Genomic DNA, 57671 nt, shown 5'->3' with positions numbered 1-57671 from the left:
CGAGGCGTCACGGCTGCGGGTGCCGGACACGTACTACCTGCGGCACACCCCGGACACGGCGGTGAAGGCCGTCGTCATGGAGGACTCGGCGGCCCTGATCGGGCTGCTGCTGGCGGCGGGCGGTCTGCTGGGCGGGCAGCTCTCCGGCTCGGGGGTCTGGGACGGGATCGCGTCCTGCCTGATCGGGCTGCTGCTGGTGTACGTGGCGTGGGTGCTGGGCCGCTCCAACGCGCAACTGCTGATCGGTCGGCCGCTGCCGCCGGCGGTGCGGGCCGGGGTGCGCGAGGAGCTGCTGTCGGTGCCGCACATCGTGGACGTACTGGAGCTGACCACGCTGATCCAGGGGCCGGACGAGATCCTGATCGCCGCGAAGATCGACTTCCGGGACATGGCCACCGCCGCGGAGGTCGAGTGGGCCTGCGACGAGGCGGAGGCGCAGTTGCGCGAGCGGTTCCCGTCGGTCCGGCGGGTGTATCTGGACCCGACGCCGGGGCGGGCGCAGCGGCTGCGGTACCCCGGCCGCTGACGCCCGGGACGCGAGGGCTTCACGGGCTCACGGCGTCAGCTCCGCCACCGTCTTCGCGATCCGCCGCTCCCGGGTCTCCCGCGCCTTCGCGCCCTCGATCGAGGTGACGTGCGCCTTCTGGCGGCTGGGCGGGAGCGCGGCGAACGCCTCCGCCGCCCCGGGGGCCGCCGCCAGCGCCGCCGCGAGGTCCTCGGGCGGCTCGACCGTGCGCGGCGCGGTGTCGAGGGTCAGCTCCACCTCGATGGCGTCGCCGCCGCCGATGCCGGTCTCCTTGCGCTTGTCGGAGCTGAACGGGATGAGGTACCGGCCGCCCATCGGGGCGATCGTCGAGCGGTACGCGTAACCGTTCACCGTGACGTTCACCGGTGGGCGCCTGCCCGCGCCGAGGGCTTCGACCACGGCCTCCGGCACCTCGATGCCGGTGTTGTTCCCGGTCTGGAACATCGTCGTGCTGAATTTCATGGCCTGCCCCTCACCTGCGCTCGGCTCTGCGTCGATGTCAGTGCAGACACCCGGCGGGCCCGAAACTCATCGCCGGCCCGCGGCGCCTACGCGGCCGGCTCCTCGGCGACCGGCTCCGCCGCCTCCTCCTCCAGCAGCCCCGCCGCGTGCAGCAGGTAGTCCGTCATCGGGTCGTAGAAGCGCGGGTCGGTGACGTGGTCGTCCAGCGGGACCGTGACCTGGAGGGTGCCCTCCGACTCGCCGAGGAAGAGGGCCGGGTCGTTGCAGTCCGCGTAACCGATCGCGTCCAGCCCCCGCTGCCCCGCGCAGCCCGCCCAGCCGTGGTCGGCGACGACCAGATCGGGCAGCGGGCGGCCCAGGTGGGCCATGGCGTCCAGGATGGCGGCCATCGGGGCCGGGGAGTGGGTGTGCCAGAGGGTCGCCCCGCGTTCCAGCATCGCGACGTCGGCGAACTGGAAGACCATGCCCTCGTCCGCCATCAGCCCGGACGGGATGCGGACGATCTCGCAGCCCGCGCGGCGCAGCGCGTCCGCCGTCTGCCGGTGCACGTCCAGCAGGCCGCCGGGGTGCCCGGTGGCGAACAGGACGCGCTCGCGGCCGTCGGCGGCCTTGCGCAGCCGGGCCGCCATCCGCTCCAGGGCGTCCACCGTCAGCTCGGGGTCGATGGTGTCCTGGCCCTGCCGGTGCGCGGGGTCGTCGTTGACGCCGCAGCGCTCGGCCATCACGGCGAGCACGTCCTGCTCGTCGGTCCAGCGGTCGCCGAGCTCCAGGCCCAGCCAGTAGTGGCGGTCGCCGTTGGCGAGCTTGCGGTAGTGGGAGAGGTTGTTGTCGCGTGGTGTGGCGACGTCCCCCGCGATACGCGTACGGACGAGGTGGTCGACGAGGGCGGCGCGGCTGGGTATCGGCATGGACCCATTGTGCCGTCCGGTGTGCGGGGCGTGCCCGGTGTCCCGACCGGCGGACGGCCCGGGGCCCGGCGGGCGTGCGGTCAGCGGCCGGTCAGCGGCCGGTCCCCGCTGCCTCCGGCTTCCGGCCCCGGCGTGCGGTCCGCGCCCGGTCCGCGTCCGGCCCGGCAAGTCTTCCGGGACTGTTCACCCTCGCGTGACCTGCTTCTTCCCCCGTCGGGCGGGTGCCGGGCTCGAATGGAATCGCCCAGAGGTCTGGACCAATCGAGTCGCGCCAATCCGTTGTCTCATTCCGTCCGTTGCGGCCCTCTCGGGCAAGTGGTCTATACCTCTGACAGTAGGGTGGGCCATCGGGAACGAGCACAGAAAACGGGCACATACGCAGCCGTGGGGGGCTTTATGACCGTGCATCACCTTCCGCAACCTCCGTCCGACGACGAGCTCTACTGGTACTTCGGGCCGCAACGCCGGTGGGTGCTGGTGAGCAGCTCGCTGGCCTTCGTGTTCACGGCGGCGACGATGTTCACGTTCGCGCTGCGGACCCCGGCGCTGTGGGCGTTCCTCGCGGTCCTCGGGCTGAACGTGGTGGCCCTGCTGCTGTCCTCCGTGAACAGCCTGCGGCAGCGCCGGCTGACCCGGGCCTCGCACGAGGTGCTCGTCCGCGCCTGGCGGCCCGCCGCGCTGCCGGGCGTGGACCTCTATCTGCCGACCTGCGGCGAGCCCCTCCCCGTCCTCGCCAACGCCTACCGCGCGGTCGCCGCCCTCGACTGGCCCGACGCGCTCACCGTCTGGGTGCTGGACGACGCCGACCGGGCCGAGGTGGCGGCCCTGGCGGCCGAGCACGGCTACCGGTACGTCGTACGCCCCGACCGGGGGCGCCTGAAGAAGGCCGGGAACCTCAACCACGCCCTCGCCCTGTCCGATGCCGAGTTCATCGCGATCCTGGACGCGGACTTCGCGCCCCGGCCGGACTTCCTGCGCCATCTGGTCCCGTATCTCGCGGACCCCGCCGTCGGCATCGTGCAGAGCCCGCAGTGCTTCGACACCGACGCGGGCATGGACTGGATCCAGCGCGCCGCCGGGGCCGCGCAGGAGTGGTTCTTCCGCTGGATCCAGCCCTCGCGGGACGCCAGCGACGCCGCGATCTGCTGCGGCAGCAACGCCGTCTACCGGCGCGCCGCGATCGACCTGGCGGGCGGCTTCGCCCGGCTCGACCACAGCGAGGACCTGTACACCGGGCTCGCCCTGCACGAGCGGGGGTTCCGCACCCAGTACGTCCCCGTCCTGGTCGCCAAGGGCACCTCGCCGGACACCGTCACCTCGTTCGTCAACCAGCAGTACCGGTGGGCGATGGGCAACCTGCACCTCCTCGGCACCCCGGTCCTCCAGCGGATGGGCGCGCCCTGGCGGATGCGGCTCTGCTTCTACGAAGGCGTCGTCGGCTACCTGACCACGGCCGTGAACACCTTCGCCGCGCCGCTGCCGCCGCTGGTGATGATGTTCTGGTACCCGGACCACGTCCGGCCCTGGCACGTCCTGCCGCTGCTCGCGCCGCTGTGGCTGTGGCATGTGCTGCTGCCCCGGATCAGCCGGACCCGCTGGCGGGTGGAGGTGATCCGGGCCAACGTCCTCACCAGCGTGGCCGCCGCCACCGCCTTCTGGCACACCCTGCGCGGCCGCAGCGCCGCCTGGGTGCCCACGGGGGCGCAAAACAAGGGGCCCCGGAGCAGCGGGAGTTCGGGTTCGATGGCCCGCCGGGTGGTGGGCGTCTCGCTGGTCTGGCTGGTCCTGTCCAACGGGGCCGCCGCCGGTGGCCTCGCGCTGGCCGTGGCCCGTAACGGCTGGGAGCCCAACTGGGGCCTCGGCCTCTATCTCCTGGTCCAGTTGCAGATCAACGTGCCTCTGATCCGGGACCTGTCGACCGAGCTGCGCCCGTCCGCCGGGGCCGGGAAGCCTCTCGCCGAAGCCAGGTCCCGGGCCCGGGGTCGTACGGGCATGCTGCCCCGCCGCTGGCCCGAGGCCCTCGCCGCCTCCGCCGTCCTCCTGCTGACCGGTCTGATCGCCTCCGGGTGGGTCAACCCGATGCTCCCGTGGCTGAGTTGAGCCGTTCCGAAAGGCGCCACCCGATGCCCTTCCTCCTTGCCCACAGCCCGCGCCGCAAGCGATCCGCCGCCCCGCCCGCCACACCCCCGCGCCCAGGCGACGAGTCCGGGCCCAGTCCGCACCGGTCCACGTTCCGGCCCGACATCGAAGGGCTGCGCGCGGTCGCCGTCCTCGCGGTCCTCGCCTTCCACGCCCAGATACCGGGGGCGGCGGGCGGCTTCGTCGGCGTGGACGTCTTCTTCGTCATCTCCGGCTACCTGATCACCGGGCTGCTGGTCCGGGAGGCGATCACCACCGGCCGGATCCGGCTCGGCGACTTCTTCTCCCGCCGGGCCCGCCGACTGCTGCCCTCCGCCGCCGTCGTCCTCGCGGCGGTCGCGGTCGCCGGGGCGTGGCTGACCGTACCGCTGCTCCGCGCCGACCTGGAGCACGACGTCCTCGCCGCAGCGCTGTCGGTCGCCAACTGGCGGTTCATCTCCCAGCAGACCGACTACCTCGCCGCCGGGCACGACCAGAGTCCGCTGCTGCACTTCTGGTCGCTCGCCGTCGAGGAGCAGTTCTACCTGTTCTGGGCCCCGCTGCTGGCGGTGACCGTGCTGGTCGCCGCCCGCGCGGTCCGCCGGGGGCGGGCCGTGCGCGCGGTCGTGGCGCTCGCCACCGCCGCCGTGGCCGTCGCCTCGTTCGCGCTGTCGCTGCACTGGACGCGGGACTCCGTCTCGCTCGCGTACCTCGGAACACCTTCGCGGGTCTGGCAGTTCGCCGTCGGCGCGCTGCTGGCGCTGCTGCCCTGGCATCTGCTGCGCGGGCCGCGCCCGCTGCGGCTGGTGTGCGGGTGGGCGGGTGCGGCGGCGATCGTGGGGTGCGTCGTGGCGTACGACGCGTCGACCCCGTACCCCGGATACGCGGCGCTCGTGCCGACCCTGGGCACGGCCGCCGTCATCCTCGCCGCGATCCCGGGCCGGGGCGAGCGCGATGCCCAAGGGGCCCACGGTGTCGGGCGGTTGCTGGCGGGGCGGGCGCCTCGGGCGGTCGGGCGGCTCTCCTACACCCTCTATCTGTGGCACTGGCCGGTGCTCGTCCTCGCCGAGGCGCGGCTCGGGGCGCTCGACTGGCCCGCGAAGACGGCGCTGACGCTGGCCGCCGTACTGCCCGCCCTCGCCACCATGCGCTGGGTCGAGCAGCCGCTGCGCCGCAGCCGTACGGTCTCCGAACTCCCGCGCCGGGGGCTGGCGGTGGGGATCTCGGCCATCGTCCTGCCGGTCGTGCTCGCGCTCGTCGTCGGCACCACCACCCTCCAACTGCTGGGCCCGGCCACCCCGGTCGACGTCAAGGGCCTCCCGCCGGGCGCGGCCGCCGGGCCCTCGCTGCTCGCCCGCGCCGACGGCTCCCCGCTCGCGGACGGTCCGCCGGTGCCGGGCCCGGCCCAGGCGCGCAAGGACTTCCCGCCGGACGGGGCCTGCCAGGTCGCCCCGGCGGTGACCCGCAGCCCGGAGTGCCTGTTCGGCGCGGTCGACAGCCCCGACCGCGTCGTGCTGCTCGGCGACTCGCACGCAGGCCAGTGGTTCTCCCCGCTGCTCTCGCTGGCCTCCCGGCGCGGCTGGGCGCTCCAGGAACTGGTGAAGCAGGGCTGCCCGTTGCCGGAACTGACGGTGAAGAACCCCCAGTTGGGGCGCGTCTACCGGGAGTGCGACAGCTGGCGGGCCGACGCCCTGGGCCGGCTGCGTACGGGGCCCACGCCCCGGCTCATCGTGATCGCCTCGCTCAACCGGTACACCGCCGACGAGAAGGCCCTGACCGCCGCCTGGGAGAAGACGCTGGAGCCGCTGCGGGCGATCGGCGCCCCGATCGTGTACCTCGAGGACACCCCCGTACCGGGAACGGACATCCCGGCGTGTGTCTCCGGCGCTCCGGACGACGCGGCCGCCTGCGCGTTCGGCCGGGCCGACGCGCTTCCGGCCGACCCGCTGGCGCGGCGGATCGCGGCGGGCGCGGTGCCGGGCGTGCGGTCCGTCGGCGTGAACCCGGTGCTGTGCCCGGGCGACGGCCCGACCTGCCCCGCGGTACGGGACCGGATCCTGCTCTACCGCGACGACGCCCATCTGACGAACGTGGCGGCCATCGTGCTGGCCCCCCGGCTGGAGCGGCTGCTGACGGAGTCGGGCGCACTGCCCGCGGCCACGACACCCGCGGCTCCCGCCGCGCCCGGGAAAGACGGCTGGGCCGAGCTGCTGCGGGACGACTTCGACGGACCGAAGGGCAGCCGCCCGTCTCCCGCGAACTGGCAGTACGACCTGGGAACTTGCTACCCCGGCTGCCCGGCTCCGCAGTGGGGCACCGGCGAGATCGAGACCATGACCGACTCGACCGGCAACGTGCGCCTGGACGGCCGGGGCGTCCTGGAGATCGTCCCCACCCGGAAGGACGGTCGGTGGAGTTCGGGCCGGATCACGACCGTACGTTCCGACTTCGCGCCGCCGCCCGGCGGAGTGCTGCGGATCGAGGCGTCCATCGCGCTGCCGGACGTGACCGGGCCGAAGGCGGCGGGCTACTGGCCCGCGTTCTGGACCCTGGGCGGCTCGCTGCGCGACGGGTACACCGGATGGCCGGGCGTCGGCGAGCTGGACGTGATGGAGTCCGTCAACGGCCGGGACAGTGTGTTCGGTTCGATGCACTGCGGGGTCCTGGACGGCGGCCCGTGCGAGGAGCCGGTGGGGCTGACGTCGGGTCCGCAGGCGTGCGCGGACTGCCGTACGACGTTCCACACGTACGCCGTCGAGGTCGACCTCTCCCCCGGCGCGGAGGAGGTCCGCTGGTACCGGGACGACCGGGTGTACCACCGGGTGCGGGCCGACGCGATGGACGCGGGGACCTGGAAGCGGGCCGTGGACCACGGGGTGTTCCTGATCCTGAACGTGGCGATCGGCGGCAAGCTGCCGCTGGCCGACGGCGCGACGGCGGGCCCCGCGACCGAGCCCGGCCACCCGATGCGGGTCGACCACGTCACCGTCTCGGTCAGGGCGTCGGACCCCGGGTCGGCATCGTCATCGGCATCGGGCCCGGTCAGAGGGTCGGGCTCGGGCCCGGTCAGGGGGTCGGGCTCGGGGCCGGGCTCGGGCTGAGGCCTTCGACGGCGAGGGTGAAGAGGCGGTCGGCCTGGACCGACGGTTCGGCGTGGTGCTCGGTGGCCAGGGCGATGCCGGCGACGAGGGTGATCAGGTCGTGGAAGGTGACGCCCGGCCCGACCGCCCCGTCACGCTGGGCGCGGTGGAGCAGCGGGGTGGCCGCGTCCTCCAGCACCGCGCCGCAGGAGTGCGGGGCGTCGGCGTCGGCCGGTACGTCGGTGGGCGGTTCGTAGGTCAGGGCGTCCGCGAGGCCCCGGGCGGAGACGGCGTACGCGACGAAGTCGTGCAGCCATTCCAGCAGGGCGGCCCGGCTGTCGTCGGCCCCGACCAGCTGCTCCGCGCGGGCGCAGAGGGCCTGGATGCGCTCCTGGAAGACGGCTTCGAGCAGGGCCTGACGGGTGGGGAAATGACGGCGCACGGTGGCGGAGCCGACGCCCGCGGTGCGGGCGACCTGTTCGAGGGACGCCGCCGCGCCGTGCTGGGCGACCTCCGCCTCGGCCACGGCCAGGATGCGGCTGTAGTTGCGGCGGGCGTCCGAGCGCTGACCGGTCACGTTCTCTCTCCAGTTGCTAAGTGGTGGGCCCCGCCATATCGTAACCAAGGCAAAACGGCGGGCCCCGCCGTTTTGTGTTTCGCGGTCCTGCCGCCGATCCCCGAGGAGACACCGCCATGGCACCACGATCCGCCCCCGTACTGGTCACCGGCGCCACCGGACGCCAGGGCGGGGCCACCGCCCGGGCCCTGCTGGCCGCCGGTGTGCCGGTCCGCGCCCTGGTGCGCGACCCGCTGGCGCGGCGCGCGAAGGACGTCGAGGCGCTGGGCGCCGAGCTGGTGACCGGCGACCTCTCCGTCCGGTCCTCGCTGGACCCCGCCTGCGCGGGCGTCCGTGCCGTGTTCTCGGTGCAGATGCCGCCGATGAGCGAAGCCGGCGTCGACTTCGCCGGGGAGCTCGCGCAGGCGACGAACCTCGTCGAGGCGGCGCGGGCCGCGGACGTGCCCCAGTTCGTCCAGTCCTCGACCAGCGGGGTGGGGCGGCACACGGAGACCCCGGGCTGGGCGGAGGGCCGCTGGGCGGCGATGGAGCCGTACTTCGACACCAAGCAGGCGATCCTGGAGGCGGTGCGCGGGGCGGGCTTCGCCCGCTGGTTCGTGGTCAAGCCCGCGTTCTTCATGGAGAACCTGCCCCAGCTGGCGCCCGACGGGCCCGAAGGCGGTCTGGCGACGGTCGTCCGGCCGGACACGACGCTGGCGCTGGTGGCGGCCGAGGACATCGGCGCGGCCGTCGCCCATGCCGTGCGGGAGCCCGACCGCTTCCACGCGGTGGAGCTGGAACTCGCGGGCGACCGGCTCACGATGGAGCAGGTGGCCGGGGTGCTGTCCGCCGCGTGGGGCGTACCGCTGAAGGCTCCGTCGATGGACCTCGACGAGGCGCTCGCGGCGGGCATGCCGGCCTGGGGCGCCGGTCACCTGTGGAGCAACGCCATCACGCAGCCGGCCCACCCCGAACTCGCCGCGGAGCTCGGGATTCCGGTGACGTCGTTCGCCACCTGGGCGCAGCGGAACCTGACGGCGGCGGCCTGACGACGGCGGCGGCGGCCTGACCACGACAGCAGGCGGCGGGGGGGGCGGCCCTACGACACCACGGTGAGGACCGTCACCACGGTCACCGCGGAGATCGCCGCCTGAAGGTTGTGGATCGCCTCGCGCACGCTCACGCCCGCCCAGTGGCCCTCGGCGATCCGGGCCATGCGCGGGGCGACCTGCTTCTTCGGCAGGCCGGGGAACGTCTGCGGGTGCATGCCCGTGGTGTGCAGCAGGGCGACGAGCGCGGTGGTGCGGGCGTCCGGCTCGGCGCCGTGCAGCACCACGGCGGCCAGCCGGGCGCGCAGCTCGCGTTCGACGGTTCCGTCCGCCTCCGGGTAGCGGCGCACCGGGAAGACGCCGAGGGCCCGGTGCCGCTCCTCGGTCACCAGGCCGCGGGCGCAGAGGCTCGCCACGACGTCCTGCGAGCCCTTGGCGTGTTCCCGGGTCAGCCAGTCGGTCACCTTGCGGCTGCTGGCCGTCGCATGGACCCAGCGCGCCAGCCGGTCGAGCCGGCCGTCCAGCAGCGGGTCGCCCGTCGGGGACGGGTCGAAGACCTCGACGCGGCCGCCCTTCACCGTGGCCCGGCCCGCCATGACCAGCTCCAGGAGCATGCCCGCCGCCACGCCCCAGCGGGCCGCGGTCTCCCCCTTCGCCGCGCCGGTCGCGTCGTCCAGCGACAGCAGCATGATCTCTTCGCCCAGCGAGACGGCCATGATGCGACTCCCCGATTCCCCGATGCGTTGCGTGCCGACCGGACAGACGTCAGTACCCCGTCCGGGGTTGCCCAGGAGAGGGAACTGCCGGTCAGGAGAGCCACGCGGGTCAGGCTGACCAGGAGGGCCGGACGACCAAGAGGGGCAGGCCGGTCGGGCCGGTCAGGCCGGTCGGGCCGGTCGGGCCGGTCGGGCCGGTCAGGAAGGCTCTGCGGCGGCGAAGGCGCCCCGGGCCAGCCGGTGCAGCAGGGCGGCGGTCGCCGCGCGGCCGGGCAGGGCCTCCGGGCGGGCCAGGTGCGGGGTGGAGTTCAGCAGGCCGAAGACGGCGTGCACGGTGACGCGGGCCCGGTTCTCGGCCAGCCCCGGATACAGGGCGCGGACGACGCCGACCCAGACCTCGACGTACTCGCGCTGAAGCCGGCGCACCCGCTTGCGGTCCGTGTCGCGCAGCCGGTCCAGCTCGCGGTCGTGGAGGGTGATCAGGGGGCGGTCGTCGAGGGCGAAGTCGATATGGCCCTCGATGAGCGCGTCCAACAGCGCCTCCGGGGAGCCGTCGCCCCGGGCGGCGTCCTCCGTGACCCGCAGCCGTCCGCCCTCCAGCAGCCGTTCGCTGATGCCCACCAGAAGCTCGGCGAGCATCGCGTCCTTGCCGGGGAAGTGGCGGTAGAGGCCGGGGCCGCTGATCCCGACGGCGGCGCCTATCTCGTCGACGCCGACACCGTGGAAGCCGCGCTCGGCGAAGAGGCGGGCGGCCTCCCGGAGGATCTGCTCGCGGCGGGTGGGAGCCGCGACGCGGGCGGCGGCATGGGTGCTCATGAGGATTCATTCTAGACAGGGTCGTTAGCGCTCGTTAACCTGAGGGAAACGCGTTAACGCTCATTAACAGCACGTCAACGCCATTTCACTACTGCGGTACGGGCAAGGGGGCTCGACACGATGCAGCAGGCACCGGTCCTGGCGAGCGCGGCCGATCCCGCCTCGGAGGCCTGGCAGGCCAACGAGGCGGCTCATCGCGCGCTCTCCGACGAGCTGGCGACGCGGCTCGCCACGGCACGGCTGGGCGGGGGTGAGAAGGCGCGGGCCCGCCACGAGGCGCGCGGCAAGCTGCTCCCCCGGGACCGGGTGGACACCCTTCTCGACCCGGGCTCGCCGTTCCTGGAGCTGGCCCCGCTGGCGGCCGAGGGGCTGTACGGGGGCGCGGCCCCGGCGGCCGGGGTGATCGCCGGGATCGGGCGGGTCAGCGGCCGGGAGTGCGTGATCGTCGCCAATGACGCGACCGTCAAGGGCGGCACGTACTACCCGATGACCGTGAAGAAGCACCTGCGCGCGCAGGAGGTGGCCCTGGAGAACCGGCTCCCCTGCCTCTATCTGGTCGACTCGGGCGGCGCGTTCCTGCCGATGCAGGACGAGGTCTTCCCCGACCGGGACCACTTCGGGCGGATCTTCTACAACCAGGCCCGGATGTCGGGGGCGGGTATTCCGCAGATCGCGGCGGTGCTGGGCTCCTGCACGGCGGGCGGGGCGTACGTCCCGGCGATGAGCGACGAGGCCGTCATCGTCCGCAACCAGGGCACGATCTTCCTCGGCGGCCCACCGCTGGTGAAGGCCGCCACCGGTGAGGTGGTCACGGCGGAGGAGCTGGGCGGCGGCGAGGTCCACTCCCGTACGTCGGGGGTCACCGACCATCTCGCGGAGGACGACGCGCACGCGCTGCGGATCGTCCGCAACATCGTCGCGACCCTCCCGGACCGGGCCCCGCTGCCCTGGTCGGTCGAGCCGGCCGAGGAGCCGAAGGTGGACCCGGCGGGGCTGTACGGGGCGGTCCCGGTGGACTCCCGCACCCCCTACGACGTACGCGAAGTGATCGCACGCGTCGTGGACGGCTCCCGCTTCCAGGAGTTCAAGGCGGAGTACGGCCAGACCCTGATCACCGGCTTCGCCCGGATCCACGGCCACCCGGTCGGGATCGTCGCGAACAACGGCATCCTGTTCTCCGAGTCGGCCCAGAAGGGCGCGCACTTCATCGAGCTGTGCGACCAGCGCGGCATCCCGCTCGTCTTCCTGCAGAACATCTCCGGCTTCATGGTCGGCCGGGACTACGAGGCGGGCGGCATCGCCAAGCACGGCGCGAAGATGGTCACGGCGGTGGCCTGCACCCGGGTGCCGAAGCTGACGGTCGTGGTCGGCGGTTCGTACGGCGCGGGCAACTACTCCATGTGCGGCCGGGCCTACAGCCCCCGCTTCCTGTGGATGTGGCCGAACGCCAAGATCTCCGTCATGGGCGGCGAGCAGGCGGCCTCCGTCCTGGCCACCGTCAAGCGCGACCAGCTCGGCGACGACTGGAGCGCCGAGGACGAAGAAACGTTCAAGGCCCCGATCCGCGCACAGTACGAGACCCAGGGCAACGCGTACTACGCCACCGCCCGGCTCTGGGACGACGGCGTGATCGACCCCGTGGACACCCGCCAGGTGCTGGGCCTCGCCCTCACGGCCTGCGCCAATGCCCCGCTGCCCCAGAAGGACCCGGCCGGTCCCGGCTTCGGCGTCTTCCGGATGTGAGGAACAGATGACGATGTTCGACACCGTTCTGGTCGCCAACCGCGGCGAGATCGCGGTCCGGGTGATCCGGACCCTGCGGGAGCAGGGGGTGCGCTCGGTCGCGGTCTTCAGCGACGCGGACGCGGACGCCCGGCATGTACGGGAGGCGGACACGGCGGTACGGATCGGCCCGCCGCCCGCGTCGGAGAGCTATCTGAACGTGCCGGCGCTCCTGGAGGCGGCCCGCCGCACGGGCGCGCAGGCCGTCCACCCCGGCTACGGATTCCTGGCGGAGAACGCCGAGTTCGCCGCCGCCTGTACGGACGCCGGGCTGGCCTTCATCGGCCCGCCCGCCTCCGCGATCTCGCTCATGGGCGACAAGATCCGGGCGAAGGAGACGGTCGCGGCGGCCGGGGTCCCGGTCGTGCCCGGCTCCTCCGGCAGCGGCCTCACGGACGCCCAACTGGAGGAAGCGGCACGGGAGATCGGCACCCCGGTCCTGCTGAAGCCCTCCGCGGGCGGCGGCGGCAAGGGCATGCGCCTGGTCCGCGACGCGGCGGCGCTGGGCGAGGAGATCGCGGCGGCGCGACGGGAGGCCCGTGCCTCCTTCGGCGACGACACGCTCCTCGTCGAGCGGTGGATCGACCGCCCGCGCCACATCGAGATCCAGGTGCTGGCCGACGCCCACGGCAACGTGGTCCACCTGGGCGAGCGCGAGTGCTCGCTCCAGCGCCGCCACCAGAAGATCATCGAGGAGGCCCCGAGCGTCCTGCTGGACGCGGACACCCGGGCGGCGATGGGCGAGGCAGCAGTCCAGGCGGCGCGCAGCTGCGGCTATGTCGGCGCGGGCACGGTGGAGTTCATCGTCCCGGGCAACGACCCGTCCTCGTACTACTTCATGGAGATGAACACCCGCCTCCAGGTCGAGCACCCGGTGACCGAGCTGATCACCGGCCTGGACCTGGTGGAGTGGCAGCTGCGGGTGGCGGCGGGCGAGCGACTCCCGTACACCCAGCAGGACATCACCCTCACCGGCTGGGCGATCGAGGCGAGGGTCTGCGCCGAGGACCCGTCCCGCGGCTTTCTGCCTTCCGGCGGTACGGTGCTGGCGCTGCGCGAGCCGCAGGGCGGCGGGGTGCGGACGGACTCGGGGCTCAGCGAGGGCGTGCCGGTGGGCAGCCTGTACGACCCGATGCTGTCGAAGGTCATCGCGTACGGCCCCGACCGCGCGACGGCCATCCGCAAGCTGCGGGCGGCCCTCGCGGACACGGTGATCCTGGGCGTCCCGACCAACGCGGGCTTCCTGCGCCGCCTGTTGGCCCACCCGGATGTGGTGTCCGGGAACCTGGACACGGGGTTGGTGGAGCGCGAGGCGGAGGGCCTGGTGCCGGACGGGGTTCCGGACGAGGTGTACGCGGCGGCTGCGGCGGTCCGCCGGGAGGCGCTGGAGCCCCGGCCGGACGCGGGCGGCTGGACGGACCCGTTCTCGGTGCCGAGCGGGTGGCGTACGGGGGGCGTGCGGGAGCCGCTGGCGTTCCCGCTGCGGGTGTCGGGCACGGACCCGGTGACGTACGAGGCATCGCCCGGCGCGACGGTCACAGCCGACCGGGTGACGGTCGAACTGAACGGCACGGTGGGCCACTTCCACCGCTCCGGCGACTGGCTCGGCCGGGACGGCGACACCTGGCACGTCCAGGACCACGACCCGGTGGAGGCGTCCCTGAGCGGGGCGGGCCGCGGCGGGGCGGACACGCTGGCGGCCCCGATGCCGGGCACGGTCACGGTGGTGAAGGTGGCCGTGGGCGACGAGGTCGAGGCGGGCCAGAGCCTGCTAGTGGTGGAGGCGATGAAGATGGAGCACGTGATCTCCGCGCCGCACGCGGGGACGGTCACCGAGCTGGACGTCACGGCGGGCGCGACGGTGGCGATGGACCAGATCCTGGCGGTCGTGGTCCCGGTCGCCGACGGGGAGGACTCATGAGCACGCGGGGACTCCCCATGAAGGTCCCGGCCCCGGGCCTCCCCTCCCGGGTCCGCATCCACGAAGTGGGCGCGCGCGACGGCCTCCAGAACGAGAAGGAGACCGTACCGACGCCGGTGAAGGCGGAGTTCATCCGCCGCCTGGCGGTGGCCGGCCTGACCACCATCGAGGCGACGAGCTTCGTGCACCCGAAGTGGGTGCCCCAACTGGCGGACGCGGAGCAGCTGTTCCCGCTCCTCGGCGAGATCGCCGACGTGGGTGACGTCTCCCTCCCGGTCCTCGTCCCGAACGAACGCGGACTGGACCGGGCGCTGGCGCTCGGGGCCCGGTCGATCGCGGTGTTCGGCTCGGCGACGGAGACGTTCGCGGCCCGCAATCTGAACCGTACGGTCGACGAGTCGCTGGCGATGTTCGAGCCGGTGGTGGCCCGCGCGAAGGCGGACAAGGTCCAGGTGCGCGGATACCTCTCGATGTGCTTCGGCGACCCGTGGGAAGGCGCGGTGCCGGTGGCGCAGGTGGTGAAGGTGGCCAAGGCCCTGATGGACCTGGGCTGCGACGAGCTGTCGCTGGGCGACACGATCGGGGTGGCGACGCCGGGCCACGTAACGGCGTTGCTGACCGCGCTGAACGAGGCCGGCGTCCCCACCCCGTCGATCGGCGTCCACTTCCACGACACGTACGGCCAGGCCCTGTCGAACACGCTGGCGGCGCTCCAGCACGGCGTGAGCACGGTCGACGCCTCGGCGGGCGGCCTGGGCGGCTGTCCGTACGCGAAGAGCGCCACGGGAAACCTCGCGACCGAGGACCTGGTCTGGATGCTCGACGGCCTGGGCATCGAGACGGGCGTCGACCTGGCCGAACTGACCGCCACCAGCGTCTGGCTGGCCGAACACCTGGGCCGACCGAGCCCATCCCGCACGGTCCGCGCCCTGACACCGCCCCCTTCTTCCGCCTCCCACAAGGAGTGAGCAACCCATGCCTTTGGACCACCGGCTGACCGCCGAGCACGAGGAACTGCGCCGCACGGTCGAGGCGTTCGCGCACGACGTGGTCGCGCCGAAGATCGGCGACTTCTACGAGCGCCATGAATTCCCGTACGAGATCGTGCGCGAGATGGGCCGGATGGGCCTGTTCGGGCTGCCGTTCCCGGAGGAGTACGGCGGGATGGGCGGCGACTACCTGGCGCTCGGGATCGCCCTGGAGGAGCTGGCCCGGGTCGACTCCTCGGTGGCGATCACCCTGGAGGCCGGGGTCTCGCTGGGCGCGATGCCGCTGCACCTGTTCGGCACGGAGGAGCAGAAGCGCCAGTGGCTGCCGAAGCTGTGCGCGGGCGAGGCGCTGGGCGCGTTCGGCCTGACCGAGCCGGACGGCGGCTCGGACGCGGGCGGCACGCGCACGACGGCGGTGCTGGACGAGGCGACGAACGAGTGGGTGATCAACGGCTCGAAGTGCTTCATCACCAACTCCGGCACGGACATCACGGAGTTGGTCACGGTCACCGCCGTGACGGGCCGCAAGGAGGACGGCCGCCCGCTGATCTCCGCGATCATCGTCCCGTCCGGCACCCCCGGCTTCACGGTCGCCGCCCCCTACTCGAAGGTCGGCTGGAACGCCTCGGACACCCGCGAGCTGTCCTTCACGGACGTCCGCGTCCCGGCGGCGAACCTCCTGGGCGAACAGGGCCGGGGCTACGCGCAGTTCCTCCGGATCCTGGACGAGGGCCGGGTGGCGATCTCGGCGCTGGCCACGGGCCTGGCGCAGGGCTGCGTGGACGAGTCGGTGAAGTACGCGGCCGAACGCCACGCCTTCGGCAAGCCGATCGGCGCCAACCAGGCGATCCAGTTCAAGATCGCCGACATGGAGATGCGCGCCCACATGGCCCGCGTGGGCTGGCGCGACGCGGCCTCGCGACTGGTGGCGGGCGAGCCGTTCAAGAAGGAGGCGGCGATCGCGAAGCTGTACTCCTCGACGGTCGCGGTGGACAACGCCCGCGAGGCGACGCAGATCCACGGCGGCTACGGCTTCATGAACGAGTACCCGGTGGCGCGGATGTGGCGCGACTCGAAGATCCTGGAGATCGGCGAGGGGACGAGCGAGGTCCAGCGGATGCTGATCGCGCGGGAGTTGGGACTGCCGGGCTGAGCTGCTCGACGCTTCGACCGCCGCCGCCCCGGCCGCCGCGGATGTGCTCACGGCGGCCGGGGCGGACGTATCAGCAGGGTGGTTACCGGTCACCCTCCGGCGGCACCAGGTCGGGGCACAGGCAACCGGACTCGGCACACACGAAGGTCAGGCAGTCGTGATCACTACCCAGTCCTGGTCGGACGCCCGGCAGGTGTGGGATCACCACCTCATGCACCACACCCCCCGCCCCTGCTCGGTCATCGTCGGGCTCGGGAGCCATGACCTGGGAGTGGCCGACGCGGCGGCGAGGTTCTATCTGCGCGGGCTGGCCCCCGTCATCGTCTTCACCGGCTCGACCAGCCCCACCACCCGCGACCGGATGCCGCGCGGCGAAGCCGTGCACTACCGGGAGCGGGCCCTCGCACTCGGCGTGCCGGAAGCCGCCGTGCTGGTCGAGCCGAGGGCCCGCAACACCGGGGAGAACATCCGGTTCTCGCGGGCCGTCCTCGACGAGGCCGGGGTGAACGTGGACTCCGTACTGCTGGTCAGCAAGCCGTACGAGGAGCGCCGGTCGTACGCCACGGCCCGCAAGCTGTGGCCGGGGGTCGACATCGTGAGCGCTTCGAGTCCGATGACCTTCGAGGAGTACGTGGCCTCGATCGGGGACGACCGGATGGTCATCGACATGCTGGTCGGGGCCCTGCAACGGCTGCTTGTCTACCCGGCCCGGGGCTTCATGATCGAGCAGCCCGTGCCGGAGGAGGTCGCGGCGGCGTACGAGCGGCTGGTCGGGGCCGGGTTCACGAGCCGGCTGATCCCGTAGGCCGCGCCGGCCGCCGCACCCACCCCGCGGAGTCCGAGGACAGGAATGCCCGGACAGCCGACCCGTGCTGCCCTTTCGGGACTTCCGTGGATGCGTCCCGGTGATGTAGTCAGGAGAGAAGCCCGGATCCGACTGCACAGAAAGGCTCTTGATGCGCGCTCAGGACTCGGACAGGACTCCCGGAGCGCCCAAGGGCCGCCGTACGGGTGCGGGCTCCGCCGGGCAGCAGGGAGGTGCGCCCGGGACCTCGCTCGCGGCCCTGCAGCGCAGACTCGGCAACGCCGCCGTCAGCCGGCTGGTCGAGGAGGCGCGGCATCAGCACGACGCGGACTGCGGCCACCGGCAGGGCTCCGCGCCCGTACAGCGCTCCGCCGTCCACGACGTCCTGCGCGGCTCGGGGCAGCCCATGGCGGCGCCACTGCGGCAGGAGATGGAGGCGCGCCTCGGTGCGGACTTCTCCGATGTACGTCTGCACACCGGCACGACCGCCCAACGCTCCGCCGGCGAGATCGGCGCCCGCGCCTACACCTCGGGCAGCAACATCGTCATCGGCGACGGCGGAGCCGACAAACGCACCCTGGCCCATGAACTCACCCACGTCATCCAGCAGCGTCAGGGGCCGGTGGCCGGGACCGCCCGGGGCGACGGGCTACGCGTCAGCGACCCCTCCGACCGGTTCGAACGGGAAGCGGAGGCGACGGCGAACCGCGTCATGTCCGTGTCCGCTCCCCAGACCGGGCAGGCCTCGGAACCGGCCCCGGAGCAGCGGCCGTTGGCGGCCGGGGACGCAGCCGTCCAACGCGCCCTGAACACGGAGGACATCGACCGCTGGAAGGAGAGGCTCGGGCTGACGAGCCCGCCCATGGTCGTCGAGGTGCCGCCGGGCATGTCCTCGGAGACTCCGTTCTCCGAGTATCCGGCGGACTCCCGCATGAACCTCACCGCCGAGGTCGCGGCCCTGAACGTGAAGACGGTCACCGGCATGGACGGCCCCGACGCCGGACAGATCGTTTCCGCGGCGGGCGGTGGAGCCTACCTCCAAAAGCATCGGATCCTGCTGATCAATCAGGAGGTGGAGGGCGACTACACGAAGAATCAGACGATCATGCACGAGCTCGGCCACCAGAAGCAGCAGGAGGGGAACATCGACATCGACCAGACGACGAACAGCAAGGCCCTGGTCGAGTACCACAACATCATCTGCAACGAGAACGTGCTGACCCACGCGGAAGACAGCCAGGCGAAGCCCCGCTTCTTCTATTCGGGAAGAGGCGACTCCTCGCTCGCCTCGGACACGCGGACCAGGATGGCGGATGCCGGCTGGGCCCCCATCCCCAAGCTCTGGGACCTCATGCAGCAGCATGTGGCCGAACAGGCGAACGACAACGAGAAGCGGCTGCTGCAGGAGATCACGGCGGCACTGGACAGCGAGGAGAACGCTGCCCGTTACGGTGAGAAGACGGGTGGCAAGTTCTCCAAGAGCTACAAGGACACGATCAAAGCGAACCTCGCGGGGCTCTACTTCACCGGGAAGTTCCCGGCGCCCGCGGCGACGTGACCCGTACGGCGGTCACCCCGATGCTCCGGCCACCGGGCCGCAGTCCAGCTGCTTCGCCACCGCGTCGGTGAAGGCACGGAAGGGATCGTTCCAGCGGTCTCCCGGCACCTTGTTGTCCAGCAACAGGTCCTCGTAGGCGTCATTGCGGTGCATGGACACATACGTGGTGCCGTCCGCGCATTCCAGAAGCGCGACCCCGTCCCGGTCCGCGACCGCCGGATCCCGGCCCGCGAACTTCGTCAGGGTCCGGTCCTGGCTGAGGGCGAACGTCAGTTGCGGCTCGGCCGGCCCGTCGAGGTCGAGCGTGCAGGCCCACGCACTGGCGCCCGTCCCCGTGAAGCGCTCGCCGCCCGGGGTGGCTTCACCGTCGAAGAACGCGGACTCGGGCAGCCGGAAACCCTTCAGCCCGCATGCGTTCGCCGTGTCGGTGCGGCCTGCCCCGCCCTTCTCCGCAGGGCCCTGCAGGCGGACCGGGCGGGAGAGCTCCGGTGCCGAACAACCGACGTCCCCGGCGATCTGCCGGGCCGCGTGCACGGCGGTGGCGGCCAGTGCCTGCCGGTCCGCCGTCCCGTTGCTCACTTCCAGTTCGAGCACCGGTGAGACGTTGGCGCCGGACGACGGGATCTTGTCCCAGCAGGAGGCAGGCAGCATGACCCAGGCCCGCCTGTCGTCGACCGCGCCAACCGCACCGTCGGCCAAGTAGGACATGGCCGCCGGGTTCTTCCACAGCCGGGTCCGGAACGGGAAGGTGGCGTCCGGACGAGTCAGGTCGACGGTGAGGCGGGCCTGATCGCCGCCGATGAGCTTGCTGCTGCGCTGGACGACGCAGTTGAAACCGTAGGCGTCGCCGGACACCTTCTGCGGCTCCGCCGAGGCGAGGGTGAGCCGGCCGGGCCCGTCCAGTACGGCTCCCGCGTCGTCGGCGGACACCGCACCGGCACAGAATTCGTCCTGCCCGAGCAGGTCGGTGTTCCACCAGGCGAACAGCCCTGCTCCGGCGACGACCAGAGCGCAGACCGATGCCAGGACCGGAGGTTTCACGACCGGGACGTCCCGTCGTTCGTAGGCAAGGGTTCGGGCGTCGAGCAGCCGTGGCGTTCGGCGGAGCGCTCGGCGAACGTCTTCAGAGCGTCTTTCTGGAGCTTGGGGGAGGGCGGGTGGAAGGTGTTCTTCTCCTCGTCCCAGACCGTTTCCACTGTGTACAGGACGTCACCCTGCGGACAGTCCGCCGTGGTCCACCACAGCCCGCCCCCGCCTCCCACGTCGGTGAGAAGCTGCTTACCTCGAATGGTCTCCTGCCGGGCCGCCTTCACATACGGCCCGTAGTAGGCGGACAACTGGAAAAGACGAGTACCGGAGGGTTCGGCCAGCTCGCAGTCCTCGATCGGGGCGGCATCGTCCGTCGGCGTCTCGTAGGAGGCCGAGTCGATGCCCGCACAGGTGCCGGTGGCCTTGCCCGCCTGTCGCAGGGCGCGGGAGGTGTTCGCGGGAACCTCTCCAACCTTCCCTCCCTCCGATTCCACGGGCTTCTCGCAGCCCCATCGCTCCGCGGCCCGTTCGAGCGTGCTGGTGAGCACCCGCGCCAGCCTCGCACGTTCTTCAGGCTCCCCGAGGAGCTTGCCCGCGTCCTTGCGCGAGGCGCGCATCAGCACCGTCACCGACCCGCCGTCACCCTTCGCGCAGGACACCGACCCACTGGCGGTGCCCGGTTGGGCTCCCAGCACGACAGGCCGTCCTGCACCCGCCGGAGTCACCGAGGCGCCGCCGATATGCGGATTCGCACGCGCCATGGTTCCGAGAACCGTCCGGGGGGCTTCGCCCCTGGAGATCTGGACCTGAAGGGCCGCCTTGCCGTCGTCAGGATCGACAGCGGTGCAACGCGCGGTCTCTGTACCTTCTCCACGCAGCCGGTCGGCACCCAGCAGTTCCTTGACCTCCGACGTGTCCAGCAGTCCGTCACAGGCCGAGGCAAGAGAGCGGTCGTCCAGCCACCCGCCCTTCGTCGCGTAGAGGGTTCCTCCGCCGGCCAGCGCCAGAGCGACAACCGCGCCGACGACCACGCCGCGTCGCCTGCCGGACCGGCCGGCTCCTGATGTGTCGTTGCCCGTCATGAGCCGGCCCCGCGTCCCAGTACTGCCAGCGCAGCGGTCCGAGAAGTGATGTACGACTGCGATGCCTCATCCCGCATGTTCTTGACTGCCGCGTCCTTCTCGTAGTCCATCTGCCGCCCCTCGGCCCACTGATTGATCAGATCATGAGTTCCCATGCTGTGGGCCATCAGGTCACTCGTCGCCTTCGCATTGGCAATCTGGTCGGCCTCCGCCTTGATGTCCTTCGACCATTCATAGGCGGCGGAGTCGAGGAGACGCTGCGCGGCATCACCGACCCCGGGGATCATGGTCAGCGGAGTACCCCCCAGGTGATAGCCGTAGCGGGCCACATCATCCGCCCAGCCCTTCCGGTTGTCCCGGTCATCAAGGATGACGTCTGCGCCGATCGCGTTGAACGCCCCGATGCCCATGGCCGTACGGCGTGCCGGTGTGTCCCACTCCTCCGTGCCGTGTCCGGGCTTCTCCGCGGCCCTGCCCAGCCCGTCCGCCGCCTGAGCCCGCTCGGCTTCGTACAGGAGGGCGAAGTTCTCCGGGTCCTCGGCCACACCACGAAGCATCCGCGTCAGGGAGTCCCTTCCGACGTTGAGATGCGCCCCGTCGTCCGACGGGAAGACTTTCCCACCGGATGACCAGTCGTAGTCCGGCTCCTCGGAGAAGATCTTGTGGGTGTCGGGCGCGTAGTCGGCCATGGCTCTGGCCAGAGGCGCCTGCATCCGGGCCGGGACGCTATCCGCCTTGTCGTCCCGGTCGAGGAGAGCGATGGCATCCTGCATGAGACGGGCCTGCTCGACCGTATGCGTGCCGTCACGTCCCGATGGGGTCCACCGAGTCCGCGCAGGCGGCCGCCCGTGTCCAGGTCGTTGAGGAGGAAGTTCCGCTTCGCGTCCAGAAGACAGCTCTTGTCGTAGGCCAGCCGGCCCTGGGGGCTCTTCACTTGCAGGGCCCACTCCTCGAGCGCGTCCTTGAGCCCGGTCGCCGTCGCCCAGCCCTTGAACGCGGTCACCGCGCTGCCGCTCGATTCGTCGGCGGTCACTCCCGCCGTCCCCGCCGCAGGCTGGATCGTGGTGGTCAGCGCGTTCGCGGCAGCGGCCTTGCCCGAGTCGTTCGTCTTCAGGTCGGCCTGCCCACCATCACCAGGCCCACCCACCCCGTTGAGGCGCATCGCCGCTTCGTTCTTGTGCGCGGCCCATTCCTGTTCGAACGACACCGATTCCCCCCGTGGATCAGCTGATCGGATCAGCTCACCACCCTACGGATGGGGTTTGCGGGCGCACAACCCGCCCCTTCGCCACCCCCGCAACGACGCACCGGAACGAAGCCGCACCCGGACGCACAGCGGTGTGGCCCCGCCGACGACACCAACGGCGAGGCCACACCCTGGATCAACTACCGCTCTACCGGGTCCCGATGACCCCCGGCACCGCCACCCCGTCCTCCGTCACGTACTTCGCGCCGGCGTCGTTCTTCGTGATCGTGAACGCGTCCAGGGTTTCCCCCACCTCCTTGTCCGTCGTCGACCTGTCGTCCCACTTGGCGCCGATGACCGCCTCGTACCGGATCGTGTTCTTCGTGACCGTGATGCCCTGGAACGTCGACGTGTGCGCCGCGCGGGCCACCTGGGTCGCGCCGTTGCGGGTCCAGACGTTGTCGTCGGCCGGGGACAGTTCGTAGTACTTGGGGCCGGCCATGGCGACCGCGTAGACCGGGCCCGTCGTCACGCCCGGCGTGTCCGTCGCGTCCGCGTTCACATAGCCGCGGGCGTAGACGTGGTCGTGGCCCATCAGGACCAGGTCGATGTCGTTGCGCTGGAAGACCGGCAGCCAGGCGTCGCGGATCGGCTTCTCGTCACGGCCCACCGCCGCCGAGAAGACCGGCTGGTGGAAGGTGGCCACCGACCACTTGTTGGGGTTGTTCGCCAGGATGTGGTCCAGCCAGCGGGCCTGGAGGTCCAGCCACAGCTTCTGCGGGTCCGGGCAGTCGACCGAGCAGGACGGGAGGTTCGGCGGGGTCATCAGCTCGCGCGCGTCGTGCGTGCTCGCGTTGAGGGTGATGAAGCGGACGTTCTGGTAGTCCGTGTAGTACGCCGTCTCCACGATCGACTTCGCCATGTGGGCTTCGTAGGCCGCTCGTTGGCGTTCCGCCGGTGTCTCGTCCTTCGCCGGTACGGCCGTGGGGCCGTTGGCCGGGTACGCGAACGTGGACTTCCACGTCTTCAGGAACAGGTCCGCGTTGTACTCGTGGTTCCCCGGCGCCGCGATCACGTTGGTCGTCTGGCTGTGGCCGTTCATCGCGCCGAGCCACTCGTCCCACAGGCCGTCGTTGCCGCCCGAGTCCACCAGGTCGCCCGCGTTGACGCTGCCGATCGCCTTCGGGAAGCGCTTGTACGCCTGGTCGACGACCGGGGCCCACTTCGCCTTCAGGTCGTTCTGGGCGTCGCCGAAGTAGAGGAACGTGAACTCCTCGCCCGGCTTTCCGGCGGAGGTGAAGGTGTAGCGGTCGCTCAGCTTGTCACCCGTGCCCACCCGGTACTCGTACGGCGTGCCCGGCTTCAGGCCCGCCATCACCGCCGAGTGCGTGCGCGTCGGGACTCCGTTGCTCAGCAGCTCTTCGTTCGTCGTCGCCTTCGCCTTGCGCCAGGCCGCGTCGGAGCCCTTCTCGCGGTACTGGACCTCGCCCTGCGTCGTGCCGCTGCCCGTCCGCCACGTCACCGCCTGGGAGGTGGACGGCGTGGTGGTCGGGGTGAGGACTATGCGTTCCGGGAGCACGCCCGGCGCTTCCAGGTCCGGGTTGGTCGTCAGGGCCACGTCGAAGATGTGCATGATGCCGCGGTCCGTGCCCTGGGGCAGGGTCACCGCACGTACCCGCTTCTTGCCGTCCAGCACCTGCGGGACCGTGCCGAAGACCACCGTGCGCGTCGTGTCCGACGTGCCGTTCACCTTGTTGCGGCCCTCCGTGGCCACCAACGGAACGTTGCCGTAGAGGTAGTTGGTGCCGGGCGTCCAGTCCGTGAACTGCACCGCCACGTTCTGCGTCGAGCCGTCCTCGTACTCCACCGTCGCCAGGCCCTGCGAGGGGCCGTTCGTCGCCAGGCCGAGGAAGGAGATGCCCGTCGCCTTGACGCCCTGGCCGTTCCGGCCCGCGAGGTCCACGCGCTGGCCGTGCGGGATCCAGTTGTCCGGCAGGGCCGCCTTGACCTTCGGCCAGGTGAAGGTGACCCCGGTGTCGCCCAGCGGCAGCTTCGCGCCCGGTGCCGCGCCCGCCGCCGCCAGCTTCTCGCGGGAGAGGGAGTTGTCGCTGAGGTCGAGCGAGCCCAGCCCGCCCTGCCCGTCGGGGGTCGAGCCGATGTTGTTGCGGGTGTCCGAGCCCTCCGTGTACGAGGGCGGTACGTCGGCCGCAGCCGTGCCCCAGGTCTTCGGGGTCTCCCCCATCGTGAAGGTCAGTACGCCGCCCGACCGGGCGAAGTCCTCGTTCAGCCAGGACTTCGTCGTGGACTTTCCGTTGACCTTCAGGCCGGTCACATACGGCTTGTCGGCCGCCGCGCCCGCCGCCTTGATCGTGATCCGGCGGTCGCTGTCCGCGCTGTCGATCGTGACCTTGTCGAACATCGGCGAGCTGAGCACCAGATTCGCCGTGCCGTACACCGTCGGGTTCATCCCGAGGTTCGCCCACACGTACCAGGAGCTGAGCGAGCCCAGGTCGTCGTTGCCCGGCAGGCCCGAGGGCGTCGTGCCGTACATCTCGTCCGTCGCCCGGCGCAGCACCTCCGACGTCCGGTGCGGCTGCCGAAGCCAGTTGTAGACGTACGGCATCGAGAAGCTCGGCTGGTTGGAGAGGTAGGCGCCCGTGGTGTTGTAGACGCCCGCGTCCAGGGCCTTGGTGTGCTCGTCGAGGTCACGGGTGACGGCCTCGATGCCGCCTCGCTTCTCGATCAGCGTGCCGATGTTCTGCGGGACCATCCAGCCGTACTGGTAGCCCGTCGCCTGCTCGAACTGGTTGCCGCGCTCACCGAGGTTGAAGCTCCGGTCGAAGCCGTTGCGGCCGCGCGGGCGGATCCGGTCCGTCTCCGGGTCCAGCAGGTTCTGCCAGTTCTGCGCACGCGTCATGAACCGGTCGTGGGTCGTCTTCTCGCCCAGCCGGTCCGCCAGTTGGGCTATCGCGAAGTCGTCGATGGCGTATTCGAGCGTCTTCGACGTCGCCGAGTCGCCCTTGCCGTTGTCGATGAAACCGGCGCTGAAGTACTGCTGCGCGTGCGCCCGCTTCGTCGTGTCGGCGGGGAGCGACTGCGTCTTCCGCATCGACGCGAGCGCCGCCCTGCGGTCGTAGTCCACGCTGCCGAACGCGTCGATCGACGACAGCACCACCTGGAGCGAGTCGCCGCTCATCTTCTGCTGCGACTGGTTCAGATGCGGCCAGTTGGGCCACGCGCCCGTCTGCTTCACCAGGTCCACCAAGGACTGGTTGATGTCCGAGCCGACCTTCGGGAAGAGCAGCGCGATGAGCTGCGCCTGGCCCCGGTACATGTCCCAGCCCGCGTAGGTGACGTAGTGGTGCCGGCCGGCCGCCACCTTGCGCACCTTGCCGTCGTGGCCCGGGTACTGGCCGTTCACGTCGTCGGAGACGTTCGGGTGGAGAAGGGAGTGGTAGAGCGCCGTGTAGAACTTCACCCGCTCCGACTTCGTACCGCCGGTGGCCTCGACCGTGCCCAGCGTGTCCTTCCAGACCTTCGCGGTCGCCTTCCGCACCTGGTCGAAGGTCCGGCCGCCGGTCTCCTCCTCGGCGTTGCGCGCCGCGTTCGCCACGCTGACGTAGCTCAGCCCGGTCCGCGCGGTGACCGTCGCGCCCTTCGGGAAGACGAGGTATGCGCCCGAGCCGTGCTTGGCCTCACCGCCGCGTGCGCTCGCCGCGCCCGGGGTGACCTCGCCGCCCTGCCAGGTGCCGTACGAGGTGAACGCGCGGTCGAAGGTCGAGGAGAAGTAGGCGCGGTAGCGGCCGCCCTCGTCGCACACCGACGCCGTCTCGACCCAGCCGCTGACCGTACGGCCCTCGACCGTGACCTCGCTGTCGAAGACCCGGTTGTTGGACCCGGCGACGTCCAGAATGAGGGTGGAAGAGTCCTTGCGGGCCGGGAACTCGTACCGGTTGACGGCAGTTCGGGTGGTCGCGGTCAGTTCCGTCTCCACGCCGTTGCCGAGGCCGACCGTGTAGTGGCCGGGGGCCGCCGTCTCGTCGCGGTGGTCGAAGTCCAGGTAGTACGGGTCGATCTTCGTGCCGGGGCTGGTCGGCAGCGCGCCCTCGTCGAGCTCGCCCGTGTACGGCAGGACCGGGAAGTCGAAGGCGCTGAACCGGCCTTCGCAGCCGGTGCCGGAGAGCCGCGTCATCCCGAAGCCGCGGATCTTGTCGGCGCTGTACTCGTATCCGCCCTTCTGGTCGCCGTCCGAGGAGCGGTACGTGGTCGGGCTCGACTGGACCATGCCGAACGGGGTCGTCGCGCCCGGCCAGGTGTTGCCGTACGCGCTGTTGCCCTTGTTCTGCTTCGGGTCCAGCTCCGTGCCGATGAACGGGTCGACGGCGTCGTACGGGCTGATGGCCGAGGCGCGCGGGGTGACGTCCGTGGCGGTGGCGGCCGTGGCGGTCGCCGGGGCCAGGCCGGCGACGAGCGCGCCCGACGTCAGCGCGGCCACGGCGACGGCGCGCAGCCGCCCCCGTCTCGGCCGGGGCGGCGGGTGTGCGGCGGCGGTGGGTTCCCGCATGAGCGGTCCTCTCGGGGGCGACGGAAGCAGGCAGAAGCGTGCGCTCCGGGCCGGGAGGCGGACAGTGATGACAACGTTGTCCAACTCCCGTTCGGGCGCGTGCACCACAGTGCTCGGCACAGTTTTCCCGGAGAGGGCCGTTATGGGAAGACCTGGCCAACAGGCCGTTTCCCGCGATCTCTCGCGCCGCGCGCCCCAAGGCCTCGGCTCCATCCGGCCCGGACGCCTCAGCGCCAGGCGTGGCGGATCTTCAGCCGCCCATATCCCATCGCCCCCGAGAAGCGGAAGCGCGGCGCACCCGGGCCGCTCGGCTGCCGGGGCTTGTAGCGCAGGTCCTTCCACCCGGTGTGCAGGCCCTCGACCTCGACGATCGCGTCGCGCGGCACCGTGATGTTCGCGTTGCCGGTGCCGAGGCTCAACTCGATGTCGACGACCGGGTGTTCGACGATCGCCCGCGACAGATCCAGGCGCACCCGCCCGAAGGCGGACTCGACCTTGAGGACCCTGGGCACCCGCCAGGCTCCGCGCCGCGTGATCCGTCCACCGGCGGCGGCGATCGTCGACGTGGTGCCCGGGTCCTCCGCCGGGAGCGGGTCCAGGGCCGCCGCGAGTTCGCCGTGGGTCGTGGCGGCGAGCACCTGGCCCAGGCAATCGTCCATCTCCTCGTGCGAGATGCGCTCCTCGGCGTACGCCTCCCGCACGCGCCGCACCGCGCTCTCGCGGTCGTCCTCGCCCACGCGCGTCGAGTCGCTTCGCCGAAGTGAGGTCACCACTTCACCCTAATGCGGCGGCGGCCGGACGGACATGGCGCTGCCGTGCGATCTCAGGAGACCGACGCCGCCCCGGCCTCCTGACGGCTGTCGTAGTCGGCGCGCGCCTTCGCGATCTCCTGCTGGTGGCTCTCGGTCCAGTCGACCAGCGACCTGATCGTCGTGTGCAGGGTCGCGCCCAGCTCCGTCAGCTCGTACTCCACGCGCGGCGGGACGACGGGGTAGACCGTACGCCGCACCAGGCCGTCGCGTTCGAGCTGGCGCAGGGTCACCGTCAGCATGCGCTGGCTGATGCCCTCGATCAGCCGGCGCAACTCGGAGAAGCGCAGGGTGCGGCGCTCCAGGTGGGCGATGGCGAGGAGCGACCACTTGTCCGCGACGCGGTCGAGGATCTGCCGTACCTCGCAGCCCTCGCGGACGTCCCACTGGCTGATGTCGTAGTCCGGACCGGCGGCGGTATCGGCGCAGTGACTCGGTGACTTCAAAGTGCCTTCTTCCATACCGCCCCACGGTGCCGCAAGCTTCGAGTGGTTACAAGAGGGAACCGACCGGCAATCCGGTAACTCACCGATGTTTCGCGCTGCTTGAGGCTATGGCGCGCGAACCCCGTTCCACCTGACCGCCGTTGGCGGCTGTTCGCTGTGCCCGCTTCGCCGCGCCCGCTTCACCGTGCTCGCTTCGCCATGCCCGCTTCACCATGCCCGTTCCGTCCGCGTACAAGGAGAAGTCCCGTGTCCTCATCACCGCCCCCTTCGAGATCGAGCAGTGACCGCATGACCGGGCGCGCCTGGGGTGTGCTGCTCGTCCTGTGCGGCGCGATCTTCCTCGAAGGCATCGATGTGGCCATGCTCAACGTGGCCCTGCCCGCGATCCGCGAGGATCTGGACCTGTCCACCGGCACGCTCCAGTGGGTGATGAGCGCGTACGTCCTGGGCTACGGCGGTTTCATGCTGCTGGGCGGGCGGGCTGCCGATCTGTTCGGCCGCCGCCGGATGTTCGTCCTCTGGCTCGTGGTGTTCCTGCTCTTCTCCGGACTGGGCGGGCTGGCCACCGAGGGCTGGATGCTGATCACCGCCCGCTTCGTCACCGGGGTCGCCGCGGCCTTCATGACCCCGGCCGGCCTGTCGATCATCACCACCGGCTTCCCCGAAGGGCCGCAGCGCAACAAAGCCCTGCTCGTCTACGCGGGCACCGCCGCGGGCGGCTTCTCCATCGGTCTGGTCGTCGGCGGGCTGCTCTCCGCCATCGACTGGCGCTGGGTGTTCTTCGCGCCGGTCATCCTCTCCTTCGGCATCCTGCTCGCCGCACTCACGCTGATCCCCGCCTCGCCCCGCCCTGACCGCACCGGCAAGGGCCTCGACCGCACCGGCCAGGGCGTCGACCTGGCCGGAGCGGTCACCGTCACCGCCGGAATCCTGCTCCTCGTCTTCGGCGTCGAGCGGGCCACGCACACCTCTGCCGGCTGGACCGTCGGCACGATCGGCGCGGCTCTGCTCCTCTTCCTCGCGTTCGTCCTCATCGAGCGCGCCTCGTCCTCGCCGCTGGTGCGCCTGGGCATCTTTCGCAGCGGGGCGCTGGTCCGCGCCAATGTGTCGGGGCTGCTGTTCGCCGCGGGGTTCTTCGGCTTCCAGTTCATCGCCGTGCTCTACCTCCAGGAACTGCGCGGCTGGTCGTCCCTCCGGACCAGCTTCGCGCTGATCGTCATCGGCGTGGACGCGGTCCTCTCTCCGCTGCTCACCCCGAAGCTGGTGGCCCGGTTCGGCAACGCCCGGGTCATCTTCGGCGGGCTGCTCGTCGCGTCGCTGTCGTACGCGCTGTTCCTGCCGATCGCCGCGGACTGGACGTACGCGGCCATGTTCCCGGGCCTGCTCCTCCTGGGTGTCGCCTTCTCGCTGGTCTACGGTCCGCTCACCATCACGGCCACCGACGGCATCGCCGAGGAGGAGCAGGGTGTGGCGGGCGGGCTGCTCTACACGTCCTTCCAGTTCGGGGCCGCGCTGGGGCTGTCCGCGGTGGCCGCCGTCAACATCGCCGCCACGGACGGGAGTTCGCCCGCCGCCCTTCTCGACGGCTACCGGGCGGCCCTGGTCGTCCCGCTGGCCGCCGCCCTGATCGCCGCCGCCGTCAGCGCGTTCGGGCTGCGCACCCGGCGGGCGACGACTCCGGGCAGCACCTCGGCCGACGTCGGCGAGGTCGAGCAGCCCGCCGGGGTCGGGGCCTGAACGCGCGGAGGCAGGACCTGAACGCGCAGGGCGCGGGGGTACGGCCGGGTTCGCCCGGGCGTACCCCCGCGCCGCCGTGTGCCGCCGTGTGCCGCCGACTATTCGGTCGACGCCCCTCCCCCACGTCCGGCAGAGTCCCGTCATGGACCACAGAGAGATCACCACCCCCCGGCACTGGCCCCTCTACGGGCTTCGCCTCCGCACCCCGCGCCTCGAACTGCGCCCGCCCGGGCTCGAACTCCTCGACGAGCTGGCCTCGGTGGCGGCCGCCGGGGTGCACGATCCGGAGCGTATGCCGTTCAACGTGGCGTGGACCGACGGGACGCCCGACGCCGTGGGGCGGGCGGTGTTCCAGCATGTGCTGGGGACCGTGGCCGGCTGGTCGGTGGACGACTGGACGCTGAGCCTGGCCGTCCTGCACGAGGGGAAGGTCGTCGGGCGGCAGGATCTGATGGGGCGCGGCTTCGGTGTGCGGCGGCAGGCGGAGACCGGATCGTGGCTCGGACTCCCGTACCAGGGGCGGGGGTTGGGTACGGAGATGCGCGCCGCCGCCCTCCACCTGGCGTTCGCCGGGCTCGGCGCGCGGTACGCCGTCTCCGCCGCCATGACCGACAACCCGCGTTCGCTCGGGGTCTCGCGACGGCTCGGATACGCGGACGACGGCCTGGAGACGGACGTCGTGCGCGGGACCGCCGTCACGCTTCGGCGGTTGCGGCTGGACCGGGCCCGGTGGGAGGCGCACCGGAGTGTGGCGGTGACCGTGGAAGGGCTCGACGCCTGCCGGGCGGAGTTCGGGGCCTGAAGGGCGGCTCGTCGGCAGCCCACCCCCCTTTTGAAGCAAGGTTAGGCTAACCTTCCTTCGGATCGCCCCAGCCGGAAGCCGGGCCCGTCCGCCCGCCTCTCCGGCCCGTCCCGGAGGAGCTCCCGTTGACGTCGACGACCGCCACCGCCCCCGAAGTCGCCCCGTTCCGGCTCTTCGACCTGGCCGTTCTGCGGACCAGGCGGCTGGGCCCCTCCATCCTGCGGATCACGCTCGGCGGCCCGGGAATCGAGGGCTTCAGCGGCGGGGGCCGCGATCAGAGCCTGTCGGTCCTCCTGCCCCGCCCGGGGCAGGACGAGGCCGTGGTCCCGACGGGCGGCAGCGGAAGCTGGCACGAGAGGTGGCGGGCGCTGCCCGAAGGCGAGCGGGCGGTGATGCGTACGTACGCCGTACGGGCCCAGCGGCTGCGGGCCGACGGTTCGACCGAGGTGGATCTCGACTTCGTGCTGCACGGTGACGGCGGACCCGCCTCCCGCTGGGCGCGGGCGGCCGCGCCCGGCGACCGGCTCAAGGTACTGGGGCCCACGGCGGCGGACAACACCGCCGTACGTTTCCGACCGCCGGCCGACACCGACTGGGTACTGATCCGGGCCGACGAGACCGCCCTGCCCGCCGCGGCCGCCGCGCTGGAGTGGCTGCCCGCGGGGCTGCCGGCCCGGGTCTGGCTGGAGATTCCGTGCACCGAGGACCGGCAGGCGCTGAACACCGCGGCGAAGGCCCGGATCAGCTGGCTGGTCCGGAGCGAAGGGGCGGCCCGTGGCGTGGAGGCCGTGCGCGCCGCCGAGTTGCCCGGGGGCACCCCGTACGCGTGGATCGCGGGCGAGGCGTCCGGGGTGCGGGCGCTGCACCACCATCTGGTCCGGGAGCGGGGCTTCGAGCGGGGGCGGGTGACCTGCACGGAGTACTGGCGGCGCGGGCTGAGCGAGGAGCAGTCGCGGGAGGCGGCAGCCGTGGCGAGGACCGCCGGAAGCGAGGCCCCGGATCGTCCGGAAGAGGAACACGAGGGTCAAGTGGCGAGATAGGGGCGGTAAAGCGGACAAGCCGCCCACTCCCAGGGGGCGAGAGGAATGACCGATTCCGAGTTAGGTTAGGCTCACCTTACTTCGGCATCGCGCCCTCGTCCCCCCTTCCTGCCCGGAGGGTCGCGATGAAGTTCCCCTCACCCGGGAGGACCCTTTTATGCGTGCGCACCTGCTCAACAACACGACTGCGGAGCACTATCGGAGCACCGTCTCCGCAGGAGTGGAACGGGTAGCGGCCACTCTCGCCACCACCGAGCGCCCCTTCAGCGGGGTCGGTGTCGACGAGCTCTCCCCCGTCGTCGACGCGATCGACCTCGACCGGCCGCTGGGCGACGCCGCCGCCGCCCTGGACGAGCTCGGCGAGGTCTACCTCCGCGACGCCGTCTACTTCCACCACCCCCGCTATCTCGGGCACCTCAACTGCCCGGTCGTCATACCCGCCGTGCTCGGCGAGGCCGTGCTCTCCGCGATCAACTCCTCCCTGGACACCTGGGACCAGAGCGCGGGCGGCACCCTCATCGAGCGCCGGCTGATCGACTGGACCACCGAGCGGATCGGGCTCGGCCCGGCCGCCGACGGGATCTTCACCAGCGGCGGTACGCAGTCCAACCTCCAGGCCCTGCTGCTGGCGCGGGAGGAGGCGAAGACCCGGCCGGAGCACTTCACCCGGCTGCGGATCTTCACCTCCGAGTGCAGCCACTTCAGCGTGCAGAAGTCCGCCAAACTCCTCGGCCTCGGCCCGGACGCGGTCGTCTCCGTGCCCGTCGACCGCGACAAGCGCATGCAGACCGTGGCCCTCGCCCGCGCGCTGGAGAGTTGCGTCGCCGAAGGAGCCGTGCCGATGGCCGTCGTCGCCACCGCCGGCACCACGGACTTCGGATCCATCGACCCGCTGCCCGAGATCGCCGCGCTCTGCGAGCAGTTCGCCGTCTGGATGCATGTGGACGCCGCGTACGGCTGCGGGCTGCTCGCCTCCCGTGAGCGCGGCGGCCTCCTCGAAGGCATCGCGCACGCCGACTCGGTCACCGTGGACTACCACAAGTCCTTCTTCCAGCCCGTCAGTTCGTCGGCCGTGCTGGTCCGCGACCGGGCCACCCTGCGCCACGCCACGTACCACGCGGAGTATCTGAACCCGCGCCGGATGGCCGAGGAGCGGATACCCAACCAGGTCGACAAGTCCCTCCAGACGACCCGCCGGTTCGACGCGCTGAAGCTGTGGATGACGCTGCGCGTCATGGGCGCGGACGGGATCGGCGAGCTGTTCGACGAGGTCTGCGACCTGGCCGCCGAGGGCTGGCAGCTGCTCGCCGCCGATCCGCGCTTCGACGTGGTCGTCGAACCGCAGCTCTCCACGCTCGTCTTCCGCTACATCCCGTCCGGTGTCACCTCCCCGGGCGAGATCGACCGCGCCAACCTCTACGCCCGCAAGGCGCTGTTCGCCTCAGGCGAGGCGATCGTCGCGGGCACCAAGGTGGGCGAGCGGCAGTACCTGAAGTTCACCCTGCTCAACCCCGAAACGACCGTGGCCGACATCGCCGCGGTCCTCGACCTGATCTCCGGCCACGCCGAGAAGTACCTGGGAGACTCCCTTGACCGCGCTTCCTGACCCCCACGACTTCATCGGGATCGGGCTCGGCCCGTTCAACCTCGGCCTCGCCTGTCTGACCGAGCCGATCGACGAACTCAACGGCGTCTTCCTGGAGTCCAAGCCGGACTTCGAGTGGCACGCCGGAATGTTCCTCGAAGGGGCCCATCTCCAGACGCCGTTCATGTCGGACCTGGTCACCATGGCCGACCCGACCTCGCCGTACTCGTTCCTCAACTATCTGAAAGAGCGCGGCAGGCTCTACTCCTTCTACATCCGGGAGAACTTCTACCCGCTGCGCACCGAGTACAACGACTACTGCCGGTGGGCCGCCGCGAAACTGAGCAGCATCCGGTTCGACGAGACCGTCGAGTCGGTGACGTACGACGAAGGCTCCGGGCTCTACACCGTGACCACCGCCTCCGGTGAGGCGTTCCGGTCCCGGCATCTGGTCCTCGGCACCGGAACGCCGCCGCACATCCCGGACGCCTGCCAAGGACTCGGCGGCGACTTCCTGCACAACTCCCGTTATCTGGAAGGCAAGGCCGAGCTCCAGAAGAAGAAGTCGATCACCCTGGTCGGCAGCGGGCAGAGCGCGGCGGAGATCTACTACGACCTGCTCTCCGAGATCGACACCTACAGCTACCGGCTCAACTGGGTCACCCGCTCCCCGCGGTTCTTCCCGCTGGAGTACACCAAGCTGACGCTGGAGATGACCTCCCCGGAGTACATCGACTACTTCCACGCGCTGCCCGAGGAGACCCGCTACCGGCTGGAGACCGGGCAGAAGGGGCTGTTCAAGGGCATCGACGGGGAGCTGATCGACGCGATCTTCGACCTGCTCTACCAGAAGAACCTCGCCGGGCCCGCGCCCACCCGGCTACTGACCAACTCGGCTCTCGTCAGCGCCCGTTACGACGAGGAGGGCGGGGCGTACAGCCTCGGTCTGCGCCAGGAGGAGCAGGGCAAGGACTACGAGCTCACCACCGAGGGCCTGATCCTCGCCACCGGCTACCGCTACGAGGCGCCCGCCTTCCTCGCGCCGATCGCCGGCCGGCTGCGCCACGACAGCCGGGGCCGCTTCGACGTGGCCCGCAACTACAGCATCGACACCACCGGGCGCGGGGTCTTCCTCCAGAACGCCTCGGTGCACACCCACTCGATCACCTCGCCCGACCTCGGTATGGGCGCCTACCGCAACGCGTACATCATCGGCGAACTGCTCGGCCGTGAGTACTACCCGGTCGAGAAGTCCATCGCCTTCCAGGAGTTCGCCGTATGAGCCGCCCCGACAAACACCCTTCCGGCACCATCGGCACGTTCACCGTCCGGCCGCTGGATCCCGCCGCCGACGCCGCTCTGGTGCACGGCTGGGTGACCCACCCCAAGGCCGCGTTCTGGCTGATGGGCGACGCCGAACTCCCGGACGTGGAACGGGAGTACCGGAACATCGCCGCCCACCCGCACCACGACGCGTTCATCGGGCTGCACGACGGCGAGCCCGCCTTCCTGATCGAGCGCTACGACCCCACCGAGGTCGAGCTCAAAGGGCTGTACGAGGCGGAGCCCGGCGACGTCGGGATGCACTTCCTCGTCGCCCCCACCGACACCCCGGTGCACGGCTTCACCCGGGCCGTGATCACCGCCGTGATGGATTTCCTGTTCGCCGACCCGTCGGTGCGCCGGGTCGTCGTCGAGCCCGACGTGACCAACAGCGCCGTCCAGGCCCTCAACAAGGCCGTCGGCTTCGAGGTGCTCCGGGAGATCGCCAAACCGGAGAAGGACGCACTGCTCAGCGCCTGCACCCGTGAGCAGTTCGAAGCAGCAACCGGAGGTAACGACCGATGACGACCGCCCTCAGCGACAGCGTCGCCCACCTCTCCCCGGGGCGCTGGGCCACCGCAAACCGACTGCTGGTACGTAAAGCACTGGCGGAATTCAGCCATGAGCGGCTGCTGGCGCCCACCCCGATCGGCGACGACCGCTTCACCGTCCGTAGCGACGACGCCTCCACCGAGTACCGTTTCACCGCGCGCCTCTTCGCCCTGGACCACTGGCAGGTCGAGGCCGAGACCATCACCCGGCACCGGCACGGCTCCGAACTCCCGCTGGACACGCTGGAGTTCTTCATAGAGATGCGGCACACCCTCGGGATCTCCGAGGAGATCCTGCCGGTCTATCTGGAGGAGGTCTCCTCCACCCTGGCCGGAACCGCCTACAAACTCACCAAGGAACCGGCCACCTCCCGCCAGCTCGTCGCCGCCGGCTTCCAGGCCATCGAGACCGGGATGACCGAGGGCCACCCGTGCTTCGTCGCCAACAACGGGCGGCTCGGCTTCGGCGTGGACGAGTACCGCGCGTACGCCCCCGAGACCGCCGCGGAGATCCGGCTGGTCTGGCTGGCCGCCCGCCGGGAGCGGGCCACCTTCACCGCGGGCGCCGGTCTCGACTACGACGGCCTGATGAAGAGCGAGCTGAGCGAGGCGACCCGGGAGCGGTTCGACGGCGCGCTGCGCGGGCTCGGCCTCGACCCGGAGGACTACTTCCTGCTGCCGGTCCACCCCTGGCAGTGGTGGAACAAGCTCGCGGTCACCTTCGCCGGAGAGCTGGCCGAGCGGCATCTGGTGGTGCTCGGCGAGGGCGAGGACGGCTATCTCGCCCAGCAGTCCATCCGTACGTTCTTCAACGCGGACCACCCGGAGAAGCACTACGTCAAAACGGCGCTGTCCGTGCTCAACATGGGCTTCATGCGCGGGCTCTCGGCCGCGTACATGGAGGCCACGCCGGCGATCAACGACTGGCTGGCGGGTCTGATCGAGCGCGACGACCTGCTGCGCGGGGCCCGGTTCTCGATCATCCGGGAGCGGGCCGCGATCGGCTACCACCACCGGTCCTACGAGGCGGCCACCGCCAAGGGCTCCCCGTACCGGAAGATGCTGGCCGCCCTGTGGCGCGAGAGCCCGGTGCCGGGCCTCCAGCCGGGCGAGCGGGTCGCGACGATGGCCTCCCTGCTCCACACCGACCACGAGGGCGGCTCGGTGGCCGGGGCGCTGATCGCCGAGTCGGGCCTGGACCCGCAGGCCTGGCTGCGGCACTACCTGGACGCCTATCTGGTGCCGGTGCTGCACAGCTTCTACGCCTACGACCTGGTCTACATGCCGCACGGCGAGAACGTGATCCTGGTCGTGGAGGACGGGGTCGTCACCCGGACGATCTTCAAGGACATCGCCGAGGAGATCGCGGTGATGGACCCGGACGCGGTGCTGCCGCCGCAGGTCGAGCGGATCCGGGCCGAGGTCCCCGAGGACATGAAGCTGCTGTCGGTCTTCACCGACGTCTTCGACTGCTTCTTCCGCTTCCTGGGCGCGGGCCTGGCCACCGAGGGCGTCCTGGACGAGGACACCTTCTGGCGGACGGTCGCCGCGTGCGTACGCGACTACCAGGAGTCGGTGCCGTATCTCGCGGACAAGTTCAAGCAGTACGACCTGTTCGAGGCGGAGTTCGCGCTCTCCTGCCTCAACCGCCTCCAGCTGCGCGACAACCAGCAGATGGTCGATCTCAACGACCCTGCCGGTGCGCTCCAGTTGGTGGGGCGCCTGAAGAACCCGATCGCCGGGTTCTGAGCCCCGGCCGCCCGATCGCGGCGGCCCTGCGACCGGTGAGCGCCTGAGGACGGTCCCTCGGGCGCTCGCCTTCTTCTCCTCGCTCCGTGGGCCGCGCGGCGGACTGGCAGAATCGCGGCCATGGCAGAAATCATCCAGCGGGACGGAACGTGGACGTTCGACGGCGACACCGTGCGCATCGTGCCGGGAGGAAAGGCGCACCCGGTCCGGCAGGCGCTGGGTGAGACGGCCGTGCCCCTGGAGGCGGTGGCGGGCATCTCCTTCGAGCCGGACCGCAAGGGCGGGCGGCTGCGGCTGAGGCTGCGCGGCGGCGCCTGCCCGGTGCTGCGGGCCGCCGACGGGCGGCTGAAGGACGGCGCCGACCCGTACGCCCTGACCGTGGAGAAGGACCGCACGGGGGTCGCGGAGTACTTCGTCGACGAGGTGCGCAACGCGCTGCTGATCGAGCAGGTGCCGGACGGCCCCGTGGACCGGTTCCTGCTGCCCGGCCCCACCCTGCCGGTCTCCGGCGGGGGCGGCGACGGCACGGCCTCCTTCGACGGCGAGACCGTCCGGCTGACCTGGAACTGGAAGGCCGAGGAGTCCAAGACCTCGGCCGGTCCGACGTCCTTCCCGCTGTCGCGGATCGCGGGCGTGCGCTGGCTGCCCTCGATCGGGCTGGAGAACGGCTATCTGCGCTTCGAGCCAGCGGAGGGCCCCTCCTCCGCGCCGCCGAAGTACGACACGTACTCCCTGGACCTGTGGGGGATCTCGAAGAAGGAGTACACCGCGGTGGTGGTCGCGGCGGCGGTGCTGATGCGGCTGCCCGGGGCCCGTGCGGCGCAGGACGCCCCACAGGCGCCCCCGGCCCTGGCCAAGGCCGCCGAGCCCGTCGCCCCGCCCGCGGGCGACCACGACGCGCTGCTGCGGCGGCTGCGGGAGCTGGGCGAGCTGCACCGCGCCGGGGTCCTCACCGACGAGGAGTTCAGCACCGCGAAGCAGGCCGTTCTGCGCAGCATGTGAGGCGATCCGGGGGCTTTACCCGACCCCCCTGCCCGATATCGGGCAGATTTCTTGCATAAGCGCGCCCCGGCAAGCAATATCGACGCGTGCTTGAACGCCGCTCGTCGCACGACGACCTCATCGATCACCTCGTACGCTCCACCGCGCTCCAGCGCGGCGAGGCGGCCCGGGTGATCCTCGACGTGCTGGCGTACTTCGACGAGAGCACCGACGACTTCGTCCGGCGCCGCCACCGCGAACTGCAGTCCGGCGGCCTGGTCAACACGGAGATCTTCGAGCGGATCGCGGCCGAGCTGCCGCACCGCGCCGTGGCGCCGCCGGAGCTCTCGCTCCGCCAGCTGCGCCGCATCGTCTACGGCTGAGCGAGCCGGGCGCCCGTGCGCGGGGCGCCGCAACGCATGCAGATACGTGTACGTCGATGGAGGGGCAGAGAATCCATGTGCGGGATCGTCGGATACATCGGGAAGCGTGACGTCGCTCCACTGCTGCTGGAAGGCCTGCAGCGGCTGGAGTACCGGGGCTACGACTCCGCGGGCATCGTCATCACGAGCAAGGCCGCGGCGGGCAAGCCGGGCACGCTGAAGATGGTCAAGGCCAAGGGCCGGGTCCGCGAGCTCGAGGCCAAGGTCCCCAAGCGGTTCGCCGGGACCACCGGCATCGCGCACACCCGCTGGGCCACCCACGGCGCCCCCAGCGACGAGAACGCCCACCCGCACCTGGACGCGGAGAACAAGGTCGCCGTCGTCCACAACGGGATCATCGACAACGCCTCCGAGCTGCGCGCCAAGCTCACCGCCGACGGCATCGTCTTCCTCTCGGAGACCGACACCGAGGTCCTCACCCACCTGATCGCCCGCGCCCAGGCCGAGACCCTGGAGGAGAAGGTCCGCGAGGCGCTGCGCCACGTCGAGGGCACCTACGGCATCGCCGTGCTGCACGCCGACTTCAACGACCGCATCGTGGTCGCCCGCAACGGCTCCCCGGTCGTCCTCGGCATCGGCGAGAAGGAGATGTTCGTCGCCTCCGACGTCGCCGCCCTGGTCGCCCACACCCGCCAGGTCGTCACGCTCGACGACGGCGAGATGGCCACCCTGAAGGCCGACGACTTCCGTACGTACACCACGGAGGGCTCGACCACGACGGCCACGCCGACCACCGTGGAGTGGGAGGCCGAGTCGTACGACATGGGCGGCCACGACACGTACATGCACAAGGAGATCTCCGAGCAGGCCGACGCCGTGGACCGCGTGCTGCGCGGCCGGATCGACGACCGGTTCTCCACCGTGCACCTGGGCGGCCTCAACCTGGACGCCCGTGAGGCGCGCGGGGTCCGCCGGATCAAGATCCTCGGCTGCGGCACCTCGTACCACGCGGGCCAGATCGGCGCCCAGCTGATCGAGGAGCTCGCCCGGATCCCCGCCGACGCCGAGCCGGCCTCCGAGTTCCGCTACCGCAACCCGGTCGTGGACCCCGACACCCTGTACGTCGCGGTCTCCCAGTCGGGCGAGACGTACGACGTGCTGGCCGCCGTCCAGGAGCTGAAGCGCAAGGGCGCCCGCGTCCTCGGCGTGGTCAACGTGGTCGGCTCCGCCATCGCCCGCGAGGCCGACGGCGGTACGTACGTCCACGCGGGCCCGGAGGTCTGCGTGGTCTCCACCAAGTGCTTCACCAACACCGTGGTCGCCTTCGCGCTGCTCGCGCTGCACCTGGGCCGGATCCGTGACCTGTCGGTCGCGGACGGCAAGCGGATCATCGACGGGCTGCGCCGGCTGCCGGAGCAGATCAGCGAGATCCTGGCGGGCGAGGACGAGATCAAGCGGCTCGCGGCGGAGTACGCGGACGCCAAGTCGATGATGTTCATCGGCCGGGTGCGCGGCTATCCGGTGGCCCGCGAGGCCTCGCTGAAGCTGAAGGAGGTCTCGTACATCCACGCCGAGGCCTACCCCGCCTCCGAGCTGAAGCACGGCCCGCTCGCGCTGATCGAGCCCGCGATGCCGACCGTGGCGATCGTGCCGGACGACGATCTGCTGGAGAAGAACCGCGCCGCGATGGAGGAGATCAAGGCCCGCAGCGGCCGTATCCTCGCCGTCGCCCACCAGGTTCAGGAGAAGGCCGACCACACCATCGTCGTACCGAAGAACGAGAACGAGCTGGACCCGATCCTCATGGGCATCCCGCTCCAGCTGTTCGCGTACCACACGGCCCTCGCGATGGGCCGCGACATCGACAAGCCGCGCAACCTGGCGAAGTCCGTGACGGTCGAGTAGACGGCGGCGCGCAGACGTTGGGCCCCGTACCCGTCACGGAGACGGTACGGGGCCCAACGCGTGCTGCTACGGGGCTTCCTGGCGGCCCCTCGGATCGCTCGGGCCCGCTCGGGTCGGTCCGACCGCCGGGGCCCGGGACCGATCAGGGAATGACGATGACGGGGCGCTGCGCGCGGCGGGCGAGGCGGCCGGCCACCGATCCGAAGATCCGGCCGACGATGCCGTGCGTGGAGCCGACGACGATGGCGTCGGCGGCGTACTCCCGGCCGACCTCCTCCAGCTCGTGGCAGATGTCGCCGCCGCGCTCGACCAGCACCCAGGGCACCTCGGAGAGATAGTCCGCGCAGGCCAGTTCCAGGCCGAGGACCTCGGTGCGGTGATCGGGGACGTCGACGAAGACGGGGGGCTCGCAGCCCGCCCAGACCGTGGTCGGCAGCCGGTTGGCTACATGGACGATGATCAGGCCGGAGCCGGAGCGTCCGGCCATGCCGATGGCGTAGGCGAGAGCCCGCTCACTCGACATGGAGCCGTCGAAACCGACCACGACTCCGTGCCAGAAGGCGGGATCGCACGCATGGCGTGCTTCTTCGACCGTCCGCGGCTCCGACCCGGGGTCGGCTACCGGCTTGCGGTCTTTGGGTTCAGGGATTTCGTGACCGGCCATCGGTGTCTCGGCGAAGAGAGTCCTCGTGAGGAGGGAACGGTTTCGAGAGGTGCATCAGCAGGTGGTGAAGCTCTGTCCGGGAATCATCTTCCCAACCCCATACCCCCAAGGGTACGGCGTCATACCTGCACCGCCCAGACCCCCGCAAAAGCGTGCGCGACGCTGGAGGGAGCATGCCCGAGGCTGTCCGGGATGGCAATGCCGGTTGTGTCGTACACGGGCCTCGGAGGGGTGGAACACCGTCGGCCGTCCTGTTTTTCAGGACGGCCTCCGGCCCCCTGTCGCGCCGCCCTCCGACGCCCGCACCCGGTCTCCGTTGGCCACGCCGCCGCCGAGCCGTCACCCCGAGGAGTGACTCCGCTCCACACTCGAAGCGGCCTCCGTACGGGACGAGCCCGGCGGTGGCGTGCGGACCGGCCTGCGACGGGGTCCGGACGGTGCCGGCGACCGCCCGCCGGCACCCGCGGTTCTCGTGTTTCACGGCACATCGGTCGGTAATGCGGCACTGTGCGACCTCGGCCCCGCCCACGTCGCGAGGGCCCGCTCCACCCTGCCCCGGCAGTCCGAACGCGCCATGGTTCACGAGGATTGGGGAGCGCACCGGCGCGGCTGGCATAGGGCGGTTGTGCGCCGGGCGTGACCGGATACAGCACACACAACCGATAGTTTTCAGCCAACTTCGCCCGAGTGCCCAACTCTTCGCCGGATGGCCGGAGACCCCACCGCCCACCAGGCAGGAACGGACCGCGCGGTACGCTTTCACCCGACGCGGACGGGCCACGTTGTCGAAGGGCACTTCCCTGTGCGCTTCGCGAGTGAAACGCTTCGTGATCGAACGCTTCACGCCACGTTTCCTTATCGACATTGAGCTGGTGGGGGAAGGTGTCACGGCGGGACCACGCGACGCAGTAGATTCGATCTTGGAAATCGGAGACTGGGGACACGTGCGACACCGAGGGGAAACGTGCAGGAGCGACAGGCCCGTAAGGACCAGGGAGACGCGAACACCGAGGGGGGCTTAGCGTCATGACTCAGGACTCCGCCGCCGCGACGGAGGCCGCACGCAAGCTGACCGGGCGGCGACGCCGGGAAGTCGTTGCCGTGCTGCTGTTCAGCGGCGGCCCTATCTTCGAGAGCTCCATCCCGCTCTCCGTTTTCGGAATCGACCGGCAGGACGCGGGAGTTCCCCGCTACCGCCTGCTGGTCTGCGGCGGCGAGGAAGGACCGTTGCGCACGACCGGTGGGCTCGAACTCACCGCGCCGTACGGCCTGGAGGCGATCAGCAGGGCCGGCACCGTGGTGGTGCCCGCCTGGCGGTCGATCACCTCGCCACCGCCCGCCGAGGCACTGGACGCGCTGCGGCGCGCCCATGAGGAGGGCGCCCGCATCGTCGGTCTGTGCACGGGAGCCTTCGTGCTCGCGGCCGCCGGCCTGCTGGACGGCCGGCCGGCCACCACGCACTGGATGTACGCACCGACGCTGGCCAAGCGCTATCCGTCGGTGCACGTCGATCCGCGCGAGCTGTTCGTGGACGACGGCGATGTGCTCACCTCCGCCGGCACGGCGGCGGGTATCGATCTCTGCCTCCATATAGTCCGCACCGACCACGGCACGGAAGCCGCCGGGGCACTCGCCCGCCGGCTCGTCGTGCCGCCGCGGCGCAGTGGCGGGCAGGAGCGCTACCTGGACAGGTCTTTACCGGAGGAGATCGGGTCCGACCCGCTCGCCGAGGTCGTGGCCTGGGCCCTGGAGCATCTGCACGAGCAGTTCGACGTGGAGACGCTCGCGGCGCGCGCCTATATGAGCAGGAGGACCTTCGACCGCAGGTTCCGCTCGCTCACCGGCAGCGCACCGCTCCAGTGGCTGATCACCCAGCGGGTGCTTCAGGCACAGAGGCTGCTGGAGACCTCCGACTACTCGGTCGACGAGGTCGCCGGCCGCTGCGGCTTCCGCTCCCCGGTCGCGCTGCGCGGGCACTTCCGCCGCCAGCTCGGCTCCTCCCCCGCCGCGTACCGGGCCGCCTATCGGGCCCGTCGTCCGCAGGGGGTGGCGGAGAGTGCCGCGACGGTGGTCGAGACGATGGTGCCCAGCCAGGGGCCGCCGTCCGGACGCCGGAGCTCGCCCGTGTCCTCCGCACCGGTCGCCGTGGCGGCGTCGGTGGGGCCCGGGGAGCACTCCCTGCCGGGTCCTGACGCGTACGTTCCCGGACGCCCGGCCCTGCCGGGACAGCGGAGTGCCCCGTAGGGTGGGGCTCATGAACGACCGCATGGTGTGGATCGACTGCGAGATGACCGGGCTCTCGTTGACGGACGACGCACTCATCGAGGTGGCCGCCCTGGTCACCGACTCGGAGCTGAACGTGCTCGGCGAAGGGGTGGACATCGTGATCCGCCCGCCGGACGCGGCCCTGGAGACCATGCCCGAGGTGGTGCGGCAGATGCACACCGCCTCGGGCCTGCTCGACGAGCTGGCCGGGGGCACCACCCTGGCGGACGCCGAGGAGCAGGTCCTGGCCTACGTCCGCGAGCATGTGAAGGAGCCCGGCAAGGCCCCGCTCTGCGGAAACTCGGTCGGTACCGACCGCGGGTTCCTGGCGCGGGACATGCGGGAGCTGGAGGGCTACCTCCACTACCGGATCGTGGACGTGTCCTCGGTCAAGGAGCTGGCCCGGCGCTGGTACCCCCGGGCGTATTTCAACAGCCCGGCCAAGAACGGCAACCACCGGGCGCTGGCGGACATCCGTGACTCCATCACGGAGCTCCGCTACTACCGGGAGGCGGTCTTCGTACCGCAGCCCGGCCCGGACTCCGAGCGCGCCAAGGAGATCGCGGCGCGTCTGGCTGCTCCGGCCGCACCGTAGGAACCCGCTGGTCACGGGCGTGAGAGCGCCCGTGGACCGGCCCCGGAAAACGGGGGCGCGAGCACCCTCCCGGACCCTGTACACTTTTTCTCGGCCGGTCGGAAACGACCGGGCGACATGGTGGGTATAGCTCAGCTGGCAGAGCACCTGGTTGTGGTCCAGGATGTCGCGGGTTCAAGTCCCGTTACTCACCCTGAAGGAAGGGCCCCGGTCTTCGGACCGGGGCCCTTCTTCGTACGCGCTTCCCCATCAGGCGGTCAGGCGATCCACTGTGAGGGGTGGAGCGTGCGGACAGATGGACCGGTGGCCGGACCGTCGACGACTCGTCGCACTTGGTCTAGACCAAGAATGAGGCTAGGGCCGGAATCATGGTCATGTCCATACCAACGAAGACGGCGGCGAAAGGCCCCGAACGGCCGCCGTCCGGTCGTTCGGGGCCCCGGGTCAGACCGTCGGCGCCTCCACATGGGCGACGACCTGGGCGTGGAAGCGGTCCACGGCCTCGTCGACACTGCGGATGAAGCCGGTCTCGGCGCTTCCCCGGCCGTTGCCCATGCCCTTGAACAAGGAGAGCCGGAAGCCGGTGATCTGCGCCCCGTCCTTCGGGAGGAGGTCGGCGGGCTCCGGGCGCAGCCGCTCCAGGGTGCCGCGGGGGCCGGGGCCCTGGCCGTCGACGAGCGTCTCGATGTGCAGGTCGGCAGGGGCCTCGGCGAGCCGCCGGACCAGCCGCTTCGCCCGGGTGAGGGGGTAGCCCGTCTCCTCGGCGGGGACCTCGATGGACGTACGGAGCTTGGCGGTGCGCAGATCGGCAGTGATGGCCAGGACGCCCGGGGTGCCCTCGATGCGGATCTCGGCGTTCAGCCTGCCCTGCTCGCAGAGGTGGTCGGCCAGCTCGGCACGGCGGGTGCCCGGGTCGGAGCCGCGCCGCGCGCGCTGGACCGGCAGGACCTTCTGCCCCAGCTCACCGCCCAGCCGCAGGCAGACCTGCCGCACCAGCCGCTCCCAGTTCTCGATGACCTCCAGGGCCCGGGCGTCGCCCTGGCACAGGGTCTCGTCGTCGATGCCCCGGCGTACGGGCACCCAGGCCGCGCCCATGTTCTGGAAGCCGTGGCAGCCGGAGTTCTCGTGCTGGAGGTACAGGAGGAGCTCCTGGAGCAGCCAGGCGTGCGCGGCGTTGCCGACCCCCTCGTGGCGGATCAGCATCTGCGCCTGGTGCACGACCTCCGCCCAGGACAGGTGCCAGAGCGCGACCTTGTGCTTGCGCCGCCGGTCGATCCGCACGTCGACGAGCGGACTGCCTTCGAGCGCGACGTCGTTGGACAGGGTGATCACGGCCTCGTACCCGCGCCGGGCGGCGATGTCCATGTACGCCTGCACCTGGTCGGGCTTGAGCGCGTTCCCGTTGGTCTTGGTCTCGACGAGCGCGGTCCACAGCTTGCCCGCCCGCTCGACCCGGACCACCCCGTCCGGGCGGCGCGGCGACTCCCCGTGCGGCAGGGTCACTTCGGTGTACGTCTCCATCCGGCCCGCCGGTGCGCCGAATCCGGCGGTGAGACGGCGGCCGAACTCCGGCACCTGGGCCATCACGGACAGCACGACGGAGGTGGCCCGCGTCTCGCGCTCACGGTCGCTCTTGAGCGCCGACACGGGGAACAGCCGGGCGGAGCGCCACGACTCGTTGTCGGCGAGGCTCTTCTTGGCCGTACGGGGAAGCGTGACCTTCTTCTTCGCCGTACGGGGGCGGCGAGCGGGCTTCGGTACGGGGGCGGGGTCGGGGTCGACGGGCTCCGGTACGGCGGAAGCCCGCGGTGCGGCGGAAGCCTGCGGTGCGGCCGGGGTCGTCGCCGGGGCGGCAGCCGTGGCCGCGGACCCGGCGCCCCGGCTCTGGGCGGGAACCACCGCGGGCGGCTCCGGTGCGTCCGGCCCGGCGGCGGCGGACGGCTCCGGAACCACCGGCCCATGCGCCTCCGGTTCCGGTTCCTGGTCCGCCACCGCTCCCGGCGATTCCTCCGCCGCGTCGTCGTCGATGTCGACGCCGTAGTCGGTGGCCAGCCCCGCGAGCCCCGAAGCGTAGCCCTGGCCGACGGCGCGGAACTTCCACTCCCCCGAGCGCCGGTACAGCTCACCGAAGATCACCGCGCTGACCTCGTCGGCCCCTTCCACGGCGAACCGGACCAGGCCGTCGCCCGCGCTGTCCGCGAGGGTGAGCCGGAGGTCGTCCAGTTCGCCGAAGCGGGAGCCTGCGTAGCGGCTGGCGGCGACGACCACCTTCTCGATCTCCTGCGGAACGGCGTCCAGATCGAAGCTGATCCGGTCCTCGCTGCCGTCGGCCGTGGGCGTCTTGCCCAGCAGCTGCACGCTTCCGTTGCCGGCCACGGGGTTGTTGTAGAAGCAGAAGTCGACGTCGCTGCGGACCTTGCCGTCGCCGTCGAGCAGAAGTACGGAGACATCGGCGTCGCCCTCGCCCGTGGTGCTGCTCCACCCCAGGCTGACCACCACAGAGCCGACATCCTCGCTCAGCGTCGCAAGACCGACGTTGGCGCCCTTGACCATCTCGTGCACGAGGCCCCCCAGATGCACAGCCGCCCGGAACGCACCCTGGCAGCCCACCGTGTGACGTGTGTGGTGCGTCACACATTCGCCGTACTCCGCGAACAGTAGCCGCCGGAGCCGGGGAGCGTGAAGAACTTGTGAAATCCCGAGGTCAAGCCACCGTAAAGACGGTCGCGCAGGACGGTCACGACGAGTCGCGGACCACCAGTTCCGTGGGCAGCACCACCGAGGGGCGCTCGTCGCCCGGGGTGCGGCCCGCGATCTCGTCCAGGAGGAGCTGGGCCATCCGGCGGCCCATCTCCTCGATGGGCTGGCGGACGCTGGTGAGGGGCGGGTGCATATGGCGGGCGACCACCGAGTCGTCGAAGCCGATCAGGGCCACGTCCTCGGGGATGCGGCGGTCCGCCTCGCGCAGGACCTGGCGGGCGCCGGCGGCCATCACGTCGGAGGCCACGAAGACCGCGTCCAGACCGGGGCGGCGGGCCAGGAGGTCGCGCATCGCCCGCGCGCCGCCCTCCTCGGTGAAGTCGGCGGGGGCGATGAGGCGTTCGTCGGGGGCCAGGCCGGCGGCGGAGAGGGCCGCGCGGTAGCCGTCCAGGCGGCGCTGGGCGCCGTAGACCTCCAGGCGGCCGGTGATCGTGGCGACCTGGCGGCGGCCCCGGGAGACCAGGTGCTCGACGGCGGCCCGCGCGCCCTCGAAGTTGTCGGAGTCGACCGAGGGCAGCGTCTCGGCCGCGTGCCGGGCGCCGCTGATCACACAGGGCATGCCCAGCTGCTCCAGGAGCTCCGGCAGCGGGTCGTCGGCGTGCACCGCGACGAGGAGGACCCCGTCGACCCGGTGGGCGGTGAGGTACTGGGCGAGGCGGCGGCGCTCGCGGTCGTTGCCGACGAGGGTGAGGAGCAGCTGCATCTCGGTGTCGGCCAGGGCCGCGCCGACGCCGCGCACTATCGCGGAGAAGTACGGCTCGGCGAAGAAGCGGGTCTCCGGCTCGGGCACCACCAGCGCGATGGCGTCGGTGCGGTTGCCCGCCAGGGCGCGGGCCGCGCGGTTGGGGACGTACCCCAGCTCGGCCACGGCCGCCTCGACCGCCTCCCGGGTCGCGTCGCTGACCCGGGGCGAGCCGTTGATGACCCGCGAGGCGGTGCCCCGGCCGACCCCGGCCCGTGCCGCCACCTCTTCGAGCGTGGGCCGCCCGCCGCTCCGTACTCGCGCTGCCGCCATGGCCGCCTCCCCGTTCCCGGTCAATTTCTCACAGCCGTAACGTCAATCCAAGTCCTGGATCGATCACCTCGACGAGCGTACGGACAGTGTATTGGGAGCGCTCCCAAGCAGGGCGGGGAATGAGCTGTGGGCCGGTCGGAAGCGACCGGCCCACAAGCTTGGCCACGAGGTCAGGCGTCCGGGGCGGCCGCCGGGGGCAGTGCGTGGCGGGCGATCACGTCGCCGTACCAGTGGGCGCTGGACTTCGGCGTACGGCGCTGGGTCGCGTAGTCGATGTACACCGCGCCGAACCGCTTCGCATAGCCGTAGCCCCACTCGAAGTTGTCCATCAGGGACCAGAGGAAGTAGCCCCGCACATCCGCCCCGTCGGCCGCCGCCCGGCGCACAGCCTCCAGGTGCCCGTGCAGATAGGCGATCCGCTCGGGGTCGTGGACCCGGCCGTCCGCGTCCGGGGCGTCGTCGAAGGCCGCGCCGTTCTCGGTGACCATCAGCGGCAGGTCCGGGTGTTCGCGCGAGACGTCCATGAGGAGGTCGTACAGGCCCTCCGGCTTGACCGACCAGTTCATCGCGGTGACCGGGCGGCCCTCGGCGAGGTGGAAGGCGACGTGCTCCGAGCCGGGCCACGGGGAGTGCTCGCTGCTGCCGTGGCCGTCGTTGCGGGTGTCGCCGGCGCCGTCGGCGGGCGTGGACACGATGGTGGGCGTGTAGTAGTTGACGCCGAGCACGTCGATCGGGTGCGCGATGGCTGCCAGGTCGCCTTCCTGGATCAACTCGGGCCAGTTCACGATGCGTTCGGTGTCGGCCAGGAGGTCTTCCGGGTATGCGCCCTTCAGCATCGGACCGGTGAAGATCCGGTTGCCGACCGCGTCGATCCGGCGCGCCGCGTCCGCGTCCGCCTCGCTGTCGGTCAGCGGGCGCACCTGGTGGAGGTTGAGGGTGACCGAGGTCTGCGCGGCGGCGGGGAGGTTCGCGCGCAGCGCCTCGGCCGCCCGGCCGTGGGCGAGGTTGAGGTGGTGGGCGGCCCGCAGCGCGGCGGCCGGTTCGGTACGGCCGGGGGCGTGGACCCCGGAGCCGTAACCGAGGAAGGCCGAGCACCAGGGCTCGTTGAGCGTGGTCCACATCGAGACCCGGTCGCCCAGCGCGCGGGCCATGATGGCCGCGTAGTCCGCGAACCGTTCGGCCGTCGCACGCTCGGGCCAGCCGCCCGCGTCCTCCAACTCCTGCGGCAGGTCCCAGTGGTAGAGCGTGGCCACGGGCTTGATGCCGGCCGCCAGCAGTTCGTCGACGAGCGAGCGGTAGAAGTCGAGGCCGCGCTCCACGGCGGGGCCCCGGCCGGTGGGCTGGACGCGGGACCAGGAGACGGAGAAGCGGTACGCCTGGAGGCCGAGGCGCTTCATCAGGGCGACGTCGTCGCGGTAGTGGTGGAAGTGGTCGGCGGCCACGTCCCCGGTGTCGCCGTTCCGGACCTTGCCGGGTGTGTGGCTGAAGGTGTCCCAGATGGACGGGGTGCGGCCCCGCTCGGTGGCCGCGCCCTCCACCTGGTACGCGGCGGTGGCCGCGCCCCAGAGGAAGCCGGTCGGGAAGGGGGCCGTGGCGGCGGGCGCCTGCTGCGGGACCGTGTCAGGTCGGACGGCTGTCATGCGGGAGCGCTCCCTGAGAGGTGAGGGGTGAAGATAAGGAGGGGGGAAGCAGGGGGCGGGTCGGCCCTTGACGGTGGGTCAGCCTTTGACGGCGCCGGACATGATCCCGCCGACGATCTTCTTGCCGAAGACCACGAACACCACCAGCAGCGGCAGCGTGCTGATCAGCGCGCCCGCCATCACGATGGACTGGTCGGGGGTGTACGAGGCGCTGAGCTGGCCGAGGGCCACCTGCAGGGTCGGGTTCTGCTGGTTGAGGGCGAGGTAGGGCCAGAAGAAGTCGTTCCACGCCTGGACGAAGGTCAGCATCCCGAGCACCATCATCGCGGGGCGCGCCACCGGCAGCACCACGCTCACCACGATGCGGAAGTTGTTCGCGCCGTCGATCTTGGCGGCCTCGATCAGCTCGTACGGCAGCGCCTCGATCAGGTACTGGCGCATGAAGAACACGCCGAACGCGCTGACCAGCGTCGGGAAGATCACCGATTCGAGCTGCCCGCCCCAGCCGAGGCCGGACATCATCATGAAGAGCGGGACGACGCTGAGCTGCGGCGGGATGGTGAGGGTGGCGATGACCGCGGTCATCAGCCAACCCCGGCCCCGGAAGCGCATCTTGGCGAAGGCGTAGCCGGCGAGCGTGCAGAAGAAGAGCGTCGCGAGGGTGATCGAGGACGAGACGATGACGCTGTTGAGGATCGCCTTGCCGAGGTTGGCCTGCTCCCAGGCGGTCTGGATGTTCTCGATCAGCTTTCCGCCCGGGAGGAACGGCGGTGTGGAGGCGAGGACTTCGTCCTGGGTGCGGGAGGCCGCGACCAGGGTCCAGTAGAGCGGCAGGAGCGAGCCGAAGCCGACGACGGTGAGCGCGATGTACGCGAACGGGCCGCCCTTCAGCTGCTGGCCGGCGCCCATCCGGAAGCGGCTCGGGCGCTGCGGGTCACGGTTCTTCGGGGCCGACACGAGCTTTACGGGGGCGGGGTGCGTGGGGCTGGTCATGGTCATGGAAGCGCTCCCGGTCAGACCGCGGACTTGCGGACGAATCGGCCGATGAACCAGTTGGCCGCGGCGATGATCAGCAGGAGGGCGAGCATCGCCCAGGCGACGGCGGCGGCCGGTCCGAGGTGTCCCAGGTTCCAGCCGTAGTTGTAGAGGTAGATGCTGAGCGTCTCGTACTGGTTCTCGTTGCCGCCGGTGGCGCCCAGCGCGCCGCCCTCCAGCAGCAGAGGTTCGCCGAACAGCTGCATGGAGCCGATGGTGGAGATGACGATGGTGAACAGGATCGTCGGCCGCAGCGAGGGAATGGTGACCTTGCGGAACTGCTGCCAGCGCGACGCGCCGTCCAACGAGGCCGCCTCGTAAAGGTCGTTGGGGACGGCCTGCATCGCCGCCAGGTAGATCAGCGCGTTGTAGCCGGTCCAGCGCCAGATCACGATGATCGAGATGGCGAGCTTCGACGTCCAGTGCCCGTTGGCCCAGTTGACCGGATCGAAGCCGACGAGGCCGAGCGTCCAGTTGAGCAGTCCGCCGTCGGCCCGGAAGACCAGGGCGAAGACGAGGGCGGCCGAGGCGACCGACGTCGCGTACGGGGTGAGGATGATCGTGCGCCAGAACGTGCTGGCGCGCAGCCGGTAGTTGAGGAGATGGGCGAGGCCGAGGGCCACCAGGAGCTGCGGGACGGTGGAGATGACGCCGATCAGGAAGGTGTTGCTGACCGAGGTCCAGAACTCGGGGTCGTGCAGGATCTTGTCGAAGTTCTCCCAGCCCACCCACTCCATCGAGTCCAGGCCGGTCATCTCCACCCGGTGCAGGGCGATCCAGCCGGTGTAGAGGAGCGGGTAGAGCCCGAAGGCGCCGAAGACGAGGAAGAACGGCGCGATGTACGCGTACGGGGAGGCCTTGTCGTCGAACCGCCACAGTCGGCTGCGCCACAACTGCCGCCGTTCGCTGGGCGGTTCCTTCTTCGGTTCACGGGGCGTCTTCGCGTACGCGTCCCGGGTGGGGGTCGAGGTTGCCACGGGCGGGGCGTCCTTCCCTGGGTGCGGCTGGGGAGTCGGGCGGGCGGGCCGGGGCGGGCGGGCGGGTCAGCTGCCGCCCGCCCCGGATGGGCGAATCGAGGTCAGCCGATGGCCTTGTCGATCGTCCGCACGGCCGCGTCCCAGGCCTTGTCGGGGCTGGTGCCGCGCTGCTCCATGTTGTTGATCTGGGTGGAGATGGAGTCCTTGATCACGCCGTCCTTCGGGCCGAGGACCGCCTCGGGGATGGACTTCGCGCCGTCGGCGTAGATCTGGCCGATGGGGGCGTTGTTGAAGTACGGCAGGGTCGCGTTCTTCACGTCGGGCAGCTCGTAGGCGCCCTGGTTGGACGGGAAGACGCCGATCGCCTTGAAGACGGCGGCCTGCTGCTCGGGGGCGGTCAGCCACGCGACGAGCTTGGACGCCTCGGCGACGTTCTTCCCGGACTTGGGCACGGCGAGGAAGGAGCCGCCCCAGTTGGCGGAGGTGTTGCCGGGGGCGCTGGTGATGTCCCACTTGCCCTTGTTGGCGTCACCGGCGTACGTGGAGATCTGGCCGGCCATCCAGGCGGGGCAGACGACGGTGGCGACGGTGCTCTTGCGCAGGGCCGCCTGCCACTGGTCCTCGAACTGGGCGAGTCCCTGCGTCAGCTTCTTGGACGCGGCCTCGGCGGCGAGGTCCCAGCCCTTCTGGACGCTGGCGCTCTTCTCGTAGATCGGCTTGCCGCTCGCGTCGTAGTACTGCTCGGGGCTGGAGCTGACGACGGCGTTGAACATGGCGCTCGCGGAGTCCATGAAGTACGTGCCGGCGGGGGCCTTCTTCTTGTACTGCTCGCCGAGCGCGAGGAAGTCCTCCCAGCCGCCCTCGGTCAGCTTCGCGACCTCGGCGCGGTCGGTGGGCAGTCCGGCCTTCTCGAACAGCTCACGGTTGTAACAGAGGGACATGGGGCCGATGTCGGTGCCCGCGCCGATGACCGCGCCGCCGGGGGCGGTGGCCTGCTTCGCCTTCCACGACACCCACTCGTCCACGCCGATCGACTTGGAGAGGTCGGCGAAGGAGTCCGCCTTGGTGTCGACGATCTCCTTGATGCGGCCGACCTCGATGCCCTGGACGTCGGCGAGGCCGCCGCCGGAGTTCAGCTGCTGGAGGAGCTTGGGGTAGTAGTTCTTCTCCTCGGCGGTGGTGTCCTCCTTGACCGTGATCTTCGGGTTGAGCTCGTGGTACTTCTCGAAGAGCCCGGCCTCCTTGTACCCGAACTGCCCGAAGTCGGCGACGGTCAGGGTGATGTTCCCGTCCGCGTCGGCTCCCTTGTCCGAGTCGGACGAGCCGCCGCATCCGGTGAGGAGGAGGGCCGTGACCGTGAGGCCCGTGGTGGCCACGAGGGCGGTTCTGTGGCGTCGACCGGCAACGCTGCGGGTGATGCGCATTCCACTGCTCCTTGTTCCGGGGATCCGGCAATGGCGCATGGGAGCGCTCCCATGCATCGTTGCCGGAAGGTTCCTGCCTCAAGGGGGTGGGTGTCAAGAGTTGAAGACGATTCCGTTGCCGAGGGATGTCCGGTGCGTCACGGAGGGGCCGTTGGGCCGCCCTCCCGCCGGAAGGTGAACGGGGGCGGGCCGGACCGAATGTGACGCCCGAGCACCCCACCCCTGTTAATTTCTCCCTTATGCACCTTTTGATCATCCCGGTCGTCGCCGACACCAGCCCTGGTGAGTGAGGCGGGATGGGCGTCCTGCGTGACCATCCCGAACTGGCACTCTTCTTTTGCCTCGCGGCCGGCTACCTCGTCGGCAAACTCCGCGTCGGCCCGATCACGCTCGGAGGCATCTGCGGCACCCTGATCGTCTCGCTGCTGCTGGGCACCCGGCACATCAGCGTCGACGACGACGTCAAGACGGTCTTCTTCGCGCTGTTCATCTTCTCGCTCGGCTACATGGCCGGTCCGCAGTTCTTCGCCAACCTCAACCGCAAGAGCCTGCGCTTCTTCACGCTCTGCCTGATCGAACTGGTCTGCGTCCTCGGCATCGCCTACGGGCTCGCCAAGGCCTTCGACCTGGACGTGGGCACGGCCGCCGGAATCCTCGCGGGAGCGGCGACCGAATCCGCCGTCGTGGGAACGGCGACCGAGGCCATCGGCAAGCTCGACGATCTGACCTCCGAACAGATCAGCCAGTACCAGGGGCACGTGGCCACTGCGTACACGGTCTGCTATCTGTTCGGCCTGATCACCATCGTGCTCTTCACCAGCCAGATCATGCCGATGCTGCTGCGCATCAACCTGGCGGACGCCTCGCGCGAGCTGTGGGAGAAGATGCGCGGCGGGCAGGGCGGGCTGGAGTCCGACGAGCACGAGGCGCTGCCCGGCATGGTCGGCCGCACCTATCTGGTGACGCTGGCGGACGGGCGGACCGTCGGTGATCTGGAAAGCGCCCTGGGCGGCCGGATCACCATCGAGGGCGTCAAACGCGGCAGCAAGCTGCTGACCCCCTCGCCCGGTCTGGAGCTGACGCTCAGCGACCTGATCCAGGTGGTCGGGCTGCGGTCGGCCATCATCGAGGCCGGCCGGGAGATCGGCCCGGAGACGCCCGCCGTGCCGGGGCTCGACACCCCGCTGGCCACCGGCCAGGTCGCCGTCACCGAGAAGGAGACGATCGGCGCGAGCATCGACCGGCTGGTCAAGCGCCATCCGGAGTTCCGCAAGGACGGCGTCTACGTCACCGACGTCCTGCGCAACGACCAGCATCTGCCCGCCAGCGGCGAGACGGTCCTCGCCCGGGGCGACGTGCTCACCCTGGTCGGCGCCCGGGGCGGGCTGAACCGGATCGTCTCGAAGCTCGGCGCGGTCGTGAAGAACGACGCGACCGACTTCATCTACCTCGGCTTCGGCATCGTGGCGGGCTCCCTGCTCGGCCAGATCGTCGTCAAGTTCGGGGACATCCCGATGTCGCTCGGCACCGGCGGCGGCTGTCTGATCTCCGGCCTGCTCTTCGGCTGGTTCCGCTCCCGCAGCCAGACCTTCGGGGCGTTCCCGCCGCAGGCCGCGAGCACGCTCAAGGACATGGGCCTGGCCGTCTTCATCGCCTGCACCGGCCTGGCCGCCGGACCGCAGGCCTGGCCGCTGCTGAAGGAGTACGGGGCGCTGCTGCCGTTCGCGGGCATCGCCATGGTGCTGGTCCCCGCGACCGTCTCGCTGATCGTCGGGCGCAAGCTGCTGAAGATCGAGAAGCCGCTGCTGATCGGCGCCATCGCCGGTCAGCAGTGCTCGACCCCGGCGATCACCTCCATCACCCAGGTGGCCCAGAGCTCCGTACCGCTCCTCGGCTACACGATCACGTACACGCTCTCCAACTTCCTGCTGCCGCTGACCGGGCCCATCCTCGTCGGCGTGCTGGGGGCCTGACGTGCTCGCCCTTCGCGACCACCGACCCGTACGGAACGGACACCACCATGGACACCACCACAGAAGCCAGGACGCACAGGGCCGGCCTCAGCCGTGAGGAGATCCGGTCGTTCGCCCGGCTCTCGCCCTTCGAGCTGAAGGACAAGTTCATCCAGATCGCGACGGACGCGCAGAGCGACCGGCCGGGCCAGAAGGGGAAGACGACCCGCGCCATGCTCAACGCGGGCCGCGGCAACCCGAACTGGGTCGCCACCGGGCCCCGCGAGGCGTACCACGCGCTCGGCTACTTCGCGCTGTCGGAGTCCCGGCGGGTGTGGACGGCCGACAACCTGGGCGGCATGCCGGAGGAGTCGGGGTGCGCGGAGCGCTTCGAGCGCTTCGTCCGTACGCATCCGGAGCTGCCGGGCATCGAACTGCTGAAGGCGAGCGTGGACCTGGCGGTGAAGCGGTTCGGCTTCGACCGGGACGCCTTCGTGCACGAGCTGGCGGACTCCTCGATCGGCGACAACTACCCGGTGCCGGACCGGATCCTGCGCCACACCGAGGAGATCGTGCGCGGCTACCTCGCGGATGAGATGTTCGACCACCGGCCGCCGGAGGGGCAGACGCTGAGCCTGTTCGCGACCGAGGGCGGCACGGCGGCGATGTGCTATGTCTTCGACTCGCTGCTGAAGAACGGCATCCTGGAGAAGGGCGACCGGATCGCCCTGATGGTGCCGGTGTTCACCCCGTACCTGGAGATCCCGGAGCTGGACACGTACGACTTCGACGTGGTGCACGTGGAGGCGAGCCTGTTCACGGAGACCGGGGTGCGGCAGTGGCGCTACCCGGAGGAGGAGATCGCCAAGCTGGCGGACCCGTCGGTGAAGCTGGTCTGCTGCGTGAACCCGAGCAACCCGCCCTCGCTGGCGCTCTCCTCGCGGGTCTCCGAGCAGATCGTGTCCATCGTCGGCGAGCGGAACCCGAACCTGATCATCGTGACGGACGATGTGTACGGAACGTTCGTGGAGGGCTTCCGCTCGCTCGCCGCCGACGTGCCGCGCAACACGCTCCTGGTCTACTCCTACTCCAAGCACTACGGGGCGACCGGCTGGCGGCTCGGGGTGATCGCGCTGCACGACGACAACGTGATCGACGCGATGCTGAAGGAGCAGGGGGCGGACCAGAAGGATCGGCTCAACAGGCGTTACGGGACACTCTCGTTGGAGCCGGAGAAGATGCGGTTCATCGACCGGATGGTGGCGGACTCGCGGCAGGTGGCGCTGAACCACACGGCGGGACTCTCACTGCCGCAGCAGACGATGATGGCGCTGTTCTCGCTCTTCGACATGCTCGACGAGGGCCAGGCCTACAAGCACCGGATCCGGGCGATCGTCCAACAGCGGCTCGAACTCCTGCTGGAGGGCGTGCACATGAAGGTGTCGGAGGACCCGAAGCGGGCCGCGTACTACATCGAGCTGGATCTGCTGGCCGAGGCGGAGCGGGTGCACGGAAAGCCGTTCGCCGACTTCCTGGAGAAGAACTACGAGCCGGTCGACCCGCTGTTCCGGCTGGCCGAGCAGACCTCGGTGGTGCTGCTCAACGGCGGTGGCTTCGACGGCCCGGAGTGGTCGGTGCGGGTGTCGCTGGCCAACCTGGACGACCTGGACTATCTGAAGATCGGCCATCATCTGCGGGCGATCTTCGACGAGTACGCGGAGGAGTGGCGGGCCGGGGATTCCAGCCCGTCCGGCGTCTGAGGCCATCTCTTCGGGCGTGGGTGCCGGGCGTGGGTGCCGGGCGTGGGGACGCGCCCCGGCCGGAGGTGGGGGTGGGGTCCGGCCGGGGCGCGCGTGGGGGGCGCGGTGGATTCCGGGGGGCGTGCGGGCTACTTGTAGGCCGCGAAGGCCTTCGTGAAGGCCAGCGGCTCCTGGTCGATCGAGCTGCAGGTGGCGTCGGCCTCCGGCTTGGGGCCGCCGGGGCAGGCCTTGTCCCGGGTGCCGGACCACATCGCGAGGCGGCCGATGCCCTTCTGCTCGGCGAACTCCACCAGCTGGCCCGCGTCCTCGACGGTGAAGATCTCGGTGACGACGTCGTTGACGCCGATCATCGGGGTGACCGCGACGGCCTGCCACGCGGCGGCCTCCGAGAGACCGAGGACGCCCTTGATCTGGGCCTGGGTGGCGGTCGCCGCCTGGATCGCGTACGCGCCCATGTCGTCGCTGTAGGCAGGGCCGTAGTCCATCGCCATGATGTTGACCCCGTCGACGCGGACGCCGTTCTTCTTCGCGTCGGCCAGCAGGTCCACGCCCGGCTGGGTCAGGCCCTCGGGCATCACGGGCAGCGTGAAGGCGACGTCGAGGTCCGGATACTTCTTCTGGAGCTGGGCGATGGCCTGGGAGCGGCGGGTGTTGGCGGCCGTGTCGGGCAGGGCGGCGCCCTCGATGTCGAAGTCGACCTTGGTCAGGTCGTAGGCGTCGACGACCTTGCCGTACGCGGCGGCGAGGTCGTCGGCGGAGGAGCAGTTGAGGGCCAGTTCGGCACCGGCCGCGCCGCCGAAGGAGACCCGGACGTCACCGCCCTTGCCGCGCAACGCACCGATCTGGGAGGCGACTTGGTCGTCGCCGAGGCCAGTGACACCGCCCCAGAGCGGGGCGCAGCTGCCGCCGGAGGTGATGAAGGCGAGGTGGAACTCCTTCACACCGGTCTTCGTCGCCGTGTCCAGGAGGTCGTACGCGGGATTGAGGGACGTGTCGACGTACGGGGCGAACCGGGCGCCGGTTTCCCCACCGCCACCGGGGCGATCGGTGGCGGTGGGGGTCGGCGTGGGGGGCTGGGTGGCCGGGGTGCTCGCAGAAGGGGTGGCCGTCGGCGTGGGGGCCGTGGTCGGGGTGTCCGTGGGGCGGCCGCTGGGGGTGGGGGTCGCGCCGCCGTCGACGGAGCAGGCGGCGTTGTTGATCAGGCAGCCGGCCGGGTCGCCCGCGGTGCCGGCGGCGGAGGTGACGAAGCCGACCGTGACGGACTTGCCGGGGGCGAGTTCCTTGTCCCAGCTCGCGGGCTTCACGGTGACGCGGCCGTCCTTCACCGTGTGCTCGCCGTTCCAGAGCGATCCGATGCTCGTGCCCGCCGGGAGGTCGAACTCCAGCGTCCAGTCGGTGAGGGGCTTGTCGGTCTCGTTGGTGACGACGTACTGGCCGGTGTAGCCGCCGTTCCAGTCGCTGGTACGGGTGTAGGCCGCGCCGATCGCGGCGGCCTGCGCCGTGCCGGTCAGCGCGAAGACCGTGCCGCCGACTACGGCGGCGGCCACGATCGCGCCGATCGCCTTGGTGCGGGTGGTCGTCGTGCGACGGTGCGTACGGGAAGCCATCAACGTGCCCTGCCTGCCTCTGTGTCCTGCGGATCTTTCTGGGGGATGCGGAGCACGCTAGCGGCAGCAGAACGGGCAAAGAGGGCGTTACGGGCGTGAGTTGATGTTCTTAGGGCGCGCTTAAGGAACGCATGGGCGCGGGTTAATGCTGAGGCCGGTGGCGGGTCGGTGCGCCGCGAACCGGTGGCGGGTCAGCACTGGAGGCCGGTGGTGGGCCGGTGCCGCGAACCGGTGGCGGGTCAGCACTGGAGGCCGGTGGCGGGTCCGAGCCGCGACCGCCGGCCGGTCAGTGCTGGGGGCCGGTGGTGGTGCGGGTCTCGCCGCCCCGGCGGCGGCCGAGTCGGCGGCCGACCCGGCGGCCGACCC

43 protein-coding genes and 1 tRNA gene (1 of these 44 running past the window's edge) are annotated in these 57671 nt (G+C 71.0%); 25 read left to right on the top strand and 19 right to left on the bottom strand.

All coding sequences use genetic code 11. The features are described from left to right. A protein-coding gene (locus G3I54_RS05620; RefSeq protein WP_164611738.1) for a cation diffusion facilitator family transporter crosses the window boundary here: on the top strand, positions 1-526 show its 3' portion. 443 nt of this gene lie to the left of the window's left edge; 526 of the gene's 969 nt are visible here — the last part of the coding sequence; the start codon falls outside the window, past its left edge; the stop codon is at positions 524-526. A 27-nt stretch (positions 527-553) separates the two neighbouring features. Here the strand turns inward: G3I54_RS05620 and G3I54_RS05615 are convergent, their stop codons facing one another. Both G3I54_RS05615 and G3I54_RS05610 read right to left on the bottom strand, forming a co-directional pair. Next, a complete protein-coding gene (locus G3I54_RS05615; RefSeq protein ID WP_164611736.1) occupies positions 554-988 on the bottom strand; it encodes a YdeI/OmpD-associated family protein in 435 nt (144 codons plus the stop codon). Between the two features lie 86 nt (positions 989-1074). After that, positions 1075-1896 carry a phosphatase gene (locus G3I54_RS05610; RefSeq protein WP_164611734.1) on the bottom strand — a complete coding sequence of 274 codons (822 nt, stop codon included), beginning with the start codon at positions 1894-1896 and terminating at the stop codon, positions 1075-1077. Positions 1897-2292: 396 nt separating this feature from the next. On the opposite strand from G3I54_RS05610, the gene G3I54_RS05605 reads away from it, so the two are divergent. Continuing rightward, positions 2293-3996 carry a cellulose synthase catalytic subunit gene (locus tag G3I54_RS05605; protein ID WP_164611732.1) on the top strand — a complete coding sequence of 568 codons (1704 nt, stop codon included), beginning with the start codon at positions 2293-2295 and terminating at the stop codon, positions 3994-3996. 23 nt (positions 3997-4019) lie between these two features. After that, entirely contained in the window at positions 4020-7115 is a 3096-nt protein-coding gene (locus G3I54_RS05600) for an acyltransferase family protein (RefSeq protein WP_164611730.1), read from the top strand. Here the strand turns inward: G3I54_RS05600 and G3I54_RS05595 are convergent. Continuing rightward, the gene (locus G3I54_RS05595) at positions 7081-7671 is read right to left on the bottom strand and encodes a TetR/AcrR family transcriptional regulator (protein WP_164611728.1); all 591 of its coding nucleotides are present in this window, start codon (positions 7669-7671) and stop codon (positions 7081-7083) included. The two genes, G3I54_RS05600 and G3I54_RS05595, sit on opposite strands and share 35 nt — an antisense overlap. Positions 7672-7787: 116 nt before the next feature. Here G3I54_RS05595 and G3I54_RS05590 point away from each other — a divergent pair, with 116 nt between their 5' ends. Then, on the top strand, positions 7788-8699 hold the full coding sequence (locus G3I54_RS05590; protein WP_164611725.1) for an NmrA family NAD(P)-binding protein: 912 nt from the start codon (positions 7788-7790) through the stop codon (positions 8697-8699). 50 nt (positions 8700-8749) lie between these two features. On the opposite strand, the gene G3I54_RS05585 is transcribed toward G3I54_RS05590, so the two are convergent. Beyond that, positions 8750-9415, bottom strand: a complete 666-nt coding sequence (locus G3I54_RS05585) for a GPP34 family phosphoprotein (protein ID WP_164611723.1) — start codon at positions 9413-9415, stop codon at positions 8750-8752. Positions 9416-9613: 198 nt separating this feature from the next. Beyond that, positions 9614-10231 carry a TetR/AcrR family transcriptional regulator gene (locus G3I54_RS05580; RefSeq protein ID WP_164611721.1) on the bottom strand — a complete coding sequence of 206 codons (618 nt, stop codon included), beginning with the start codon at positions 10229-10231 and terminating at the stop codon, positions 9614-9616. Between the two features lie 120 nt (positions 10232-10351). On the opposite strand from G3I54_RS05580, the gene G3I54_RS05575 reads away from it, so the two are divergent. From G3I54_RS05575 to G3I54_RS05550, 6 genes are all read left to right on the top strand, one after another. Continuing rightward, positions 10352-11974, top strand: coding sequence for a carboxyl transferase domain-containing protein (locus tag G3I54_RS05575; protein WP_164611719.1), 1623 nt, complete (start codon positions 10352-10354; stop codon positions 11972-11974). A gap of 7 nt (positions 11975-11981) precedes the next feature. Then, positions 11982-13934: an acetyl/propionyl/methylcrotonyl-CoA carboxylase subunit alpha gene (locus tag G3I54_RS05570; RefSeq protein ID WP_164611716.1), complete on the top strand. Its 1953-nt coding sequence runs from the start codon at positions 11982-11984 to the stop codon at positions 13932-13934. Then, positions 13931-14902: a hydroxymethylglutaryl-CoA lyase gene (locus G3I54_RS05565; RefSeq protein ID WP_203685552.1), complete on the top strand. Its 972-nt coding sequence runs from the start codon at positions 13931-13933 to the stop codon at positions 14900-14902. The genes G3I54_RS05570 and G3I54_RS05565 overlap by 4 nt, the downstream gene beginning before the upstream one ends. A 7-nt stretch (positions 14903-14909) precedes the next feature. Continuing rightward, the gene (locus G3I54_RS05560) at positions 14910-16076 is read left to right on the top strand and encodes an acyl-CoA dehydrogenase family protein (RefSeq protein WP_164611714.1); all 1167 of its coding nucleotides are present in this window, start codon (positions 14910-14912) and stop codon (positions 16074-16076) included. A gap of 157 nt (positions 16077-16233) precedes the next feature. Next, positions 16234-16881 carry a YdcF family protein gene (locus tag G3I54_RS05555; RefSeq protein ID WP_164611712.1) on the top strand — a complete coding sequence of 216 codons (648 nt, stop codon included), beginning with the start codon at positions 16234-16236 and terminating at the stop codon, positions 16879-16881. Positions 16882-17032: 151 nt separating this feature from the next. Next, complete coding sequence (locus G3I54_RS05550) at positions 17033-18439, top strand: DUF4157 domain-containing protein (protein ID WP_164611710.1); 1407 nt, start codon at positions 17033-17035, stop codon at positions 18437-18439. A gap of 12 nt (positions 18440-18451) precedes the next feature. On the opposite strand, the gene G3I54_RS05545 is transcribed toward G3I54_RS05550, so the two are convergent. The 6 genes from G3I54_RS05545 to G3I54_RS05520 form a co-directional block, all read right to left on the bottom strand. After that, positions 18452-19480, bottom strand: coding sequence for a hypothetical protein (locus tag G3I54_RS05545; RefSeq protein WP_164611708.1), 1029 nt, complete (start codon positions 19478-19480; stop codon positions 18452-18454). Next, positions 19477-20499 (bottom strand): hypothetical protein, encoded by a 1023-nt coding sequence (locus tag G3I54_RS05540; RefSeq protein WP_164611706.1) that lies wholly within the window; start codon positions 20497-20499, stop codon positions 19477-19479. The genes G3I54_RS05545 and G3I54_RS05540 overlap by 4 nt, the downstream gene beginning before the upstream one ends. Positions 20500-20546: 47 nt before the next feature. Continuing rightward, positions 20547-21323, bottom strand: coding sequence for a hypothetical protein (locus tag G3I54_RS05535; RefSeq protein ID WP_164611704.1), 777 nt, complete (start codon positions 21321-21323; stop codon positions 20547-20549). Between the two features lie 621 nt (positions 21324-21944). Further along, positions 21945-26300, bottom strand: a complete 4356-nt coding sequence (locus G3I54_RS05530) for a GH92 family glycosyl hydrolase (RefSeq protein WP_164611702.1) — start codon at positions 26298-26300, stop codon at positions 21945-21947. 227 nt (positions 26301-26527) lie between these two features. Next, positions 26528-27070: a DUF1707 domain-containing protein gene (locus G3I54_RS05525; RefSeq protein WP_343240275.1), complete on the bottom strand. Its 543-nt coding sequence runs from the start codon at positions 27068-27070 to the stop codon at positions 26528-26530. A gap of 53 nt (positions 27071-27123) precedes the next feature. Further along, on the bottom strand, positions 27124-27570 hold the full coding sequence (locus tag G3I54_RS05520) for a helix-turn-helix domain-containing protein (protein ID WP_164611701.1): 447 nt from the start codon (positions 27568-27570) through the stop codon (positions 27124-27126). Positions 27571-27843: 273 nt separating this feature from the next. On the opposite strand from G3I54_RS05520, the gene G3I54_RS05515 reads away from it, so the two are divergent. The 10 genes from G3I54_RS05515 to glmS all read left to right on the top strand — a co-directional run bounded on the left by G3I54_RS05515 (position 27844) and on the right by glmS (position 39611). Continuing rightward, the gene (locus G3I54_RS05515; protein WP_239144242.1) at positions 27844-29292 is read left to right on the top strand and encodes an MFS transporter; all 1449 of its coding nucleotides are present in this window, start codon (positions 27844-27846) and stop codon (positions 29290-29292) included. A 142-nt stretch (positions 29293-29434) separates the two neighbouring features. After that, the gene (locus tag G3I54_RS05510) at positions 29435-30094 is read left to right on the top strand and encodes a GNAT family N-acetyltransferase (protein ID WP_164611699.1); all 660 of its coding nucleotides are present in this window, start codon (positions 29435-29437) and stop codon (positions 30092-30094) included. Positions 30095-30219: 125 nt separating this feature from the next. Beyond that, on the top strand, positions 30220-31134 hold the full coding sequence (locus G3I54_RS05505) for a siderophore-interacting protein (RefSeq protein WP_164611697.1): 915 nt from the start codon (positions 30220-30222) through the stop codon (positions 31132-31134). A gap of 157 nt (positions 31135-31291) precedes the next feature. After that, entirely contained in the window at positions 31292-32740 is a 1449-nt protein-coding gene (locus G3I54_RS05500; protein WP_164611695.1) for an aspartate aminotransferase family protein, read from the top strand. Further along, a complete protein-coding gene (locus tag G3I54_RS05495; protein ID WP_164611693.1) occupies positions 32724-34001 on the top strand; it encodes a lysine N(6)-hydroxylase/L-ornithine N(5)-oxygenase family protein in 1278 nt (425 codons plus the stop codon). The genes G3I54_RS05500 and G3I54_RS05495 overlap by 17 nt, the downstream gene beginning before the upstream one ends. Next, a complete protein-coding gene (locus tag G3I54_RS05490) occupies positions 33998-34567 on the top strand; it encodes a GNAT family N-acetyltransferase (RefSeq protein WP_164611691.1) in 570 nt (189 codons plus the stop codon). The genes G3I54_RS05495 and G3I54_RS05490 overlap by 4 nt, the downstream gene beginning before the upstream one ends. Then, a complete protein-coding gene (locus G3I54_RS05485; protein ID WP_164611689.1) occupies positions 34564-36342 on the top strand; it encodes an IucA/IucC family siderophore biosynthesis protein in 1779 nt (592 codons plus the stop codon). The genes G3I54_RS05490 and G3I54_RS05485 overlap by 4 nt, the downstream gene beginning before the upstream one ends. Before the next feature lie 120 nt (positions 36343-36462). Beyond that, the gene (locus G3I54_RS05480; protein ID WP_164611687.1) at positions 36463-37344 is read left to right on the top strand and encodes a DUF4429 domain-containing protein; all 882 of its coding nucleotides are present in this window, start codon (positions 36463-36465) and stop codon (positions 37342-37344) included. A gap of 86 nt (positions 37345-37430) precedes the next feature. Beyond that, complete coding sequence (locus G3I54_RS05475; protein WP_003968990.1) at positions 37431-37706, top strand: hypothetical protein; 276 nt, start codon at positions 37431-37433, stop codon at positions 37704-37706. A 75-nt stretch (positions 37707-37781) separates the two neighbouring features. Continuing rightward, on the top strand, positions 37782-39611 hold the full coding sequence (gene glmS, locus G3I54_RS05470) for a glutamine--fructose-6-phosphate transaminase (isomerizing) (protein WP_164611685.1): 1830 nt from the start codon (positions 37782-37784) through the stop codon (positions 39609-39611). A 142-nt stretch (positions 39612-39753) separates the two neighbouring features. Here glmS and G3I54_RS05465 read toward each other — a convergent pair whose 3' ends face one another. Then, on the bottom strand, positions 39754-40275 hold the full coding sequence (locus G3I54_RS05465; RefSeq protein ID WP_164611683.1) for a universal stress protein: 522 nt from the start codon (positions 40273-40275) through the stop codon (positions 39754-39756). Positions 40276-41301: 1026 nt separating this feature from the next. On the opposite strand from G3I54_RS05465, the gene G3I54_RS05460 reads away from it, so the two are divergent. The 3 genes from G3I54_RS05460 to G3I54_RS05450 all read left to right on the top strand — a co-directional run bounded on the left by G3I54_RS05460 (position 41302) and on the right by G3I54_RS05450 (position 43328). After that, positions 41302-42519 (top strand): helix-turn-helix domain-containing protein, encoded by a 1218-nt coding sequence (locus G3I54_RS05460; RefSeq protein ID WP_164611681.1) that lies wholly within the window; start codon positions 41302-41304, stop codon positions 42517-42519. A 10-nt stretch (positions 42520-42529) separates the two neighbouring features. Continuing rightward, positions 42530-43135, top strand: coding sequence for an oligoribonuclease (orn, locus tag G3I54_RS05455; protein ID WP_164611679.1), 606 nt, complete (start codon positions 42530-42532; stop codon positions 43133-43135). Between the two features lie 120 nt (positions 43136-43255). Continuing rightward, positions 43256-43328 (top strand) — tRNA-His (locus tag G3I54_RS05450). 251 nt (positions 43329-43579) lie between these two features. Here the strand turns inward: G3I54_RS05450 and G3I54_RS05445 are convergent. The 6 genes from G3I54_RS05445 to G3I54_RS05420 form a co-directional block, all read right to left on the bottom strand. After that, positions 43580-45688 (bottom strand): TerD family protein, encoded by a 2109-nt coding sequence (locus G3I54_RS05445; protein WP_164611816.1) that lies wholly within the window; start codon positions 45686-45688, stop codon positions 43580-43582. 184 nt (positions 45689-45872) lie between these two features. Then, the gene (locus tag G3I54_RS05440) at positions 45873-46910 is read right to left on the bottom strand and encodes a LacI family DNA-binding transcriptional regulator (protein ID WP_164611676.1); all 1038 of its coding nucleotides are present in this window, start codon (positions 46908-46910) and stop codon (positions 45873-45875) included. A gap of 170 nt (positions 46911-47080) precedes the next feature. Beyond that, on the bottom strand, positions 47081-48550 hold the full coding sequence (locus tag G3I54_RS05435; RefSeq protein WP_164611674.1) for a GH1 family beta-glucosidase: 1470 nt from the start codon (positions 48548-48550) through the stop codon (positions 47081-47083). Positions 48551-48628: 78 nt separating this feature from the next. Then, on the bottom strand, positions 48629-49549 hold the full coding sequence (locus tag G3I54_RS05430; protein ID WP_164611672.1) for a carbohydrate ABC transporter permease: 921 nt from the start codon (positions 49547-49549) through the stop codon (positions 48629-48631). A gap of 14 nt (positions 49550-49563) precedes the next feature. After that, a complete protein-coding gene (locus G3I54_RS05425) occupies positions 49564-50562 on the bottom strand; it encodes a sugar ABC transporter permease (RefSeq protein ID WP_164611670.1) in 999 nt (332 codons plus the stop codon). A 101-nt stretch (positions 50563-50663) separates the two neighbouring features. Continuing rightward, positions 50664-51986 carry an ABC transporter substrate-binding protein gene (locus tag G3I54_RS05420; RefSeq protein ID WP_164611668.1) on the bottom strand — a complete coding sequence of 441 codons (1323 nt, stop codon included), beginning with the start codon at positions 51984-51986 and terminating at the stop codon, positions 50664-50666. A gap of 296 nt (positions 51987-52282) precedes the next feature. On the opposite strand from G3I54_RS05420, the gene aspT reads away from it, so the two are divergent. Beyond that, positions 52283-53959 carry an aspartate-alanine antiporter gene (gene aspT / locus G3I54_RS05415; protein WP_164611666.1) on the top strand — a complete coding sequence of 559 codons (1677 nt, stop codon included), beginning with the start codon at positions 52283-52285 and terminating at the stop codon, positions 53957-53959. Positions 53960-54006: 47 nt separating this feature from the next. Further along, positions 54007-55698 carry a bifunctional aspartate transaminase/aspartate 4-decarboxylase gene (locus G3I54_RS05410; RefSeq protein WP_164611664.1) on the top strand — a complete coding sequence of 564 codons (1692 nt, stop codon included), beginning with the start codon at positions 54007-54009 and terminating at the stop codon, positions 55696-55698. A 128-nt stretch (positions 55699-55826) separates the two neighbouring features. Here G3I54_RS05410 and G3I54_RS05405 read toward each other — a convergent pair whose 3' ends face one another. Beyond that, complete coding sequence (locus tag G3I54_RS05405; RefSeq protein ID WP_164611662.1) at positions 55827-57305, bottom strand: cellulose binding domain-containing protein; 1479 nt, start codon at positions 57303-57305, stop codon at positions 55827-55829. Positions 57306-57671 lie beyond the last annotated feature (366 nt).

The sequence above is a fragment of the Streptomyces sp. SID14515 genome (genome assembly GCF_010548505.1).
GTDB classification, from domain to species: domain Bacteria; phylum Actinomycetota; class Actinomycetes; order Streptomycetales; family Streptomycetaceae; genus Streptomyces; species Streptomyces caviscabies.
The sequence above is the reverse complement of the archived record's forward strand: the minus strand, read 5'-3'. Positions and strand labels throughout refer to the sequence as shown.

Coding starts and splice junctions, on each gene's coding strand:
- G3I54_RS05615 (WP_164611736.1), bottom strand. CDS start 988: ATGAAATTCAGCACGACGATGTTCCAGACCGGGAACAACACCGGCATC.
- G3I54_RS05610 (WP_164611734.1), bottom strand. CDS start 1,896: ATGCCGATACCCAGCCGCGCCGCCCTCGTCGACCACCTCGTCCGTACG.
- G3I54_RS05605 (WP_164611732.1), top strand. CDS start 2,293: ATGACCGTGCATCACCTTCCGCAACCTCCGTCCGACGACGAGCTCTAC.
- G3I54_RS05600 (WP_164611730.1), top strand. CDS start 4,020: ATGCCCTTCCTCCTTGCCCACAGCCCGCGCCGCAAGCGATCCGCCGCC.
- G3I54_RS05590 (WP_164611725.1), top strand. CDS start 7,788: ATGGCACCACGATCCGCCCCCGTACTGGTCACCGGCGCCACCGGACGC.
- G3I54_RS05585 (WP_164611723.1), bottom strand. CDS start 9,415: ATGGCCGTCTCGCTGGGCGAAGAGATCATGCTGCTGTCGCTGGACGAC.
- G3I54_RS05580 (WP_164611721.1), bottom strand. CDS start 10,231: ATGAGCACCCATGCCGCCGCCCGCGTCGCGGCTCCCACCCGCCGCGAG.
- G3I54_RS05575 (WP_164611719.1), top strand. CDS start 10,352: ATGCAGCAGGCACCGGTCCTGGCGAGCGCGGCCGATCCCGCCTCGGAG.
- G3I54_RS05570 (WP_164611716.1), top strand. CDS start 11,982: ATGACGATGTTCGACACCGTTCTGGTCGCCAACCGCGGCGAGATCGCG.
- G3I54_RS05565 (WP_203685552.1), top strand. CDS start 13,931: ATGAGCACGCGGGGACTCCCCATGAAGGTCCCGGCCCCGGGCCTCCCC.
- G3I54_RS05560 (WP_164611714.1), top strand. CDS start 14,910: ATGCCTTTGGACCACCGGCTGACCGCCGAGCACGAGGAACTGCGCCGC.
- G3I54_RS05550 (WP_164611710.1), top strand. CDS start 17,033: ATGCGCGCTCAGGACTCGGACAGGACTCCCGGAGCGCCCAAGGGCCGC.
- G3I54_RS05535 (WP_164611704.1), bottom strand. CDS start 21,323: ATGCAGGATGCCATCGCTCTCCTCGACCGGGACGACAAGGCGGATAGC.
- G3I54_RS05530 (WP_164611702.1), bottom strand. CDS start 26,300: ATGCGGGAACCCACCGCCGCCGCACACCCGCCGCCCCGGCCGAGACGG.
- G3I54_RS05520 (WP_164611701.1), bottom strand. CDS start 27,570: ATGGAAGAAGGCACTTTGAAGTCACCGAGTCACTGCGCCGATACCGCC.
- G3I54_RS05515 (WP_239144242.1), top strand. CDS start 27,844: ATGACCGGGCGCGCCTGGGGTGTGCTGCTCGTCCTGTGCGGCGCGATC.
- G3I54_RS05510 (WP_164611699.1), top strand. CDS start 29,435: ATGGACCACAGAGAGATCACCACCCCCCGGCACTGGCCCCTCTACGGG.
- G3I54_RS05500 (WP_164611695.1), top strand. CDS start 31,292: ATGCGTGCGCACCTGCTCAACAACACGACTGCGGAGCACTATCGGAGC.
- G3I54_RS05490 (WP_164611691.1), top strand. CDS start 33,998: ATGAGCCGCCCCGACAAACACCCTTCCGGCACCATCGGCACGTTCACC.
- G3I54_RS05485 (WP_164611689.1), top strand. CDS start 34,564: ATGACGACCGCCCTCAGCGACAGCGTCGCCCACCTCTCCCCGGGGCGC.
- G3I54_RS05480 (WP_164611687.1), top strand. CDS start 36,463: ATGGCAGAAATCATCCAGCGGGACGGAACGTGGACGTTCGACGGCGAC.
- glmS (WP_164611685.1), top strand. CDS start 37,782: ATGTGCGGGATCGTCGGATACATCGGGAAGCGTGACGTCGCTCCACTG.
- G3I54_RS05465 (WP_164611683.1), bottom strand. CDS start 40,275: ATGGCCGGTCACGAAATCCCTGAACCCAAAGACCGCAAGCCGGTAGCC.
- G3I54_RS05460 (WP_164611681.1), top strand. CDS start 41,302: ATGACTCAGGACTCCGCCGCCGCGACGGAGGCCGCACGCAAGCTGACC.
- orn (WP_164611679.1), top strand. CDS start 42,530: ATGAACGACCGCATGGTGTGGATCGACTGCGAGATGACCGGGCTCTCG.
- G3I54_RS05445 (WP_164611816.1), bottom strand. CDS start 45,688: ATGGTCAAGGGCGCCAACGTCGGTCTTGCGACGCTGAGCGAGGATGTC.
- G3I54_RS05440 (WP_164611676.1), bottom strand. CDS start 46,910: ATGGCGGCAGCGCGAGTACGGAGCGGCGGGCGGCCCACGCTCGAAGAG.
- G3I54_RS05435 (WP_164611674.1), bottom strand. CDS start 48,550: ATGACAGCCGTCCGACCTGACACGGTCCCGCAGCAGGCGCCCGCCGCC.
- G3I54_RS05430 (WP_164611672.1), bottom strand. CDS start 49,549: ATGACCATGACCAGCCCCACGCACCCCGCCCCCGTAAAGCTCGTGTCG.
- G3I54_RS05420 (WP_164611668.1), bottom strand. CDS start 51,986: ATGCGCATCACCCGCAGCGTTGCCGGTCGACGCCACAGAACCGCCCTC.
- aspT (WP_164611666.1), top strand. CDS start 52,283: ATGGGCGTCCTGCGTGACCATCCCGAACTGGCACTCTTCTTTTGCCTC.
- G3I54_RS05410 (WP_164611664.1), top strand. CDS start 54,007: ATGGACACCACCACAGAAGCCAGGACGCACAGGGCCGGCCTCAGCCGT.
- G3I54_RS05405 (WP_164611662.1), bottom strand. CDS start 57,305: ATGGCTTCCCGTACGCACCGTCGCACGACGACCACCCGCACCAAGGCG.